At 64.1% G+C, this 43,985-nt stretch carries 38 protein-coding genes and 2 pseudogenes; 15 read left to right on the plus strand and 25 right to left on the minus strand.

Features of this window, described 5'->3' with window-relative positions; all coding sequences use genetic code 11:
* Positions 1-264: 264 nt before the first annotated feature.
* From ACNFG0_RS19200 to ACNFG0_RS19215, 4 genes and pseudogenes are all read right to left on the minus strand, one after another.
* Positions 265-858 carry a tRNA-uridine aminocarboxypropyltransferase gene (locus tag ACNFG0_RS19200; protein WP_416766033.1) on the minus strand — a complete coding sequence of 198 codons (594 nt, stop codon included), beginning with the start codon at positions 856-858 and terminating at the stop codon, positions 265-267.
* Between the two features lie 77 nt (positions 859-935).
* Positions 936-1,916: pseudogene (locus ACNFG0_RS19205) on the minus strand (methyl-accepting chemotaxis protein); the annotation flags it as partial.
* Positions 1,917-2,219: 303 nt separating this feature from the next.
* Positions 2,220-2,501 (minus strand): annotated as a pseudogene (locus ACNFG0_RS19210) (PAS domain-containing protein); the annotation flags it as partial.
* A 139-nt stretch (positions 2,502-2,640) separates the two neighbouring features.
* Positions 2,641-3,534: a LysR family transcriptional regulator gene (locus ACNFG0_RS19215; RefSeq protein ID WP_196145580.1), complete on the minus strand. Its 894-nt coding sequence runs from the start codon at positions 3,532-3,534 to the stop codon at positions 2,641-2,643.
* A gap of 225 nt (positions 3,535-3,759) precedes the next feature.
* On the opposite strand from ACNFG0_RS19215, the gene speB reads away from it, so the two are divergent.
* Entirely contained in the window at positions 3,760-4,710 is a 951-nt protein-coding gene (gene speB / locus ACNFG0_RS19220; protein ID WP_043209365.1) for an agmatinase, read from the plus strand.
* Positions 4,711-4,956: 246 nt separating this feature from the next.
* Positions 4,957-6,336 carry a sodium:solute symporter gene (locus ACNFG0_RS19225; protein ID WP_196156702.1) on the plus strand — a complete coding sequence of 460 codons (1,380 nt, stop codon included), beginning with the start codon at positions 4,957-4,959 and terminating at the stop codon, positions 6,334-6,336.
* A gap of 84 nt (positions 6,337-6,420) precedes the next feature.
* Here ACNFG0_RS19225 and ACNFG0_RS19230 read toward each other — a convergent pair whose 3' ends face one another.
* Together ACNFG0_RS19230 and ptrR are read right to left on the minus strand one after the other, a co-directional pair.
* Positions 6,421-6,549: a PA1414 family protein gene (locus ACNFG0_RS19230; protein ID WP_256543834.1), complete on the minus strand. Its 129-nt coding sequence runs from the start codon at positions 6,547-6,549 to the stop codon at positions 6,421-6,423.
* Positions 6,550-6,673: 124 nt separating this feature from the next.
* Positions 6,674-7,567, minus strand: coding sequence for a putrescine utilization regulator PtrR (gene ptrR, locus ACNFG0_RS19235; protein WP_196145582.1), 894 nt, complete (start codon positions 7,565-7,567; stop codon positions 6,674-6,676).
* Between the two features lie 106 nt (positions 7,568-7,673).
* Between ptrR and ACNFG0_RS19240 the strand changes: the two genes are divergently transcribed.
* On the plus strand, positions 7,674-8,843 hold the full coding sequence (locus tag ACNFG0_RS19240; protein WP_196156701.1) for an MFS transporter: 1,170 nt from the start codon (positions 7,674-7,676) through the stop codon (positions 8,841-8,843).
* A 71-nt stretch (positions 8,844-8,914) separates the two neighbouring features.
* Here the strand turns inward: ACNFG0_RS19240 and ACNFG0_RS19245 are convergent, their stop codons facing one another.
* Positions 8,915-9,841 carry a DMT family transporter gene (locus ACNFG0_RS19245; RefSeq protein WP_196156700.1) on the minus strand — a complete coding sequence of 309 codons (927 nt, stop codon included), beginning with the start codon at positions 9,839-9,841 and terminating at the stop codon, positions 8,915-8,917.
* A gap of 105 nt (positions 9,842-9,946) precedes the next feature.
* The gene (locus ACNFG0_RS19250; protein WP_196145585.1) at positions 9,947-10,339 is read right to left on the minus strand and encodes a transcriptional regulator; all 393 of its coding nucleotides are present in this window, start codon (positions 10,337-10,339) and stop codon (positions 9,947-9,949) included.
* Positions 10,340-10,552: 213 nt separating this feature from the next.
* Here ACNFG0_RS19250 and ACNFG0_RS19255 point away from each other — a divergent pair, with 213 nt between their 5' ends.
* The gene (locus ACNFG0_RS19255; RefSeq protein WP_196156699.1) at positions 10,553-10,825 is read left to right on the plus strand and encodes a hypothetical protein; all 273 of its coding nucleotides are present in this window, start codon (positions 10,553-10,555) and stop codon (positions 10,823-10,825) included.
* A gap of 117 nt (positions 10,826-10,942) precedes the next feature.
* On the opposite strand, the gene ACNFG0_RS19260 is transcribed toward ACNFG0_RS19255, so the two are convergent.
* Positions 10,943-12,307: a DEAD/DEAH box helicase gene (locus ACNFG0_RS19260; RefSeq protein WP_416766035.1), complete on the minus strand. Its 1,365-nt coding sequence runs from the start codon at positions 12,305-12,307 to the stop codon at positions 10,943-10,945.
* Between the two features lie 105 nt (positions 12,308-12,412).
* Between ACNFG0_RS19260 and ACNFG0_RS19265 the strand changes: the two genes are divergently transcribed.
* Entirely contained in the window at positions 12,413-13,714 is a 1,302-nt protein-coding gene (locus ACNFG0_RS19265; RefSeq protein ID WP_416766037.1) for a mechanosensitive ion channel family protein, read from the plus strand.
* Between the two features lie 6 nt (positions 13,715-13,720).
* On the opposite strand, the gene ACNFG0_RS19270 is transcribed toward ACNFG0_RS19265, so the two are convergent.
* The 5 genes from ACNFG0_RS19270 to ACNFG0_RS19290 all read right to left on the minus strand — a co-directional run bounded on the left by ACNFG0_RS19270 (position 13,721) and on the right by ACNFG0_RS19290 (position 17,386).
* Positions 13,721-14,920 (minus strand): type II toxin-antitoxin system HipA family toxin, encoded by a 1,200-nt coding sequence (locus tag ACNFG0_RS19270; RefSeq protein WP_416766039.1) that lies wholly within the window; start codon positions 14,918-14,920, stop codon positions 13,721-13,723.
* Entirely contained in the window at positions 14,917-15,168 is a 252-nt protein-coding gene (locus ACNFG0_RS19275; protein ID WP_196156440.1) for a helix-turn-helix transcriptional regulator, read from the minus strand. The genes ACNFG0_RS19270 and ACNFG0_RS19275 overlap by 4 nt, the downstream gene beginning before the upstream one ends.
* Before the next feature lie 68 nt (positions 15,169-15,236).
* Positions 15,237-16,112 (minus strand): carboxylate/amino acid/amine transporter, encoded by an 876-nt coding sequence (locus ACNFG0_RS19280; protein ID WP_196156439.1) that lies wholly within the window; start codon positions 16,110-16,112, stop codon positions 15,237-15,239.
* Positions 16,113-16,361: 249 nt separating this feature from the next.
* Complete coding sequence (locus tag ACNFG0_RS19285) at positions 16,362-16,961, minus strand: FMN-dependent NADH-azoreductase (RefSeq protein WP_416766041.1); 600 nt, start codon at positions 16,959-16,961, stop codon at positions 16,362-16,364.
* A 110-nt stretch (positions 16,962-17,071) separates the two neighbouring features.
* Positions 17,072-17,386 (minus strand): 3-phosphoglycerate kinase, encoded by a 315-nt coding sequence (locus ACNFG0_RS19290; protein ID WP_224456478.1) that lies wholly within the window; start codon positions 17,384-17,386, stop codon positions 17,072-17,074.
* 48 nt (positions 17,387-17,434) lie between these two features.
* Here ACNFG0_RS19290 and ACNFG0_RS19295 point away from each other — a divergent pair, with 48 nt between their 5' ends.
* The 4 genes from ACNFG0_RS19295 to ACNFG0_RS19310 all read left to right on the plus strand — a co-directional run bounded on the left by ACNFG0_RS19295 (position 17,435) and on the right by ACNFG0_RS19310 (position 21,630).
* Positions 17,435-18,358 (plus strand): LysR family transcriptional regulator, encoded by a 924-nt coding sequence (locus ACNFG0_RS19295; RefSeq protein ID WP_196145596.1) that lies wholly within the window; start codon positions 17,435-17,437, stop codon positions 18,356-18,358.
* Positions 18,359-18,371: 13 nt separating this feature from the next.
* Positions 18,372-19,184 (plus strand): alpha/beta fold hydrolase, encoded by an 813-nt coding sequence (locus tag ACNFG0_RS19300; protein WP_196156437.1) that lies wholly within the window; start codon positions 18,372-18,374, stop codon positions 19,182-19,184.
* Positions 19,178-19,735, plus strand: coding sequence for a peptidylprolyl isomerase (locus tag ACNFG0_RS19305; protein WP_416766043.1), 558 nt, complete (start codon positions 19,178-19,180; stop codon positions 19,733-19,735). The genes ACNFG0_RS19300 and ACNFG0_RS19305 overlap by 7 nt, the downstream gene beginning before the upstream one ends.
* Positions 19,736-19,797: 62 nt before the next feature.
* Positions 19,798-21,630 carry an ABC transporter ATP-binding protein gene (locus ACNFG0_RS19310; RefSeq protein WP_416766044.1) on the plus strand — a complete coding sequence of 611 codons (1,833 nt, stop codon included), beginning with the start codon at positions 19,798-19,800 and terminating at the stop codon, positions 21,628-21,630.
* 87 nt (positions 21,631-21,717) lie between these two features.
* Here the strand turns inward: ACNFG0_RS19310 and ACNFG0_RS19315 are convergent, their stop codons facing one another.
* Positions 21,718-22,845 (minus strand): GNAT family N-acetyltransferase, encoded by a 1,128-nt coding sequence (locus ACNFG0_RS19315; RefSeq protein ID WP_416766045.1) that lies wholly within the window; start codon positions 22,843-22,845, stop codon positions 21,718-21,720.
* Between the two features lie 251 nt (positions 22,846-23,096).
* On the opposite strand from ACNFG0_RS19315, the gene ACNFG0_RS19320 reads away from it, so the two are divergent.
* On the plus strand, positions 23,097-24,341 hold the full coding sequence (locus tag ACNFG0_RS19320) for a putative porin (protein WP_196145601.1): 1,245 nt from the start codon (positions 23,097-23,099) through the stop codon (positions 24,339-24,341).
* 406 nt (positions 24,342-24,747) lie between these two features.
* Here ACNFG0_RS19320 and ACNFG0_RS19325 read toward each other — a convergent pair whose 3' ends face one another.
* Together ACNFG0_RS19325 and hrpA are read right to left on the minus strand one after the other, a co-directional pair.
* Entirely contained in the window at positions 24,748-25,869 is a 1,122-nt protein-coding gene (locus ACNFG0_RS19325; RefSeq protein WP_416766047.1) for a beta-ketoacyl-ACP synthase III, read from the minus strand.
* A 219-nt stretch (positions 25,870-26,088) separates the two neighbouring features.
* A complete protein-coding gene (hrpA, locus tag ACNFG0_RS19330; protein ID WP_416766048.1) occupies positions 26,089-29,994 on the minus strand; it encodes an ATP-dependent RNA helicase HrpA in 3,906 nt (1,301 codons plus the stop codon).
* Positions 29,995-30,278: 284 nt separating this feature from the next.
* Between hrpA and ACNFG0_RS19335 the strand changes: the two genes are divergently transcribed.
* The 3 genes from ACNFG0_RS19335 to ACNFG0_RS19345 all read left to right on the plus strand — a co-directional run bounded on the left by ACNFG0_RS19335 (position 30,279) and on the right by ACNFG0_RS19345 (position 33,218).
* On the plus strand, positions 30,279-30,431 hold the full coding sequence (locus tag ACNFG0_RS19335) for a hypothetical protein (protein WP_196167301.1): 153 nt from the start codon (positions 30,279-30,281) through the stop codon (positions 30,429-30,431).
* An 89-nt stretch (positions 30,432-30,520) separates the two neighbouring features.
* Positions 30,521-31,885: a glutamine synthetase family protein gene (locus tag ACNFG0_RS19340; RefSeq protein WP_416766049.1), complete on the plus strand. Its 1,365-nt coding sequence runs from the start codon at positions 30,521-30,523 to the stop codon at positions 31,883-31,885.
* Positions 31,886-31,910: 25 nt separating this feature from the next.
* On the plus strand, positions 31,911-33,218 hold the full coding sequence (locus tag ACNFG0_RS19345; RefSeq protein ID WP_196146523.1) for an NAD(P)/FAD-dependent oxidoreductase: 1,308 nt from the start codon (positions 31,911-31,913) through the stop codon (positions 33,216-33,218).
* 152 nt (positions 33,219-33,370) lie between these two features.
* Here the strand turns inward: ACNFG0_RS19345 and fadD1 are convergent, their stop codons facing one another.
* On the minus strand, positions 33,371-35,068 hold the full coding sequence (fadD1, locus tag ACNFG0_RS19350) for a long-chain-fatty-acid--CoA ligase FadD1 (RefSeq protein WP_196146522.1): 1,698 nt from the start codon (positions 35,066-35,068) through the stop codon (positions 33,371-33,373).
* 384 nt (positions 35,069-35,452) lie between these two features.
* Positions 35,453-37,141: a long-chain-fatty-acid--CoA ligase FadD2 gene (gene fadD2, locus ACNFG0_RS19355; RefSeq protein ID WP_416766051.1), complete on the minus strand. Its 1,689-nt coding sequence runs from the start codon at positions 37,139-37,141 to the stop codon at positions 35,453-35,455.
* Between the two features lie 203 nt (positions 37,142-37,344).
* On the opposite strand from fadD2, the gene ACNFG0_RS19360 reads away from it, so the two are divergent.
* Together ACNFG0_RS19360 and ACNFG0_RS19365 are read left to right on the plus strand one after the other, a co-directional pair.
* Positions 37,345-38,289: an alpha/beta hydrolase gene (locus ACNFG0_RS19360; RefSeq protein ID WP_196146520.1), complete on the plus strand. Its 945-nt coding sequence runs from the start codon at positions 37,345-37,347 to the stop codon at positions 38,287-38,289.
* Between the two features lie 36 nt (positions 38,290-38,325).
* Positions 38,326-38,796, plus strand: a complete 471-nt coding sequence (locus ACNFG0_RS19365) for a MaoC family dehydratase (RefSeq protein WP_196146519.1) — start codon at positions 38,326-38,328, stop codon at positions 38,794-38,796.
* Between the two features lie 196 nt (positions 38,797-38,992).
* Here ACNFG0_RS19365 and ACNFG0_RS19370 read toward each other — a convergent pair whose 3' ends face one another.
* The 6 genes from ACNFG0_RS19370 to ACNFG0_RS19395 all read right to left on the minus strand — a co-directional run bounded on the left by ACNFG0_RS19370 (position 38,993) and on the right by ACNFG0_RS19395 (position 43,462).
* Positions 38,993-40,231 carry an RNA polymerase sigma factor gene (locus ACNFG0_RS19370; RefSeq protein ID WP_416766052.1) on the minus strand — a complete coding sequence of 413 codons (1,239 nt, stop codon included), beginning with the start codon at positions 40,229-40,231 and terminating at the stop codon, positions 38,993-38,995.
* Entirely contained in the window at positions 40,231-40,722 is a 492-nt protein-coding gene (locus ACNFG0_RS19375; RefSeq protein WP_196146517.1) for an SRPBCC family protein, read from the minus strand. The genes ACNFG0_RS19370 and ACNFG0_RS19375 overlap by 1 nt, the downstream gene beginning before the upstream one ends.
* Before the next feature lie 18 nt (positions 40,723-40,740).
* Positions 40,741-41,085, minus strand: a complete 345-nt coding sequence (locus ACNFG0_RS19380; protein WP_084858410.1) for a YciI family protein — start codon at positions 41,083-41,085, stop codon at positions 40,741-40,743.
* A 46-nt stretch (positions 41,086-41,131) separates the two neighbouring features.
* On the minus strand, positions 41,132-41,557 hold the full coding sequence (locus ACNFG0_RS19385) for a YybH family protein (protein ID WP_196146515.1): 426 nt from the start codon (positions 41,555-41,557) through the stop codon (positions 41,132-41,134).
* Between the two features lie 187 nt (positions 41,558-41,744).
* Positions 41,745-42,389 carry a LysE family translocator gene (locus ACNFG0_RS19390; protein WP_416766053.1) on the minus strand — a complete coding sequence of 215 codons (645 nt, stop codon included), beginning with the start codon at positions 42,387-42,389 and terminating at the stop codon, positions 41,745-41,747.
* Between the two features lie 116 nt (positions 42,390-42,505).
* Complete coding sequence (locus ACNFG0_RS19395) at positions 42,506-43,462, minus strand: threonine dehydratase (RefSeq protein ID WP_196156425.1); 957 nt, start codon at positions 43,460-43,462, stop codon at positions 42,506-42,508.
* Between the last annotated feature and the right edge of the window lie 523 nt (positions 43,463-43,985).

Consider the following 43,985-nt stretch of genomic DNA (forward strand, 5'->3'; position numbering starts at 1 on the left):
TTGCTTGTGCTACGCAATAGCCCTGGCGCCGCCAAACGCGACGTCAGGAGGCCGAGTGGAAGCCTTGCGCAGGTGGGTGCCAGGCATGGATGCCTGGCAAGCGGCGCAGGGGCCGGATGCAAGAGCCAGCGTTTTTTGGTTACTTTTTGTCGCGTTTGACAAAAAGTGACCCGCCGTAAGGGCGCAAAAGTGACTCAGCGTCGATAAAGCAAATGGCTTTATCCCAAAAAACCCAAAACCAACCAGCAACCAGCAACCAGCAACCTACCGATGATTACGCTCAAACGTCTCCCGCCCCATGGCCCTGATCTGCCCCTCGATCAATGCATCGAACGGCTTCAACAGCCCATCGAAACATAACGGCGACTCCAAGACATTCAACGCCCCCACCACAGCCTCGACAGTGGACAAAGCCCCCTCCCCCGGCGCCTTGCGCAACCGATAGCGCGATGCCCCCACCTCCCCGAGCGTCACCCGCGGCAACGCCGCCAACAACGGATTCAGGTACAGCAGCTTGCGCGCCTTGCGCCAGGTACCGTCAGGCACGATCAGCAACAAAGGCAACTCGTCACCGCCTCCGTAAGCCTGCAGGACCCCAGCCCCGTCACCCGGGAACAACACCACCGGCCGATACCCAGGTATGGCCAGCAGTAACTCGAGGTCATCGAACACCTCACCCACCCGCAACTCGGCATTGACCAGCCCAAGGGCCGCCAACCGCGCGGTATTCAAGGCATGCGAAGCCTCGCTCGGGTGCTGCAGCACGACCACCCGGGTACGACTGTCGAGGCTGGGAATCAACGGGCAAAGGCAGTGGTCAAGCGGACGCAGGCAGCGTTCGCAGCGGGGTCTGGACATAAGCTTCTCCTTACCCCGCGCAGTGTGCCACAGCCTACGGGCAAAGCCTCCACATCCTTGTGGGGCTAGACGCAGCATCAGCGGTTGAAGCGCTCCGCCAGGCTGTGCAGGTATTCGGCCATGCGCTCCAGGTCCTGGCTGATCTCGGCCCCCTGCTTGGCCTGCCCCGCGCTCTCGTCGCACAGGTGCGCGATACGCACGATCTGCTGGTTGATGTCCTCGGCGACATGGCTCTGCTGCTCGGACGCCGTCGCCATCTGCTGGCTCATGCCGGTGATCCGGCTGACCGCCTGGACGATGCCCGACAATGCCTGCTGCACCGCCTCGACACTCTGCACGCTGTCACGGGAAATCTGCTCCCCGCGGTTGGCCGTGCTCACCGCGCGCTCGGCCCCCGAGCGCAGCGAAGCGATGATCTGGTGGATCTCCTCGGTGGACGCGCGGGTACGCTGGGCCAGCGAGCGCACCTCATCGGCCACCACCGCGAAACCTCGGCCCTGCTCACCGGCCCGCGCCGCCTCGATCGCGGCGTTGAGCGCCAGCAGGTTGGTCTGCTCGGCAATGGAAGTGATCACATCCACCACGCTGCCGATCGACTGGGTCTGCTCGGCCAAGGCATTGACCGCCTGGCCGATATCGTTGACCGCATCGCTCATGCTGCCCATGGCCTTGAGACTCTGCTGTGCCAGGTCGCTACCCTGCTGGGCCAGTTGGTCGGCGTCGCTGGCGGCGTGAGCGGTGCTCTGCACGTTGTGGGTGACCTGCTGGATGGTCGCTGCCATCTGCGCGATGGCCGTGGCCGACTGGTCGGTCTCGCTGCGCTGGCGATCGAGCATCTGTGCCTGGGCATCGGAAAGGCCAGCCGACTGTGCTGCCCGGGATTTGACCCCCACGCCGGCGTCCACCAAACGGGTCAAGGCGGTCTGCAAGCGCGCCTCCTCACTGATGATGGCCAGGTCCAGCTGCCCCTGCAGGCCCGGGTTGTCGCTGTAGGTCAGCGCCACCAACGGGCTGGTGAAAGCCTTGGGGTGCTCGGCCAGGGTACGGCGGATGGCTTGGTTCTGCCGATGTTCGATCCAGTACCAGGCACCGAGCATGCTCGCCATCAGCACACCCAGCGCCGCATATTGCGGCAGCCACAGATAGCCAGCCGCCGACACCAGGCCGGCACCGACCAAGGGCAGGCCATGCTGCAGCCCATGCCCCAGGCGCGCGGCCAAAGGCACGGCAGAGCGATTGCTACGCAAACGCGCATAGAGCGCCTCGGCGCGGCGGATCTGATCGCGGCTGGGCACCGAACGCACCGACTCGTAGCCACTGATGCGGCCATTCTCGTAGATGGCTGTGACATAGGCACTGACCCAGTAGTAGTCCCCGTTCTTGGCGCGGTTCTTGACAACGCCCATCCAGGGCTTGCCCTGCTTGATGGTTTCCCACATATGCCCGAACACCGAAGGCGGCATGTCCGGGTGGCGCACCAGGTTGTGTGGCTGGCCCACCAGCTCCTCATAGGTGAAACCGCTGATCGCCACGAACGCATCATTGCAATAGGTGATGCGGCTGTTCAGGTCGGTGGTGGAGATCAGCCGCTGGTCGTTGGGGAAGGTTCTTTCGTGCTCGGTGACGGGCAAATTCATGCGCATCGGGGCGGTCCTTGCATCATGTAGATGATGGGAAATTTCATCAAAGCAAATAGATATTTAGCAGAGTGCCATCACTCCAGTCGCGTGCCTTGGACGAAAATTTACACAGCCTGACGCTATGTTCTAAAAGCGACCTCGCTCAGCTGACGTTGAGCTGCGACTTGAGCAGGTCGCGGAAGGTCTGGATCAACGGTTCCCGGCTCCTGCCACGGCGAATGATCATGGAGAACGGCGCTTGGTAGCCAAAGGTGGCGGGCGACAACACCCGCAGGTCGCCCTTGTCGACCCAGGCCTGGGCATAGTGCTCGGGCAGGTAGCCGATGTAGGCGCCGGAAAGAATCAGGATCAATTGCGCCTCCATGCTTTCCACCGTTGCAGCACTGTGCTTGAACCCATGCCGGGCCAGCTCCGCCTGGCTCCAGTAGCCCCGCCCGACCATGCGCTGCTGGGTGATCACCTCTTCAGGGACCCGGCGCTCGCCGAACAACGGATGCCGATTGCTGCAGTATAGCCAGTGCTGCTCGCGGTAGAGCGGCTGATACACCAGGCCGCTCATACGCGAGGAAAACGCGCCGATGGCAAGGTCCAGGCGATTGTCCTGCACACCCAGTTGCAGCTCATAGGGGCTGGACACCGACAGGTGCAGGTGCACCGCCGGGTGCTCCTGGCTATAGGCGCCGATGGCCTCGGCCAGCGGCAGGGCCCTGTCACCGACCGTGGAATCGATCACCCCCAAATTGAGGGTGCCGCGCAGTTCGCCCTTGAGGGCCGCGGCGTACTGTTCGAAACCATCGAGTTCGGCCAGCAGGCGCAGGGTCTCCTGGTGGAACAGCTCGCCTTTGCTGGTCAGGCTGAAGCCCCCGCGACCACGGTGGCACAGGACGATGCCCAGGGCACTTTCCAGCTGGCTCATATAGGTGCTGATGGCCGAGGTGGAGAGGTTCAGCTCACGCTGGGCATTGGCGAAGCCCTGGTGGCGGACCACGCTGATGAAGATACGCAACAGTTTCAGGTCGGGCAGTGACGAGGCCATGGTGCAGCGGTTCCGCAGGCTGAGGATCGGCAGAGTCTAACCCGCCACCACGCGTTAGTTTAGAAATTCCTGAAGTAAGTATTTGCGTGTAGCGATTCCTCCCGCCCACTACCTTGCGCAGACTTGGCCGCAATGTCCCTGCCCGCCGGCGCCACCCTGCCAGCCAGGCACGCGGCGGCACAGGTTCGAACAAACAGAACAATCGACCGACTGATGAGGCCCACCGTGGAAAAGATTCTCCACCAACCACTGGGCGGCAACGAAATGCCGCGTTTCGGCGGCATCGCCACCATGCTCCGTCTTCCCCACCTGCAAAGCGCCGAAGGCCTGGACGCCGCGTTCATCGGTGTGCCGCTGGACATCGGCACCTCGCTGCGCTCGGGTACCCGCTTCGGTCCGCGGCAGATTCGCGCCGAGTCGGTGATGATCCGCCCGTACAACATGGCCACCGGCGCCGCCCCGTTCGACTCGCTGTCGGTAGCCGACATCGGTGACGTGGCCATCAACACCTTCAACCTGCTCGACGCCGTGCGCATCATCGAAGAGGCCTACGACGAGATCCTCGAGCACAACATCATCCCCCTGACCCTCGGTGGCGACCACACCATCACCCTGCCGATCCTGCGCGCTCTGCACAAGAAGCACGGCAAGATCGGCCTGGTGCATATCGACGCCCACGCCGACGTCAACGATCATATGTTCGGCGAGAAGATCGCCCACGGCACCACCTTCCGCCGTGCCGTGGAAGAAGGCCTGCTCGACTGCGACCGCGTGGTGCAGATCGGCCTGCGCGCCCAGGGCTACACCGCCGATGACTTCAACTGGAGTCGTCGCCAGGGCTTCCGCGTGGTGCAGGCCGAGGAGTGCTGGCACAAGTCGCTGGAGCCGCTGATGGCCGAAGTGCGCGAGAAGGTCGGTGGCGGCCCGGTATACCTGTCGTTCGACATCGACGGCATCGACCCGGCCTGGGCGCCAGGCACAGGTACCCCCGAGATCGGTGGCCTGACCACTATCCAGGCGATGGAGATCATCCGTGGCTGCCACGGCCTGGACCTGATCGGCTGCGACCTGGTCGAGGTCTCGCCGCCCTACGACACCACCGGCAACACCTCGCTGCTGGGCGCCAACCTGCTGTTCGAGATGCTCTGCGTGCTGCCAGGTGTGGTGCGTCGCTAAGCAAGGCTGCACATTCCCTGTAGGAGCGGGCTTGCCCCGCGATGGCGATGGCCAGACCGGCCATGCAGTCTCGGCGACCGCCATCGCGGGACAAACCGGCTCCACAAGGGCCATGCAAGCAATACCCCTGGCAGGAGCCATTCGGAAGGGCCATAGAGGCCCGCCAACACAAGACAGGACCGCCGGGCGCCGTGAATCGCCTGACCGGTCGATCTCGCCATAATAAAGATAATCGGGAGACTCCCAATGGCCTTGGACATCATCGTTGTACTGATCTATGCCGCCGGCATGCTCGGCCTAGGCTGGTATGGCATGCGGCGCGCGAAGACCCACGAAGACTACCTGGTGGCCGGGCGCAATCTCGGCCCGACCTTGTACATGGGCACCATGGCCACCACCGTGCTGGGCGGTGCCAGCACCGTCGGTACCGTGCGCCTGGGCTATGTCCACGGGATCTCCGGCTTCTGGCTCTGCGCCGCACTGGGCCTGGGCATCATTGCGCTGAACCTGTTCCTCGCCAAGCCGCTGCTGCGCCTGAAGATCTTCACCGTCACCCAGGTGCTGGAGCGCCGCTACAACCCGATGGCACGCCAGGCCAGTGCAGCCATCATGCTCGCCTATGCGCTGATGATCGCAGTCACCTCGACCCTGGCCATGGGTACCGTGCTACAGGTGCTGCTCGACGTACCGTTCTGGATGGCCCTGCTGTTCGGCGGTGGCGTGGTGGTGGTGTACTCGACCATCGGGGGCATGTGGTCCTTGACCCTGACCGACATCGTCCAGTTCATCATCAAGACCGTCGGCCTGATGTTCATCCTGCTGCCGGTGTGCCTGTACAAGGCCGGTGGCTGGGACACCCTGGTGGCCAAACTGCCGGCGGCCAGCTTCAGCTGGACCACCATCGGCTGGGACACCATCATCACCTACTTCCTGATCTACTTCTTCGGCATCCTGATCGGCCAGGACATCTGGCAGCGGGTGTTCACCGCCCGTGACGAGAAAGTCTGCCAGCGCGCCGGTACCACCGCTGGTGTCTACTGCGTACTGTACGGCCTGGCCTGCGCCCTGATCGGCATGGCCGCCCATGTGCTGATGCCGGATCTGGCCAACCCGAACAATGCCTTCGCCGAGATGATCAAGGGTCAGCTGCCCGAGGGCATCCGTGGCCTGCTGATGGCCGCGGCCCTGGCTGCGATGATGTCCACCGCCAGCGCCGGCCTGCTGGCTGCCTCGACCACCCTGACCGAGGACCTGCTGCCCAAGCTGCGTGGCGGCAAGCAATCGAGCCTGGGCATCAACCGCCTGTTCACCCTGCTCACCGGCCTGGTGGTACTGGGCATTGCCCTGGCGGTGAACGATGTGATCAGCGCCCTGACCCTGGCCTACAACCTGCTGGTGGGCGGCATGCTGATCCCACTGATCGGGGCGATCTTCTGGAAGCGCGCCACCACCGCCGGGGCGATCTCCAGCATGTCGCTGGGCTTTGCCACCGCGCTGTTCTTCATGTTCAAGGATGGTCTGGACGCCAACACGCCGATCTACTACAGCCTGGCGATCGGCTTGGTGAGCTTCGTGGTGGTCAGCCTGCTGTCGCGCCGCCCGGTGGGGGCCGTCAACCTGGCGTGAGCCTTAGCCGGCACGGCCAGGCTGGCATAAACCCGCCATGACTGAAAAGGCCGCTGCATCTTCGGATGCGGCGGCCTTTTCGTTTCAGCGGCGACGCGGTTGGCGCTTGCGCTGCTCTTCGTCGGTAGGGATCGGCACCGGCTGCAGCGGAGGTGGGAGCAAGCCCAAGGCGACAGCGAGGTCGTGGAGCCAGTTGTACATTCGGTTGTTCATAATGCCCCCTTCACGGGTCAGCCTCACGGCGATTCAATCCTGCGATGCTTCATACAGATCATAGCCCCATGTCCTGTATTACGCATGCTTCTGTTCCTACACATAAGGGCGAGTTTGACGCGGATCAAGCGCAAACGCTGCCTGCCGACGGTCGGTCAATTGTTTCCCCTTGTTGCACATCGATCCAGGCCTGCAGGTTGGCGCCACACATGCCCTGACGCCACATCAGCCAGGTGACCGCATGGTCGAAGGGTGCCTGCAGGCGGTGGGCACGAACCTGGTCACGGCCCGGCAGACTGTCGAGCATGGACTGCGCCATCAGCGCCACCCCGGCCCCGGCGATCACACAGGCCAGCATGCTCTGGTACGACTCGATCTCCATGACCCGGCCCATGGGCGTATGGTCATGGGCATACCAGGCCTCCAGGCGCATGCGATAGGAGCAGCCCTGACGGAAGGTGAACACCGCCTTGCCGGCCACGTCCCGGGCACTGCGCACCGCAGGATGCTCAGGTCGTGTGATCAGCACCAGCACCTCCTCGCACAGCGGTACACCATCCAGGCCGGCCAGGCTCGGCGGGCCATCCACCAAGGCAGCGTCCAGGCGATGCGCCAGCAGCCCTTCGAGCAACTCACCGCTGGGCGCCGCCCGCACCTGCAGGTTCACAGCTGGGTAGGCCTGGTGATAGCGGGCCAGCAAGGTCGGCAAATGAATCGCCGCGGTGCTGTACATGGTGCCGAGGGTGAAATCACCGGCCGGCTGGCCGCCCTGCACTGCGGCCACGGCCTCGTCACGCAGGGCGTGCAGGCGGTTGGCGTAATCGAGCAGAACCTTGCCCGCCGGCGACAGTTGCAGGCGCTGGCGCTCGCGCAGGAACAGCTCGACGCCCAACTGCTCCTCCAGCTGGCGCAAGCGGGTCGACAGGTTCGACGGCACCCGGTGCAAGCGTTCGGCGGCCCGGGTCACCGACCCCTCTTCGGCAACGGCCTGGAAGATACGCAGTTGGCTGAACTCCATGACTTTCTCCAAAACAGAACAACTTGATCATCATTATTCAATTTTTTTGAAAGTCAATCCGCCCTACCCTGCCCTCTATCGTTTTCACGGGTTCAGGAGTTGCCGCATGTCTCCCTTCGTACAACTGTTGGCCAGCGCCGTGGCCCTGATGATGGCCATGGGCATCGGCCGCTTCGCCCTGACCCCGCAGTTGCCGCGTCTGATCGCCGAGGGCCAGTTCGACCTGACTGCCGGCGGCCTGGTGGCAGCCGCCAACTACCTGGGCTACTTTCTCGGCGCAGTGGACGGCATGTTCGCCCGCCGACCGGCCCAGGTCCGCCTGCGCCTGCACGCCGGCCTATGGCTGTGCGTATTGCTGACCCTCGCCTCCTGGGCGGCCCACGGCTTCTGGAGCCACCTGCTGCTGCGCTTCGGGACCGGCGTGGCCAGTGCCTGGGTACTGGTGATGATCACCAGCCTCAGCCAACAACTGGCCGCCACCCACGGTCGCCCTCGCCTGGGAGCGCTGGTATTCGCTGGACCCGGCATCGGCATCGCCGTCACCGGCCTGCTCGCCCTGGGTGCCCATTTGATGGAGCAAGGGTCGGCGACGTTGTGGCTGGTCTATGCGGTAGCTGCCCTGGTGATGCTGTTGGCCGTGCTGCCCTGGTTGCCCCGGGCGCAACCAGCCACGGCGGTTGCACGCGCGCTCCACGATGGCGCCACCCAGCCGGGCATCGGGCGATTGGGGCTGGTCTATGGGCTATACGGCATCGGCTACATCCTGCCGGCGACCTTTCTGTCGCAGATGGCCAGCCAGCAATTCCACGGCCAGTGGCAGGCCGACCTGTTCTGGCCGGCGTTCGGCCTGGCGGCTGCGTTGGGGGTCGTGCTGGTCAGCGTGCGGCGCCCGGTTCGCACGTCCCGATGGTTGAGCGCGACGCTCTGGCTACAGGGCCTGGGGGTATTGGCCTGCCTGTTGGGCAACGGGTTCGGCCTGGCCTTGGGTGTGCTGCTGTGCGGCGCGCCGTTCCTGGCCTGCATGCAGTTGGTGATGCAGCGATCGCGGGAACTGGCCCCTCATGCCACCCAGCGCAACGCCGGGCTGCTCACCGCCTGCTTCGCCCTCGGCCAGCTCAGCGGACCGCTGCTGGCGGCAGTGAGCAACCATTACGGTGGGAGCCTGCAGCCTGCCCTGCTGCTTGCTGCGAGTGGGCTAGGGGTCGCGGGAGTGCTGGTGCTGGTTGGCCAGCGTCGGGGGCGGCTTCAGCCCGCTGGGCGTTGTGCTTCGGCTTGATGACGCCGGGGCTGCCTTGCAGCCCTTCGCGGTACAAGGCCGCGCCTACAGGTCCTACGCAACCGCGCTGTTCAACCGACCATCTTGCGCAATTGCTGGCGCACCCAAGGCTCGGCGCTGACGAGGATGACCCCGCACAGCACCATCACCGCGCCCAGCACGAAGTTCAGGCTGAGCGGCTCTCCCAACAACACCACACCAAAGGTCACGCCGAACAGTGGCGTAATGAAGGAGAACACCGCAAGGTTCGAAGCCAGGTACTTGCGCAGCAGCCAGAACCAGGTCAGGTAGCTGATGAACGACACCACGACGGCCTGGAACAGCACGCTGCCCACGGCCAGGGGCGTGAAGGTGACCATGCCCACCTGCCCGCTGATCGCAGCGATCAACAGCAACCCGACGAAGCCCACCAGCAGCTGGTAGAACAACGTCAGGTCGGCAGGCGCCTCCGACAACCGCGATCCGCGCACCACCACCGTGGTCGCGCCCCAGGCCAGGCCCGCCAATACACCGAAGGCATCGCCGAGCAGCACCCGGCCATCGAGCTGCTCCAGCGACACGCCACCGGCAAAGGCCATGGCGATGCCGCCGAACGACAGCAGGATGCCTAGCCACTGCAACAGCCGCAGCCGCTCGCTCGGCAACATGAAATGCAGCCCCAGGGCCGTGAACACCGGTGCGGTGTAGAGGAACACCGACATGTGCGCTGCAGAAGTCAGCTTCAGGCCCTCGGCGATGAACAAGAATTCCAGACCGAACAATACGCCGGAGAGCAAACCGGCGCGCCAGGTGCTGCCCACCATGCCCCAGCCACCTCGCCAGCACACCAGCAGCCCCACCAGTACCGCGGCGATACCGGAACGCAGCGCCGCCTGCATCACCGGGGCGATGTCGCTGGCAGCCCATTTGATCATCACCTGCTGGCTGCCCCAGATCAGGCACAGCACCAGCATCACCTGCAGGGCGAAGGCATCGGTGTTCTTGCGGACCGCGCTCATGGGCGGCCCCCTTGGCGTATCGATGGCATGGGCAAGGTCTCGACAATGGCAGACAAGCGCCGATTATCGGGGGGCAGCCTCCCCCACGCCAGTCTCAAAACGACCTCAGGCGATCTGAGCTTTTGCCGCCACCTGTTCGAACGTCGTCTCGTCCAGGGCATCGTCCTGCTCGTCGAGCACCTGGCGCGGGTGTTCGAAGCCGGGAATGCTGCTGTCGATCAGGCTGAGCAGGCGCGAGCCACGCTCGGTGAGGACAAAATTCTCGCCGTTGCCACCGTCCTCTTCCGGCCGGCTCTCGATGAAGCCGCGCTCGAAGAGGATTTTCTCGTACTCGCAGGCGCGGGTCTTGAGATGGTCCAGGTCGCCCACCGGTTGGCCGGTAGCGGCAAGCGCCGCCGCGTGCTGCTCGGCATAGGGCCGTGGCGTGAAGCTATGGCCGGCGCTGTTCTGCACTTCATGCAACAGACGCTCGACCAGGTCCCAGTCGTAGGTGCTCATGGAGGTGGCCTCCTGCTGTGAACGGTTGGGGTACACAGCATGGGACCGGGAGGGGTATCGGGTGTTCCAAGCGAATCAGCGATCGCGCTGATGGGTTTGCCTATATTGGCGAAGGCGCAGGTTGCTGAAGAGAAGAGTGCCGACCGGCAATCGATCTGAACTTCCAGGCGGCGGGCCTTTCAACCGGGTAAATCCCTGCTGGAGATCGAACGGATGAAACGGTTACTGCCCCTCGCCTGTGCCAGCGCACTGTTGTACGCCTTGCCCAGCTGGGCGTGCACACCGGAGGAAGCCACCCAGAAACGTGAGGAACTGGCCGGGCTGGTCACCCAGTTGACCGAGCAGGATCCGCAAAAAGCCAAGGAGATCAACGAGGAACTGCAGGGCATGGACCTGGGCACGGCCAGCAAGGACCTGCCTGACAAATGCCAGTTGATCGACACGCGGATCAAGGAATTGAAAGAAGCGGAGAAAAAGGCGGACTAGCAATAGAGGAGGCCGCTACGCGCCCCATCACGGGCAAGCCCCACAGGTTCACAGCGCTCTCAAGGGCTGCGCTATACCTGTAGGAGCGTGCTTGCCCCGCGATGAGTCCTTAGGTGCTTACTCAGCCTTTGGCGCGCGCTTCTTCAGCGGCGCCATGCCATCGGCACTGGCCAGGGGCGCCTTGGCCTTGGGCTTGGCAGCCGGCTTGCGTTTGGCGGTAGCCCCCTTCTTCTCGGCGGACTTCTTCTCGACCTTTTTCTTCTTGGTACCAGCCGCCTTGCCCGAAGCCTTGACCTTCTTCGGCCCGTTGTAGGTGCCCTTGACCTCCTTGATGACCCGGCGCTCGAACTGCTGCTTGAGGTAGCGCTCGATGCTCGACATCAGGTTCCAGTCGTTGTGGCAGATCAACGAGATCGCCAGGCCTTCGGCGCCAGCACGGCCGGTACGGCCGATGCGGTGCACGTACTCATCGCCGCTGCGCGGCATGTCGAAGTTGATCACCAGGTCCAGGCCGTCGATGTCCAGGCCGCGGGCGGCCACGTCGGTGGCTACCAGCACCTTGGAGCCGCCCTGCTTGAAGCGGTCGATGGCCAACTTGCGGTCCTTCTGGTCCTTTTCGCCGTGCAGCACGAAGGCCTTCACGTCCTTGGCCACCAGGTGCCCGTAAATGCGGTCGGCCAAGGCCCGGGTATTGGTGAAGATGATCGCCTTCTGGTAGGTCTCGTTGGCCAGCAGCCACTGGACGATCTGCTCTTTGTGCTGGTCATGGTCGGCGGTGATGATCTGCTGGCGGGTGCCTTCGGACAACTGCGAGACACTGTTGAGCATCAGATGCTCGGGGTCCTTGAGCACCTTGCCGATGATGTCGCGCAGCGCCGCGCCACCGGTGGTGGCCGAGAACAGCAGGGTCTGCTCGCGGTTCTCGCACTCCTTGCACAGGCGCTCCATGTCTTCGGCAAAGCCCATGTCGAGCATGCGGTCGGCTTCGTCCAGCACCAGTACCTGGACGTGGGAGAGGTCCAGGTTGCCGGCATTCAGGTGCTCCAGCAGGCGGCCCGGGGTGCCGATCAGAATGTCCGGGACCTTGCGCAGCAGTGCGGCCTGTTCCTTGAAGTCCTCGCCGCCGGTGACCAGCCCGGACTTCACGTAGGTGAACTGGGAAAAGCACTGCACTTCCTTGAGGGTCTGCTGGGCCAGCTCGCGGGTCGGCAGCAGGATCAGCGCCCGGATCTCCACGCGGCGCTGGCGCAGGTCGACCAGGCGGTTGAGCAGCGGCAACACGAAGGCGGCGGTCTTGCCGCTGCCGGTCTGCGCGGTCACCCGCAGGTCACGCCCTTGCAGGGCCAGGGGAATGGCCGCCGCCTGCACCGGGGTCGGCTCGACAAAGTTCAGCTCGGCCACGGCTTTGAGCAGGCGTTCGTGCAGGGCGAATTGGGAAAACACGGGTGTACCTCGGGCAGTCGCTGGAAATTCAAGTTGCATAGGGTAACGTTTTCCGTGACGGACGCCGAATTTCTTTTGGCACCTTGGCGCCAATCCGCGTTCTAATGGGCCTTCGTTTTCGCAATACAGACCCGTCTAACTCTCATGGATATCCAACGACTCTGGAAAGACGCCCTCGACCTCTGGGGCACCCTCGACCAACACCCCATCCTGCACGCCGCCCTGGGCCTTGCCGTGCTACTGGTCATCTCCCTGCTCATCGGCCGCCTGGCCCGCTTCATGGTGCTGCACGCCAGCCGCCTGCTGGCCCGCCAACAACCGCTCAAGTGGCTTGACGACCTGCGCCACAACAAGGTCTTCCACCGCCTAGCCCAGACCACGCCCTCCCTGGTGATCCAGTTCGGCCTGAAGCTCGTGCCGGAACTGGGCGAAACCGCCCAGCACTTCCTTGGCAACGTGGCCCTGGCCTTCACTCTGCTGTTCATGACCATGGCCCTTTCCTGCCTGCTCGATGCCCTGCTGGACATCTATGCCCGCACCGAGCACGCCCGCACGCGCTCGATCAAGGGCTACGTGCAACTGGCCAAGATGATGCTGTGGATCTTCGCCGCCATCGTCATCGTCGCCACCCTCATCGACCGCTCGCCGCTGTTGCTGCTCTCCGGCCTGGGTGCCATGTCGGCGGTGCTGCTGTTGGTCTACAAGGACACCTTGCTGTCGTTCGTCGCCAGCGTGCAATTGACCAGCAACGACATGCTGCACGTCGGCGACTGGATCGAGATGCCCCAGGTCGGCGCCGATGGCGACGTGGTGGACATCACCCTGCACACGGTCAAGGTGCAGAACTTCGACAAGACCATCGTTTCCATCCCCACCTGGCGCCTGATGAGCGAGTCGTTCCGTAACTGGCGCGGCATGCAGCAGTCCGGCGGGCGGCGCATCAAGCGCAGCCTGTTCATCGACGCCGCCGGCGTGCGTTTCCTCACCGCACAAGAAGAACAGCGCCTGAGTCAGGTCCGCCTGCTGGGCGACTACCTGAAACAAAAGCGCCAGGAACTGAGCAACTGGAACGAAGCCCTGGGGCCGGTGGCCGAGCTTGCCGCCAACCGCCGCAAGCTGACCAATATCGGCACCTTCCGCGCCTTCGCCCTGGCCTACTTGAAGAACCACCCCGACGTACAGCAAGGCATGACCTGCATGGTCCGTCAAATGCAGACCACCGCCGAAGGCGTACCACTGGAGATCTACTGCTTCACCACCACCACGGCGTGGGCCGAGTACGAGCGCATCCAGGGCGATATCTTCGACTACCTGCTGGCAGTGTTGCCGGAGTTCGGCCTGAGCCTGTACCAGCAACCCAGCGGCAATGACATGCGTATCGGGCTTGCCGCCAGGCCCCTGGCAGCTCACGAGCCGCAACGGTTGAGCGAGCTGAGCGAGGCCTAGCCGTTTTCAACCGAAGGTCATCTCGAAAGGCTGCGCGCTCTTTCTGATGGCCTGGGCAACTTCAGGTGCCCGCTCCACCAGCGCCTGCTGGTGGAGCAATGTTCCCTCTACGGCCTGAAGGATTTCACGTATCCGTCCACATGGATCTTCGACACGGCAACGTTTGCCGAATTCGAGCAAGTAAAGGCGGGATGCGAACAGGGATTTCTGGTTGTTCAATGCGAGCGCCAAGGCATCATCCGGCAGATAAGCCGTGGTGTTGACGATGTCATAGGCTGGAGCCAGCACAGCATCGTTGGCATCTGGCGTGCTATAGAGCAACCCGAAGTTCTTCAGGTGGGCATCGCCATTGCCAACGATGCAACTCAACGCAACGATATCGAACAACCTGTGCAAGCTCTCGACCTGCATATCCACTGCCCCAAAGACCTCGATGGCCTTGGCGATCTGCTCATAGCTCTTGCTGTACTTCTGCTCGGTCCCCACCCCCATGAGCACTGCCATGTCTTCGAAGCCCAGCGGGTTCAGCTCGGCGTCCCGGTCGAACCGCCGCATGACGAACATCTTCATGTCCTTCGACAAATAGAAGGACGGCGTCGAGATACCCGCAGCGCTGGCAATCGACATGCATAAGTACTCATTGATGGCCAGATGGGGGAAAGCGTCCCGCCCACTTTTTATTATCAGTTCCGAAGTAAGCGCGGTGGCCTTGCGCGGCGTATCGACCAACTCTGGAACCAGCACCTTCGGCTGAACACCTGAAATGCCGGAGCGCAGAATGTACCGATGCACCAATTCACTGAACAGGTCCTGTGCGCCATCCCAAGCCAGAATTTCCTCCAACCGCTCGCCCTTGGCTCGAGGCACCTGCTGGTCCAACAACCGTTCTACCTCCGGAGCGCTCACCGACACCCGGCCAACCGGCGAATTGCTGCCGGAAATAGCCAGCAACAGCATAGGGTCGACCTTGACCAACTTCGCCAGCCTGAACTTCAACTGCTCGAGCAAATAGCCTTCTGGCAGGTTCATCTGAAACAACGGATGCAATTCGCGCTGGAAATAGTCCGGGCGCCTCGGCGGCATGGTCAGGCTGATGCAGCGAGAGGGCTCGATGCCGTCGTATCGAAAAACATAGTCACCGGCCATTTCCCGGAAAACTCGACCGCTTGGCCCAAGCGGCGTGGAGACCTGCAATTCTGCATTCACGCGAAGACATCCCCGAGTTCATCGAGCGTGGGCATTCGCCTGGGAACAACCTCCAGCTCACACCCCAACGCACTCAAGGCTCGACAGTAATAGGACATCGCGACGGTAAGCGAACCCTTTTCAATTTCACCAAGTTTCTGCCGGGTGATACCGATACGTTGGGCAAGCTCGACCTTGGACCATCCGCGATGTTTGCGCAGGGCTTCAACGCTGCGTCCGACTCGCTCAGCAATCAGGACATCGCTCATGTCACGCAAACCTTACAAATAATTAAAAATGTAATGTAATCATAACAGCGAGGCGCTTCCACCGTTCATTAGGTCCGGCTGCCCAACGGTAGGCGTCGGCGGCTACCCAACCGACTCATCCACACCGAGCCGAGGATGATCATTCCGCCCACGAACAATCGTCCCAGCGGCTCGTCCTGGTTCCAGATCAGCAGGTTCAGCAGCAAGCCCACCGGCACGTGCAGGTTGTTCATCACCGCCAACGTGGCGCCTGGGACCAGGCACGCGCCTTTGTTCCACCAGTACAGCCCCAACGCTGTCGGGACCAGCCCCAGGAACAGCAGCACCAGCCATTGTGTGTCAGTGCTCGGCAGGTGCTGGGCATTGCCGAATAGCAGGAAGGCCGGCAGCACGATGATCAGCGCGCCCAGGTAGAAGTAGCCGAAGCGCCGGTAGTGCGGCAGGTCGCTGGGGTGCCTGGCCACCAGGTGACGGTACAGCACCTGGCCTGCGGCATAGGTGAAATTGGCCAGTTGAAGCAACAGGAAGCCCATGAAGAACTCGCCGCTGATGCTGTCGAAACGGATCACTGCGGCACCGGCCACGGCCACCAGGGCAGCCAGCAGCGCCCAGGCGTTGAAGCGGCGGTTCAGGGCGTCTTCGATCAGGGTCACGTGCAACGGCGTAAGAATGGTGAACAGCAATACCTCCGGCACCGTCAGCACGCGGAAGCTCAGGTACAGGCAAACGTAGGTGATGCCGTACTGCAATGCCCCGATCAGCAGCATCGAGCGCATGAAGCGCGGCTCCACCTGGCGCCAGCGGGTCAGCGGCAGGAACACCAGCAAGGCCAGCACCACGCGCGCCAGCACCGCGAAGTAGCTGTCGACGTTGCCGGCCAGGTAGACGCCGATCAGGTTGAAGGAATACGCCTGGATCAGCGCGACGATTATCAGGTAGCCCATGGTTGCCTCTCAAGGATCGAGGCGGGGACCTTAGCGGGTTGACCTCGAGCTATTCAACCATGAGGAACGTAGGGGCAGTGCCGACCAGGCTTTCAGGCGCGATTTGATTGTGCGGATTGTAGGAGCGGCAGCGCGGGCCCATTTGGCCTCTACCAAGGCAACCACTACCCATAAAAAAACCCGGCCATCAGGCCGGGCAGGTACACCCAAAGGAGCAACAGGTGTCAGGGGTTGGGAATGCGTCGCGCGTCAGGCCACCGCGGCCAACTTGGCCTTGGCCTGGTTCAGGCCTTTCTCGTGGAAGTCGCCGCTCATGTTCAAGCCTTCGGCATGGATGAAGTCCACCTCATGGATACCAATGAACGCCATGACCTGTCGCAGGTAGGGTTCCTGATGGTCACTGGCGGCACCGGCGTGGATGCCGCCCCGGGCCGTCAGGACGATGGCGCGCTTGCCGGTCAGCAGGCCCTGCGGGCCAGTCGGGGTGTACTTGAAGGTGATGCCAGCGCGCAGCACGTGATCCAGCCAGGCCTTGAGAGTGCTGGGGATGGTGAAGTTGTACATCGGCGCAGCCATCACCAGCACATCGGCCTCGAGCAATTCCTCGGTCAGCTCGTTGGAGCGCACCAGCGCATCCACTTCGGCGGCGCTGCGCTGCTCCTCAGGCTTCATCCAGCCGCCGAGCAGGTTGGCATCCAGGTGCGGCACAGGGTTCAACGCCAGGTCGCGCAGATTGATCTCGTCACCCGGATGGGCCGCTTGCCACTGCTTGATGAAATCCTGAGTCAGTTGGCGGGAAACGGAATCCTGCTGGCGGGCGCTGCTTTCGATGATCAGTACGCGGGACATGGGAGCCTCCATCGGCGAACAAAGGGTTGCGATTCGATGGAGGTGAGATTAAAACTTGACCTATCGATAAAAAAGCGTAAATAGTGGGTGAAATCTATCGACTATTCCGTTCATTCGACTTTGCAGTTCACCGCGATGCGCAGCTTGATGATCTGCCGGTTGAACTTGGCGGTGACGTCCACGCTTTGGCCCGCCGGCACGTTCACCCGGCGTACCCGTGGGGCCTCGGGGCCATTGCGGAAGGTCACCTTGCAGGCCGCAGGCACTTGCCCGTAATTGTTCAGGGTGATGCTGCCGATGTCATAGGCCGTGTCGTAGGTGGTGTAGTCCAGCTTGACCCCGGCCAGTTCCTTCTCCACCTCAATGGGGTAGGCCATGGCCCCTAGGGGCAGGCACAGCAGCAATGCCGCACAACATTTCTTCATTGGGCGCTCTCCTTGGAAGAGCGCAGCTTAGGACAACAGGAGCCGAAGATGAAAGCGCCACGCGTAACCCTGGATCAGTGGCGAACCCTCCAGGCGGTGGTCGACCATGGCGGGTTCGCCCAGGCCGCCGAAGCCCTGCACCGCTCGCAGTCGTCGGTCAGCTATACCGTGGCGCGCATGCAGGAGCAACTGGGCGTGCCGCTGCTGCGCATCGACGGGCGCAAGGCGGTGTTGACCGAAGCCGGTAACGTGCTGCTGCGCCGTTCGCGCCACTTGGTCAAACAGGCCAGCCAGCTCGAGGACCTGGCCCATCACATGGAGCAAGGCTGGGAGGCAGAAGTACGCGTGGTGGTCGATGCCGCCTACCCCAGCGCCCGCCTGGTCCGGGCGTTGAGCGCCTTCATGCCGCAAAGCCGCGGTTGCCGGGTACGCCTGCGCGAGGAGGTACTCTCCGGCGTCGAGGAGGTGCTGCACGAGGGCATTGCCGACCTCGCCATCAGCAGCTACAGCATCGGTGGCTACCTGGGAGCCGAACTGAGTTCGGTGGAGTTCATCGCCGTCGCCCATCCCGAGCACAGCCTGCACCGCCTGGGCCGTGAAATCACCTTCCAGGACCTGGAAAGCCAGTTGCAGGTGGTGATTCGCGACTCCGGCCGCGCTCAGCCGCGCGATGTCGGCTGGCTCGGCGCCGAGCAGCGCTGGACGGTCGGCAGCCTGGGCACCGCCGCCACCTTCGTCAGCAGCGGCCTGGGCTTTGCCTGGCTGCCCCGGCACATGATCGAGCGCGAGCTGCGCGAAGGCCTGCTCAAGCCGCTGCCGCTGGACCAGGGTGGCAGCCGCCACCCACTGTTCTACCTTTACTCGAACAAGGACAAGACCTTGGGTCCGGCCACGCAGATCCTCATCGAGCTGCTGCGCAATTTCGACACAGCGCCATTGGACGTGCCCTTCGCAGCCCCCCCGCAAGCCTGAGAGGACCGCGCCCATGGCCTATTTCGAGCACGAAGGATGCACGCTGCACTACGAGGAATACGGCCAGGGCGAACCCCTGGTATTGCTGCACGGCCTGGGTTCCAGCTGCCAGGACTGGGAGTTCCAGGTTCCCGTACTGAGCCGCCATTACCGGGTCATCCTGATGGACATCCGCGGCCACGGCCGCTCCGACAAGCCCCGCGACGGCTACCAGATCGCGACCTTCAGCGCCGACCTGCTGGCCCTGCTGGAGCACCTGCAGACCGGCCCGGTGCACTTCGTGGGCCTGTCCATGGGCGGCATGGTGGGTTTTCAGTTCGCCGTCGACCACCCCGCCTGGCTGCGCAGCCTGTGCATCGTCAACAGCGCCCCCCAGGTCCGGCGCAATTCCCTCGCCCATTGGGTCTGGTGGATCAAGCGCTGGAGCCTGGCGCGCATCCTCAGTGTCGAGACGGTCGGCAAGGGCCTGGCCGAGCGGCTGTTCCCCAAGCCGGAACAAACCGAACTGCGCCACACGATGGCCCAGCGCTGGGCGCGCAACGACAAGCGCGCCTACTTGCGCAGCTTCGATGCCATCGTCGACTGGGGCGTGCAGGCGCGCATCGGGCAGATCCAGTGCCCGACCCTGGTGATCGCCGCCGACCACGATTACACCCCGATACAACTCAAGGAGCGCTATGTCGCCCTGATGCCACAGGCGACACTGGCAGTCATCGCCGATTCCCGGCACGCTACCCCCCTCGACCAACCCGAGGTCTTCAACCAGACCCTGCTGCACTTCCTCGCAGCGGCTTCCACTTCTCAAGGATCTTTGAGCCCATGCTGAAAAAACTTCTGCTCACCGCCTGCTCGGTCGCCTTCGCCACCAGCGTCATGGCTTCGGACAAGACCCCTCACGTCCTGCTGGACACCAGCTTCGGCCAGGTCGAGATCGAGCTGAACGCCGAAAAGGCGCCGATCAGCACGAAGAATTTCCTCGAATACGTCGACAGCGGTTTCTACAACAACACCATCTTCCACCGCGTGATCCCAGGTTTCATGGCCCAGGGTGGCGGTTTCACCGACCAAATGGTGCAAAAGCCAACCCGCGACCCGATCCGCAACGAGGCCAGCAACGGCCTGGCCAATACCCGCGGCACCCTGGCCATGGCGCGTACCTCCGACCCGAACTCGGCTACCAGCCAGTTCTTCATCAACGTGGCCGACAACGATTTCCTCAACCCGGGCCGCGACCGTGGCTACGCGGTGTTCGGCAAGGTGACCAAGGGCATGGAGGTGGTCGACCAGATCGTCAACTCGCCTACCACCATCAAGCGAGGCATGCGCGACGTACCGGCGGACCCGGTGTACATCAAGTCCGCCAAACGCATCGACTGATCGCAGGTCTCACAAGGATGTGAACCCGCCTGAAGGTCGGATGGAACAGGAGTGTGTCCACCATGTTGTACCGCCGTTTCGAGCAGTTGATCGACATCTTCCGCGAGGCGCCCAGCGAGGCGCCGCCAAGTCAGGTGTGGCCGTTCTACCTGTATTACCTGCGCCAGGTCTGGCCCAGTTTCATCGCTCTGCTGGTGGTCGGCCTGGTGGCCGCGCTGATCGAGGTGGCCATGTTCAGCTACCTGAGCCGGATCATCGACCTGGCCCAGGCCACGCCGGGCACCGAGTTCTTCAGCCGGCACAGTGGCGAGCTGGCCTGGATGCTGGTGGTGGTCCTGGTGTTGCGGCCAGTGTTCTTCGGCCTGCACGACCTGCTGGTGCACCAGACCATCAGCCCGGGCATGACCAGCCTGATCCGCTGGCAGAACCATACCTACGTGCTCAAGCAGAGCCTGAACTTCTTCCAGAGCGATTTCGCCGGGCGCATCGCCCAGCGCATCATGCAAACCGGCAACTCCCTGCGCGACTCGGCGGTGCAGGCGGTGGACGCGCTCTGGCATGTACTCATCTATGCCATCAGCTCGCTGGTGCTGTTCGCCGAGGCCGATTGGCGGCTGATGTTGCCGTTGCTGGCCTGGATCGCCTGCTACATCGCCGCGCTCTACTATTTCGTTCCCCGGGTCAAGGAACGCTCGGTGATTTCCTCCGACGCCCGCTCCAAGCTGATGGGGCGCATCGTCGACGGCTATACCAACATCGCCACCCTCAAGCTGTTCGCCCACACCGACCATGAACAGCAGTATGCCCGCGAGGCGATCAGCGAGCAGACCGAGAAGACCCAACTGGCCTCGCGGGTGGTCACCAGCATGGACGTGGTCATCACTGGCCTCAACGGTCTGCTGGTGGTGGGCACCACGGGCCTGGCGCTGTGGCTGTGGAGCCAATCGCTGATCACCGTCGGCGCCATCGCCCTGGCCACCGGCCTGGTGATCCGCATCATCAACATGTCCGGCTGGATCATGTGGGTGGTCAACGGCATCTTCGAGAACATCGGCATGGTCCAGGATGGCCTGCAGACCATCGCCCAACCGGTCAGCGTCACCGACAAGCCCGGCGCCCCGGCGCTGCAGGTCAGCCGTGGCGCGGTGCACTTCGACCATGTGGGCTTTCATTACGGCAAGGGCAGCAAGGTCATCGATGGGCTGGAGCTGAACATCCGCCCCGGCGAGAAGATCGGCCTGATCGGCCCTTCCGGCGCCGGCAAGTCGACCCTGGTCAACCTGTTGCTGCGCCTGTACGACGTGGACAGCGGGCGTATCCTCATCGACGGCCAGGACATCGCCGAGGTCAACCAGGCCAGCCTGCGCGCCCAGATCGGCATGATCACCCAGGATACCTCGCTGCTGCACCGCTCGATCCGCGACAACCTCCTGTATGGCCGACCGAATGCCAGCGAGGCGGAAGTCTGGGAGGCCGTGCGCCGGGCCCGGGCCGACGAATTCATCCCGCAGCTCTCCGACGCCCAGGGACGCACCGGGTTCGATGCCCATGTGGGCGAACGCGGCGTCAAGCTCTCCGGTGGTCAGCGCCAGCGCATCGCCATTGCCCGGGTGCTGCTCAAGAACGCGCCAATCCTGATCATGGACGAAGCCACCTCAGCGCTGGATTCGGAAGTCGAGGCAGCGATCCAGGAAAGCCTGGAGACCTTGATGCAAGGCAAGACGGTGATCGCCATCGCCCACCGCCTGTCCACCATTGCCCGCATGGACCGGCTGGTGGTGCTGGACAAAGGGCATATCGTCGAAAGCGGCACCCATGCCCAGTTGCTGGCCGAGCGCGGGTTGTATGCGCGGTTGTGGCACCATCAGACCGGTGGGTTCGTCGGGGTGGATTGAGCCGGGTACGGGGCCGCTTTGCGGCCCTTTCGCGGCACAAGGCCGCTCCTACAGGGTCCGGTGGCTCTCCCCCGCGATAAGCCCAGCTCACGCCTTGCGGTAAGGCAACATCTCCCGCGCCTGCTCGGCATAGGCCTTCACCCCCGCCCGCTCCTGCTCGAGGAAATCCCCCACCGCCCGCCGCAGCCCCGGGTGCAACAAGTAGTGCCACGAGCGTGTCAGCACCGGCTCGAACCCACGGATCAACTTGTGCTCCCCTTGGGCCCCGGCATCGAACCGTTGCAGCCCTTCGCCGATGGCGAACGCCATGCCCTGGTAGAAGCAGGTCTCGAAATGCAAACGATCGAACTCGTCCAGGCACCCCCAGTAGCGCCCGTAGAGGCTGTCACCGCCCACCAGGCTCAGGGCCATGGCCACCTCACGCCCCTGCTGACGGGCCACCACCACCCGCACCGCCTCGGGCATGCGCTCGGCCAGCAGGCTGAAGAATTCGCGGGTCAAATAGGGCGTGCGGCGCCGCACCGCATAGGTGTTGGCATAGCACAGGTAGACGAAGTCCCACTGCGCCTCGCTCAGTTCCTCGCCGCGCAGCCAGCGGAAGTCGATCCCCTGCCCGGCCACCTGTTCACGCTCCTTGCGCATCTGCTTGCGCTTGCGAGAGCTCAGGGTATCGAGGAAATCCTGAAAGTCGCGGTAGCCGCGGTTGTGCCAGTGGAACTGGCAACCCAGGCGCTCCATCCACCCTGGCAAGCCAGCGATGCGCTCGTCGAGCGTGCTGTCGGTGAAATTGATGTGCGCGCCGGAGAGCTCGCCCTTGCCCAGGTACTCAGGAATGGCCTGCAGCATGAGCAACCCATCCGCAGGCTCGGCCGCCAGCAGGCGCGGGCCGCTCACCGGGCTGAACGGCACCGCGCCGAGCAGCTTGGGGTAATAGCGAATGCCCGCGCGTTCGCAGGCATCGGCCCAGCCGTGATCGAACACGTACTCACCGAACGAGTGCCACTTGCGGTAGGCCGGCAGCACTGCGCGCACCTGCCCATCGCGTTCCAACACCAGATGCTCGGCCGCCCAGCCGGTTGCGGGGGCGACGCTGCCGCTGTCCTCCAGGGCACTGAGAAAGGCATGGCGCAGGAACGGCTGGCCGGGAGGCACCAGGGCGTCCCAAGTCGCCGCCGGCAGATCGCGCAGATGGGCAAGGCTGTACAGGCTGGTCACGATGTCGACTCACAGGCCAGGAAGTGGTCAGTATCCCCAAGTGGGTCGCGACACTCAAATGAACGCGCACGACTCAACCTCACTTAACCGCAGTGCCATCAAATAGACATTATTCTGTCATTCCTCCCCGCAATACTGGCGCCTGTTTTTCGGAACCCCGGCAACCCCTCTAGCCAGGGCCTTTCCGAAGGCATGCCAACTAAGGGGCAGGCGCAAGCGCCTCCCCAACTTTTTCCAACAGGGAGAACCTTATGCGTCTTGTTTCTACACTTACCGGAGTGAGCCTCACCGGCATGATGCTGGCACTGAGCGCTCCGGCCAGTGCTGCAGTCGACGCCAAGCTGCTCGAAATGCTCCGCGCCAACGGCTCGATCAACCAGGCGCAGTACAACGAACTGCAGGCCGATCTGGCCAAGGAAACCAAGGAAAAGGCAGAGCAGAAGGCCCAGGCCGATCGCCTGAGCTCCTTCGAGCAGAAAGTGGCATGGGCCGCCAAGACCCAGATCAAGGGCGACGTGCGCCTGCGCTACGAAGACGTCAACGTCGACAACCCCAACAGCCGCAGCGGCAACCAGGACCGCGAACGCGTCCGTGCCCGCGTCGGCTTCTACAGCCAGATCAACCCGCAGGTCGATGCCGGCATCCGCGTGGCCACCGGCAGCAGCGCCGATGCCCGCTCCACCAACCAGAGCCTGGACAACTATTTCGAGAAGAAGTCGCTGTGGGTAGACCTGGCTTATCTCGACTGGCACCCGACCGCCGTGCCTAACCTGCACCTGATCGGCGGTAAGATGCCTCAGCCGTGGGTGAGCATGGGCGATATCATTTGGGACAGCGACATCAACCCGGAAGGCGTGGCTGTCACCTACAAGACCGACCTGGGCGGCGCCGAGCTGTTCGGCAGCGCCGGTCACTACAACCTCAAGGACAACGTGGACGGCGACGGCGTGCAGTTCAAGCACGACGCGCAGCTGTACCACGGCCAGTTGGGGGCTCGCTTCGATGCGGCCGACACCGTCAAGGTCACCGTGGGTACCAGCATCTACGGCTATGACAACGACAAGGAATCCGCGGCCCTGCGCGCCTTCGGCAACACCACCAACGAGTTCAACCTGGTGGAAGGCTTCGGCCAGGTGGACTTCACCGGCTTTGCCATCCCGCTGTCGGCCTACGGCCAGTACGTGAAGAACACCGAGAGCACCGACGGCGAAGACAAGGCCTGGCTGGCCGGCCTGAAGACCAAGCTCGGTGCCTGGAGCCTGGACTACAACTACCGCGACGTGCAGCGCAACGCGGTGGTCAGCGCCTTCACCGACTCCGACTTCGGCGCCGGCTTCACCGGGTCGCGCGGTCACAAGTTCAAGGTTGGCTACGAGATCGACAAGAACTTCTCGTTGGGCGCGGCCTACCTGATGGCCAAGACCGACCTGTCCCAGCTGCCGAACAGCAACGCCGACGTCGACACCTTGCAGGTCGACCTGGAAGCCAAGTTCTAAGCGCAAGCTCCCCTGCGTCACTCAAGCGGAAAGTGCCGACCCCATCCGGTGCTTTCCGCTTTTTTTTGCCTGCTGCAAATGCGTCGGCCCCATCGCCGGCAAGCCGGCTCCCATAGAACAAAGCATAACTATTTGATTTTGCAGGCCCTTGTGGGGGCGGCGGTCCGACTTGTCCCGCGATTGGGCCTGGCCCGATATCACCGCCGCCAAGCAAGGGCTTCGCCCTTGATCGCGGGACAAGCCCGCTCCCACAGGGTGTGGTTGGCGCTGCACCAGTGGGAGCCGGCTTGCCCACAACCATAGAATCTCCCACAGGCGCAGCCCGGGAGGGCTGGGGGATCTCCCACATGCAATAGTGTGGGAGCCGGCTTGCCGGCGATGGGGCCGGTACAGGCTATACGCCGAATCAGCGCTTGCGCAGGATCACGCTACCGATCGAATACCCCGCACCAAACGAGCTCAGCACGCCCAACGCGCCCTTGGGCAGGTCATCCTGGTACAGGTGGAAGGCGATTACCGACCCCGCCGAACTGGTGTTGGCATAACGGTCCAGGATCACCGGTGCATCTTCCTCGGCCACCTCGCGCCCCACCAGCTTCTTGACGATCAGGTGGTTCATGCTCAGGTTCGCCTGGTGCAGCCAGAAGCGCTTGACGTCGGTCGGCTGCAGGCCGTTCTCACCCAGGTGTTCGCCGATCAGTTCAGCGACCATCGGGCAGACCTCGCGGAACACCTTGCGGCCTTCCTGGACGAACAGTTTGTCCGGCGCACCGATGCCCTCCTCCGCCGCGCGGTTGAGGAAGCCGAAGTTGTTACGGATGTTGTTGGAGAACTGGGTCAGCAGCTTGGTACTGACGATTTCGAACTGATGCGCCGAGGTGGCCTGGTCGGCACGCTCGACCAGTACCGCGGTGGCGGCATCGCCGAAGATGAAGTGGCTGTCGCGGTCACGGAAGTTCAAATGGCCGGTGCAGATCTCCGGGTTGACCATCAGCACCGCCCGGGCCTGGCCCAGTTGCACGCTGTTGGCGGCGGTCTGGATGCCGAAGGTGGCCGAGGAGCAGGCCACATTCATGTCGAAGGCAAAGCCCTGGATGCCCAGCGCTTGCTGCACTTCGATGGAAATGGCCGGGTACGGGCGCTGCAGGTTGGAACAAGCGACGATCACCCCGTCCACGTCGGCAGCGGTACGGCCTGCGCGTTCCAGTGCCTGGCGGGCAGCGGCCACGGCCATTTCGCAAAGGATCGACGGCTCGTCGTTGGAGCGCTCCGGCAGGCGCGGCTTCATGCGCTGCGGGTCGAGGATGCCGGCCTTGTCCATGACGAAGCGGCTCTTGATACCGGAAGCCTTCTCGATGAAGGCAGCGTCGGACAGCGGCGCGGCCTCCTGCTCGCCGCGCTCGATGGCGGCAGCGTTGTCGTGGTTGTACTGCTGCGCCCAGGTGTTGAAGGACGCCACCAGTTCTTCGTTGGAAATACTCTGGGCCGGGGTATACAGGCCTGTGCCGCTGATCACGACGTTATGCACGGTCGTTCCTCTGGTCAGAGGCCATCGCACGCAGCGCTGGCCGGGAAAAAGGCAACATAATGGCACTTTAGTACCAATTTATGTACGAGGGCTGCGCCCTCGATCACGGGGCACACCCCCTCCCACAGAATAGGACGCTATCCCTATAGGAGCGGGCTTGTCCCGCGATGGGCCGCACAGCGGCCCAAATTCCCGCAAGTTTGCCACATCTCCCCAGGTTTAGGCTTCCACCTGAGCCCACTGTTTGGCCAAACGTTTGTCGGAAACCGGCACCTTGGTGCCCAACTGCTGGGCGAACAACGACACCCGGTATTCCTCCAGCCACCAACGGTACACCGTGAGCTGTTCGTCCCGCTTGCCCTCCTGGGCATGCTTGTCGGCGCGGGCCTTGTACTGGGCCCACAAGTTGGCCAGCTCGCCGCTCCACACCCGGTCTTTCTGTACCTGCGAACCGAGCTTCTCCAGGCGCAGCTCCACCGCCTTGAGATAGCGCGGCAACTCCTTGAACCAAGCCGCGGGCGTCTCGCGCACGAAACCTGGGTATACCAGGTTGGCGAGTTGCTGCTTGATGTCGTTCAGCGCGACCGCCTGGCTCAGGTCGATCTTGCCCTTGAAACGCTTCTGCAAGCCATGCCATAGCTTGAGCACTTCCAGAGTCTGGCGGGCCAGGCGCTCGGCATGCTCGGCCCAGCTGCCGCGCTTGCGCTCGGCCAGCCCGGCGAGCGCTGCGCCATCACGCGGCAAGGGCGCCTCGCCTTCGAGGATGCAGCTGTCCAGGCTGGCCAGGAGGATATCCTCCACCAGCGCCTCGACCCGGCCCAGCTCGCGGTACAGCAGGCCCAGCTCGGTCAGCCCCGGCAGCTTGCCGCGCAGGAACTTCGCAGGCTCGGCCAGCTGTTGCAGCAGCAACCGCTGCAGCGCGCGGCGGTGCTGGAATTCGGCTTCGGCCTGGGTCGAGAAACGCCCTTCGCGCACTGCCCCGGCCTCTTCCACCAGCGCTGGGTACACCGTCAGCGACAGCCCAGCGATCTTCTGCTGGGCGGTCTGCGCCACCTCGGCGAATGCCTTGGCCTGCACCGGCTGCTCGGCTTTTTCATTACGCGGCATGGCCAGCGCAGCCTGGCTCGCGGCGGCGAAACGGGCGGTCAGCTCGGCCAGGTCGCGGCCTTCGCCGAGGAACTTGCCCTGGCCATCGACCACCTCGATGTTCATGCGCAGGTGCCCTTCCACCAGCCCGGCCGCTTCGGCCCAGGCGTCGTCCGGCACCCGGGCACCGGTCATGCGCAGCAGTTCCTGGCCCAGGGCCTGGGGCAAGGCGCCCTGGCCGAAGCTCATGCGCGCCAGGGCCGCCTTGACGAAATCGGGCACCGGCACGAAGTTCTTGCGCAGGGCCTTGGGCAGGTTGCGCACCAGGGCCACGCACTTGGCCTCGAGCAGGCCGGGTACCAGCCACTCCAGGCGCTCGCCTGGCAGGCTCGGCAGCAGCGGTGCCGGCACGCGCACGGTAACGCCGTCACGGGGGTGGCCTGGCTCGAAGTGATAGGTCAACGGCAGGCGCAGATCCCCCACTTGCAGGCTGTCTGGGTATTGCGCGGCAGTCACTTCGCTGGCCTCGCGGGCCAGCACGTCCTCTTCGCGCATGATCAGCAGGTTCGGGTCCTTCTGGCTGTTGACCCGGTACCAGCTGTCGAAGGTCGCGGTCTGGTGGATTTCTGCCGGCAGGCGCGCCTCGTAGAAGGCGTACAGGGTTTCCTCATCGGCCAGGATGTCACGCCGCCGGGCCTTGGCCTCCAGCTCGTCGAGCTGCTCGAGCAGGCGCTTGTTGGCGGACAGGCACTTGGCCCGCGATTGGATCTCACCGCCCACCAGGCCGTCGCGGATGAACAGCTCGCGCGACACCACCGGGTCGATCGGGCCGAAGTGCACCGGCCGGCGGCCGACCAGGATCAGGCCATACAGGGTGATCTGTTCATAGGCCACCACCTGGCCGCGCTTCTTCTCCCAATGCGGCTCGAAATGGTTCTTCTTGACCAGGTGGGTGGCCAGCGGCTCGATCCAGTCCGGTTCGATCTTGGCCACCATGCGCGCATAGAGCTTGGTGGTTTCCACAAGCTCCGCGGCCATCACCCACTGTGGGCGCTTGCGGCCGATGCCAGAGGACGGGTGAACCCAGAAACGCCGCTGACGCGCGCCCTGGTAGTCACCGTCCTCGGTCTTGTGGCCGATCTGGCTCAACAGACCACTGAGGATGGCCTTGTGCATGCGTGGGAAGTCCGCCGGCTCCTTGTTGACCGCCAATTGCAGGTCGCGGCAGATCAGCGAGAGCTGGCGGTGGGCGTCGCGCCATTCACGCAGGCGCAGGTAGCTGAGGAAGTGCTTGCGGCACCAGTTGCGCAGCGGGTTGGCGGTCAAGGCCTGGCGCTGCTCCTCGAACCCCCGCCAGAGGTTGACCAGGGCGGCGAAATCGGAGTCGGTGTCCTTCCACTGCGCATGGGCCTGGTCGGCCGCTTGCTGGCGCTCCGGTGGGCGCTCGCGCGGGTCCTGCACCGACAGGGCACTGGCGACGATCAGCACCTCCTGCAGGCTGCCCTGACGGGCGCCTTCGAGCAGCATGCGGCCCAGGCGTGGGTCGATCGGCAGGCGGGCCAGTTGGCGACCCAGCGGGGTCAGCTGATTCTCGCGGTTGACCGCCGAGAGCTCTTGCAACAGGTTGAAGCCATCGCTGATGGCCTTGCCGTCCGGCGGCTCGATGAACGGGAAGGCATCGATCGCGCCCAGGCGCAGGTGCAGCATCTGCAGGATCACCGCCGCCAGGTTGGTGCGCAGGATCTCGGGGTCGGTGAACGCCGGTCGGGCGTTGAAGTCCTCTTCGCTGTACAGGCGCACGCAAATGCCCGGCTCGACCCGCCCGCACCGGCCTTTGCGCTGGTTGGCACTGGCCTGGGACACGGCCTCGATAGGCAGGCGCTGAACCTTGGCCCGGTAGCTGTAGCGGCTGATGCGCGCGGTGCCGGTGTCGATCACGTAGCGGATGCCCGGAACGGTGAGGGAGGTTTCGGCAACGTTGGTGGCCAGTACCACCCGGCGCCCGGTATGAGGCTGGAAGATCTTCTGCTGCTCGGCCGGCGTCAGGCGCGCATACAGCGGCAGGATCTCGGTGTGACGCAGCTGGGCCTTGCGCAGGATCTCGGCAGCGTCACGGATCTCCCGCTCACCCGGCAGGAACACCAGCACGTCGCCGGGGCCCTTGCCCTCGCTGCGCTCGTGATGGGCCAGCTCGTCCAGGGTGGCGAGGATCGCCTGGTCGACAGTGAGGTCGTCCTCGACGCGGTTGCCCTCCTCGTCCTGCTCGCTGGTCAGCGGCCGGTACCAGGTGTCCACCGGGAAGGTACGGCCCGATACTTCGATGATCGGCGCGCCGTCGAAATGCTTGGAGAAGCGCTCCAGGTCGATGGTCGCTGAGGTAATGATCAGCTTCAGGTCCGGGCGACGGTGCAGCAGGGTCTTCAGGTAGCCGAGCAGGAAGTCGATGTTCAGGCTGCGCTCGTGGGCTTCGTCGACGATGATCGTGTCGTAGCGTTCGAGGAAGCGGTCGTGCTGGGTCTCGGCCAGCAGGATGCCGTCGGTCATCAGCTTGACCAGGGTACCGGCATCGCTCTGGTCCTCGAAGCGTACCTGGTAGCCGATCAGCCCACCCAAAGGCGTGCCCAGTTCTTCCGCCACCCGCGCCGCCACGCTGCGCGCGGCGATCCGGCGTGGCTGGGTGTGGGCGATCAGGCCATGGCGGCCGCGGCCCATCTCCAGGCAGATCTTCGGCAACTGGGTGGTCTTCCCCGAGCCGGTCTCGCCGGCGATCACCAGCACCTGGTGCTCGGCCAGGGCCTTCTTGATCTCGTCGCGCTTGGCCGCGATGGGCAGGCTGTCGTCGTAGCGGATGCTCGGCACGCTCTGCTGGCGGGCCACGACCTGGGCGCAGGACGCCTGGACCTTTTCCACCCACAAGGCCTGCTTCGCCTCGTCGGGGCGCTTGCGCAGCTCGTGCAATTGGCGCCGCAGCCGATGGCGGTCGGCGATCATGGCGTGGTCGAGGTTCTTCAGGAGTTGGTCGATTGAGTGGTCTGTCATGGGGCTTTTTGGTGATGCAGGTGAGCCTGCTTTTTCATGATCGGCATTCGAAGATGCGCGATTGTCGCAGATTTGCAACCGCTTTGCTGTCTGTGCTGCCGCCCCTGTGGGCTTTGTGTCGCGAAGCGGCCCTCTCGCTCTATGCCCCGGCTTCGTACCCCTTTCGCGGCGCAAGGCCGCTCCTACAGCATTTGCGCCATTCCCTGAAATGTTTAGTCAGCCATGGAATGAACATTGCCATTCACTGCTTTAATCAACCTTACGCCCCATGTGAGTATCCAGGCATGACCCGCCCCTCGAGCAATGCGCACCCGGCTCTCCCCAAGGCCAAGGCGCGCGCCGGCGAAAACCCGCTGGTACATGTCATCCTCGCCTTCTGGGCCCTGTGGCACTGCCGCCACGCACGCCCGCCGGATACTTCGTTCGCGCCTCACTGACCCGTCCCGGCCACGTTCGGCCGGTTTCCCGGTACGACCCGCCCCCTGTATGCGGCGGTCCTGTGCGCCTGCGGGCGCGAGCGAACATCATGCACTTTGCCAACCCCGACCAGGCCAGACGCTTCCTGGCCGACAACCCTGATATCGAACTGTTCGAGCTGTTCATCCTCGACGCCAACGGCGTACCCCGCGGCAAGCTGTTGCACCGCGACGAGCTGCTGGCGGTGTATGAAAGCGGTCGTCCCCTGCCCAGCACCATCCTCGGCCTGACCCTCAATGGCGAGGACGTGGAAGACTCCGGCCTGGTCTGGGACGTGGGCGATATCGACTGCCGCGCCTACCCGCTTGAAGGCAGCCTGGTACGCCTGCCCTGGCGGCGCGTGCCGACCGCCGCCGTGCAGGTGAGCATGCACCCCAGCGAGGGCCTGCCGGCCAGCGTGGCCGACCCGCGTCATGTCTTGCTGCGCACCCTCGAAGCGCTCGAGGCCGACGGCTACCACCCGGTGATGGCCTGCGAGCTGGAGTTCTACCTGCTCGACCAGCGACGCGACGCCCAGGGCCGCCCGCAACCGGCACTGGACAGCGACGGCGGTCGCCCACACGCCACCCAGGTGTACGGGCTGCGTGAGCTCGAGCAGATCGAACCTTTCCTCGCCGACCTCTATGCCGCCTGCAAGGCCCAGGGTATTCCGGCGCGCACGGCGATTTCCGAGTATGCCCCCGGCCAAGTGGAAATCACCCTGGAACATGGCCATGCCTTGCAAGCCATGGACCAGGCCGTGCGCTACAAGCGCCTGGTCAAGGGCATCGCCAATGCGCATGGCATGCAGGCCTGCTTCATGGCCAAACCCTTCGCCCACCTGGCCGGCACCGGCATGCACATGCATTTGAGCCTGGCTGATGCCGAAGGCCACAACCTATTCGCCAGCAGTGATCCGGCCGGCACCCCGCTGCTGCGCCAGGCGGTCGGCGGCATGCTGCGCCACCTGCGCGAATCGTTGCTGTTGTTCTGCCCCAACGCCAACTCCTACCGGCGCTTCCAGGCCAACAGCTATGCGCCGCTGGCACCGACCTGGGGCGTGGACAACCGAACCGTGAGCCTGCGCGTACCCGGCGGGCCGGCCAACAGCCGGCATGTGGAGCACCGCATCTGCGGCGCCGATGCCAACCCGTACCTGGCCGCCGCGGCCATTCTCGCCGCCGCCCACCGGGGCGTGCGCGAGCAGCTCGACCCCGGTGCGCCGGTGCAAGGCAACGGCTATGCCCAGGCCAAGGAGCACCTGCCCACCGAGTGGCTGACCGCCCTCGATGCCCTGGAGCATTCGACCTGGGCCCGGGAGGCCCTGGGCGAAGCCTTCCTCGGGGTCTACCTGAAGGTCAAGCGCGCCGAATATCGCCAGTTCATGGCCGAAGTCGGCGAGCAGGACTGGCGCTGGTACCTGCACCAGGCATGAGCCTCATCCGTTTGAAGGAATCGACATGAACGCAGCATCGAACACCCTGGCGGCGCAACGGGCGCCGTCCTACTACAGCGCCACGCTCAACGACCCTACCGCATATCCGACGCTCACCGGCACCGAGCAGGTCGACGTGGCCATCATTGGCGGCGGCTTCACCGGGGTCGCCACGGCAGTGGAACTGGCCGAGCGGGGCTTGAAGGTGGCCATCGTCGAAACCAACCGGATCGGTTGGGGCGCCAGCGGGCGCAACGGCGGCCAGGTCACCGGCAGCCTCTCGGGCGACGAGGCCATGCGCACGCAGATGCGCAACCGCCTGGGCAGCGAGGTGGACGATTTCATCTGGCACCTGCGCTGGCGCGGGCACCAGATCATCGAGCAGCGCGTGGCGCGTTACGGTATCGACTGCGACCTCAAGCGCGGCCACCTGCATGCGGCGATGAAGCCGTCGCACATGAACGAGCTGCAGGCCAGCTACGACGAGGCAGTGCGCCGGGGGATGGGCGAGCAGGTGCAACTGCTCGATCGCGCCGCGGTCGGCCAGCACCTACAGAGCCCGCTGTACCTGGGCGCCTTGAAGAACCGCCGCAACCTGCACTTGCACCCGCTCAATCTGTGCATGGGCGAGGCTCGCGCCGCCCATTCGCTGGGTGCGCTGGTCTACGAGAACTCCGAAGTGCTGGAGATCATCCATGGCCCGCGCCCGGCGGTGGTCACCGCCCAAGGCCGCATCGAGGCACGCCAGGTGCTGCTGGCAGGCGATGTCTACCACAAGCTGGAAAAGCGCCAGCTCAAGGGCAAGATCTTCCCGGCCATGGGCGGCATCGTCACCACCGCACCGCTGGGTGAGCTGGCCGAACAGATCAACCCTCAGGACCTGGCGGTGTACGACTGCCGCTTCGTCCTCGACTACTACCGCCTGACGGCGGACAAACGCCTGCTGTTCGGCGGCGGCGCCAACTACTCGGGCAAGGATTCGCGGGACATCGAAGGCGAGCTGCGCCCATGCATCGAGCGCACCTTCCCGGCACTCAAGGGCGTGCCGATCGAGTTCAAGTGGAGCTGCGCCATGGGCATCGTGGTCAACCGTATCCCGCAGTTGGGCAAGCTGTCGGACAACGTCTGGTATTGCCAGGGCTATTCAGGGCATGGCATCGCCACCAGCCATATCATGGGCGAAATCATGGCCGAGGCCTTGACCGGGACCCTGGAGAAATTCGACACCTTCGCGGCGTGCAAGCACATCAAGGTGCCGATGGGGGACTTGCTGGGCAATCCGCTGTTGGCGGCGGGGATGTGGTACTACGGGATGCTCGAGAAACTGCGCTGAGTGCGCGCAGGCCTTTGTAGGAGCGACCTTGTGCCGCGAAAGGGCCGCAAGGCGGCCCCGAGCCTCATCAGCGATCACTGAAAAAGCCGGGGCTGCCTTGCAGCCCTTCGCGGCACAAGGCCGCTCCTACAGGGATGCGCGTCGACAGTAAGTCAGGCGATCTTCTTCAGGCCCTGTTTCTTCAGCTCTTCATCACGCAGCTCGCGACGCAGGATCTTGCCGACGTTGGTGGTCGGCAGCGCATCGCGGAACTCGATGTAGCGTGGCACCTTGTAGCCGGTGACGTTGGCGCGCATGTGCTCCATCACCTGTTCCTTGGTCAGGGTCATGCCCGGCTTGACCACGATGAACACCTTGATCACTTCGCCCGACTTCTCGTCCGGCACGCCGATCGCCGCGCACTGCAGCACGCCCGGCAAGCCGGCCAGCACGTCTTCGAGTTCGTTGGGGTACACGTTGAAGCCGGACACCAGGATCATGTCCTTCTTGCGATCGACGATGCGCATGTAGCCGTCCGGCTGGATCACGGCGATGTCGCCAGTCTTCAACCAACCGTCCTGGTCGAGGATCTCGGCGGTGGCGTCCTCGCGCTGCCAGTAGCCTTTCATGACCTGCGGGCCCTTGACGCACAGCTCGCCGACCTCGCCCAGGCCCAGCTCGCGGCCGCTGTCATCGATGACCTTGCACAGGGTGGAAGGCACCGGAATGCCGATGGTGCCAACCTGGTTGGCCTCGGCCGGGTTGACCGCCGCCACCGGGCTGGTTTCGGTCATGCCGTAGCCTTCGCAGATGGCGCAACCGGTCACCGCCTTCCAGCGCTCGGCCACGCTCAACTGCAAGGCCATGCCGCCAGAGAGGGTGATTTTCAGTGCCGAGAAGTCCAGGGCGCGGAACGCGTCGTTGTTGCACAAGGCGACGAACAGGGTGTTGAGCCCGACGAAGCCGCTGAACTTCCACTTGCCCAACTCCTTGACCATCGCCGACAGGTCACGCGGGTTGCTGATCAGCACGTTGTGGTTGCCAATCAGCATCATGGCCATGCAATGGAAGGTGAACGCATAGATGTGGTACAGCGGCAGCGGGGTGATGAGGATCTCGCAACCCTCATGCAGGTTCGAACCCATCAGCGCCCGGCATTGCAGCATATTGGCCACCAGGTTGCGGTGGGTCAGCATGGCACCCTTGGCAACCCCCGTGGTACCGCCGGTATACTGCAGCACCGCGACGTCGTTGGGCTGTGGGTTGGCCTCGGTCACCGCGCCCCCCTTGCCCAGGGCCAAGGCATCGTTGAAGCGCACGGCGCCCGGCAAGCTGTAGGCCGGCACCATCTTCTTCACGTACTTGATCACGCTGTTGATCAACAGGCGCTTGAGCGGCGGCAGCAGGTCGGCCACTTCGGTGACGATCACATGCTTGACCTGGGTCTTGGGTACCACCTTCTCGGCGAGGTGGGCCATGTTGGCCAGGCATACCAAGGCCTTGGCGCCGGAGTCGTTGAACTGGTGCTCCATTTCCCGCGCGGTGTACAGCGGGTTGGTGTTGACCACGATCAGGCCGGCGCGCATGGCACCGAACACGGCCACGGGGTATTGCAGGACGTTGGGCAGTTGCACGGCGATGCGGTCGCCGGGCTTGAGATCGGTATGCTGTTGCAGCCAGGCGGCGAAAGCGCCCGAAAGCGTATAGAGCTCACCGTAGGTGAGGGTCTTGCCCAGGTTGCTAAAGGCCGGTTTGTCGGCAAAGCGTTGGCAGGATTGCTTGAGTACCGCCTGGATATTGGGGAATTCGTCAGGATTGATTTGAGCCGTAATTCCGGCTGGGTACTTATCCTTCCAAAAATTTTCGATCATGGAAGCCCGCTCCTTCAGCAACAGCCAATTCGTCACGCATTGTGCGTTTATTATTGATATGAGATGACGGCTCATTGCAAACCGGATCATCCGAAAGCGCGCCGAGAGTAACAGCTTTGCAAAGGGTCGACTAGAGCCCGAATCGGCCCAATCGGTCACAAAAATGACTCAAAGAACTATACAGGTCATTTTTAGAGTATTTAACCAAAACGTCGCAATTCAGGCCGAAACCGGCAGGCTAGAGCGTCGCGCCCGCTCCTACAGGATCATGCCCATCATCCAGTGGCGAAGTCCCTGTAGGAGCGGGCTTGCCCCGCGATGGGCTGCCTGGCAGCCCCTCTGTGTGTCACAAACAGCTTGCCTGACAGGCTACTACGCGGGCATTCAGGCGATATCACGCAGCTCGCGGCGCAGGATCTTGCCCACCGGGGTCATAGGCAACGAATCGCGCAGCACGATGTGCTTGGGCACCTTGTAGCCTGTGAAGTTGGCCTTGCAGAACGCCTTGAGCTCCTCGACATCCAGCCCGCCCTCCCGGGGCACCACGAACAGCTTGACCGCCTCGCCGGAACGTTCGTCCGGCACGCCAATGGCCGCGCAGTTGGCGACCTTCGGATGCCCCATGACCACGTCCTCGATCTCGTTGGGGTACACGTTAAAACCCGAGACGATGATCATGTCCTTCTTGCGATCGACGATACGGGTAAAACCGTCGGGGTCGATCACGGCGATATCGCCTGTTTTCAGCCAACCCTCGGCATCCAGGGTGGCAGCGGTGGCCTCGGGTTGCTGCCAGTAACCTTTCATGACCTGCGGCCCCTTGATGCAGAGCTCGCCCCGCTCGCCCAGGGGCAGCTCATTGCCCTGATCATCGATGACCTTGAAGGCTGTGCCCGGCACCGGGATGCCCACGGTGCCCAGGCGCGCGAGCTCGCCATAGGGGTTGGTACTGGCCACCGGAGAGGTTTCGGTCAGGCCATAGCCCTCGACGATGCGACAGCCCGTCAGTTGCTCCCAACGTTCGGCGGTGGCCTTCACCAACGCCGTACCGCCTGAGTTGGTGACCTTGAGGGCGGAGAAATCCAGAGCCTTGAAACCGGGGTGGTCCATCAGCGCGACGAACAGCGTGTTCAACCCCAGCAGCGCGGTGAACCGCCACTTGCCCAGTTCCTTGATGAAGCCCAGGATGTCGCGGGGGTTGGTGATCAGCACGTTATGGTTGCCGGTGACCATCATGCACATGCAGTTCGCTGTGAAGGCATAGATGTGGTACAGCGGCAGCGGCGCGATCATCACCTCCTGGCCGTCCTTGATCAGCCGCTGGCCGTCGGGGCCGTGCTGGGCGAAGCAGGCCAGCACCTGCAGCATGTTCGCGACCAGGTTGCCATGGGTGAGCATGGCGCCCTTGGCAAGGCCAGTGGTGCCACCGGTGTACTGCAGCACGGCGATGTCATCGAGCGCCAGCGCCACCGGCCTGGGCGACAGGCCGCGGCCCTGGCGCACCACCTGCTTGAACGACACGGCCTGGGGCAGGCTGTAGGTCGGGACCATCTTCTTCAACTTGTCGACCACGGTGTTGACCAACCAGCCCTTGGCGGTAGGGAGCAGGTCGCCCATCTTCGCCTCGATCAGGTACTGGATATCGGTATCGCCGAGCACCTCCTGCACGCGCTGGCCGAACATGTTCAGGTACACCAGGGCGCGGGCGCCGGAGTCCTTGAACTGGTGGCGCATCTCACGGGCGGTATAGAGCGGGTTGGTGTTGACCACGATCAGGCCGGCGCGCATCGCACCGAATACGGCGATCGGGTATTGCAGGACGTTGGGCATCTGCACCGCGATGCGATCGCCTGGGACGAGGTCGGTGTGCTGCTGCAACCAGGCCGCGAATGCCGCGCACTGGCGGTCGAGGTCGGCATAGCTGAGGGTCACGCCCAGGTTGCTGAAGGCCGGGCGGTCGGCGAAACGCTTGCAGGAGCGCTCGAAGACATCGACCACGGATTGGTAGGCATTGATATCGAGGGTGGAAGGCACGCCCGCCGGGCGCTTGTCGTTCCAGAATTCGGCTTGCATTTATAGTTGTTCCTCTGCCCGAAGCTGTCCCTACCTCTTTTGCCCTTGCGTGCAAAAAGGTGTTGAACCGACGTTAGCAGGTAAGGCGCAGGTGGCATACAAGCCAAGTGCCGCTATTAACATTGTGAATCTTATTTGTTGCCGTCCTGCAATCGGCACCATTGCGCATACACTGTCTCGAAGCCGTGTGCAAAGGACCTTCCATGCCCCATGACGCCTTCTGGCTGCCTGCCAGCGAGCATTGCAGCCTCTATGTCCACCAGTGGTTGCCGGCCACCCCGGTCAAGGCCGTGGTGCTGCTGGCCCACGGCATGGCCGAGCATGCCGGTCGCTACCGGCGCCTGGGCCATGCCCTGGCGGATGCGGGTTTCGCGCTGCTCGCCCCGGACCTGCGTGGCCATGGCCGTACCGCCGAGCTGGGCTGCCTGGGCCTGTTCGCCCGTCACCATGGCTGGGCCACCGTGGTCAATGACCTGGGCCTGCTCGCCCAGCACATCGGCCAGCAGTTTCCGGGTACGCCGTTGTTCCTGTTCGGCCACAGCATGGGCAGCTACATCGCCCAGGCGTACCTGATGCACCATAGTGGCAGCCTGCATGGCGCGGTGCTCAGTGGCTCGAATTTCCAGCCACCGCTGCTGTACCGCACCGCGACCCTGGTGGCTCGCGCCGAAGCCTGGCGCCAAGGCCCCCTGGGCAAGAGCGGGCTGATCGACTGGCTGTCGTTCGGCTCGTTCAACAAGGCCTTCAAGCCCAACCGCACCGCCTTCGACTGGCTCAGCCGCGACGCGGATGAAGTCGATCAGTACATTGCCGACCCCCTGTGCGGCTTTCGCTGCTGCAACCAACTGTGGATCGATCTGCTCCAGGGCCTGGCGCAGATCAGCCAGCCGAAGAACCTGGCGCAGATCGACCCGAACCTGCCGATCCTGGTCATTGGCGGCGAATGTGATCCGGTCAGTGCCGGCAAGCGTCTGAAAGGTCTGGCCGACGCCCTGCGCGCGACCGGCAACCGGCACGTGCAACTGCGCCTGTACCCCGAGGCCCGGCACGAATTGCTCAACGAAACCAACCGCGACGAGGTCACCGCCGATATCCTCGGCTGGCTGGAGCAGGCCCTGGCCCTTGGCCGCCCTGCCCGCAGTGAATGATGTACACTTTCTCGTCCGCCCTCTAAGGAAGCCCCGATGACCCAGGTCACCAACACGCCCTACGAAGCCCTCGAAGTCGGGCAGAAAGCCAGCTATGAAAAGTCCGTGCAGGAACGCGACATCCAGCTGTTCGCCGCGATGTCCGGTGACCACAACCCGGTGCACCTGGATGCCGAGTTCGCGGCCAAGAGCATGTTCCGCGAACGCATCGCCCATGGCATGTTCAGTGGTGCCCTGATAAGCGCCGCGGTGGCCTGCACCCTGCCGGGCCCTGGGACCATCTATTTGGGCCAGCAGATGAGCTTCCAGAAGCCGGTGAAGATCGGCGACACCCTGACCGTGCGCCTGGAAATCCTCGAGAAGCTGCCCAAGTTCAAGGTGCGCATCGCCACCAATGTGTACAACCAGAACGACGAGCTGGTCGTCGAAGGCGTGGCCGAGATCCTCGCGCCGCGCAAGCAGCAGACCGTCGAACTGGTCACCCCGCCGAATTTCGTCGCCAGCTGAGACGGCGCCACCTGTGGGAGCGGGCTTGTCCCGCGGTCAAGGGCGAAGCCCTTGCCAGGCGACGGTGATATCCGGCCCGGCCCAATCGCGGGGCAAGCCCGCTCCCACAAGGCCCGCAAAATCAAATAGTTATGCGTTGTTCCATGAGCGCTGGCTTGCCAGCGATAGGGCCTGGGCAAGTGAGCCTGCTCGGTGCTCACCCCAACTCGCGCAGACACCGCTCGATATGACGCCGTTCCGGCCCTTGCCGGGTAAGCGCCAGCGCCTGGCGCCAGGCGCCTCGGGCCTGCTCATCCTGCCCCAATTGCCGATGCAACTCGGCCCGCGCGGCATGGGCCAGGTGGTAGTCAAGCAGCTCGCCCCGCCCCAGGATCGCCTCGATCGCCTGCAACCCGGCCCTCGCCCCATCCCGTTTGGCCAGTGCCACCGCCCGGTTCAGCTCGACCACCGCTGATGGCCAGTGCCGTTGCAACACATCGTATAGCCCGACGATTTCGGCCCAGTCGGTCTGCTCGGCACTGGGCGCCTCGGCATGCACCGCAGCGATGGCCGCCTGTACGGTGTAGGCACCGAACTGTCGGCTGCGCAGCGCCTGCTGCACCAATTGGCAGCCTTCGTCGATCTGCGCACGGTCCCACAGGCTGCGGTCTTGACGGTCGAGCAGCACCAGCTCCCCGGCCGCATCGGTGCGGGCATGCAAGCGCGACGCCTGCAGCAGCATCAACGCCAACAGCCCGAGCACCTCGGCATCGGGCAACAGCTGGGCGATCAAGCGCCCCAGGCGAATCGCCTCGTCGCACAATTCGCGCTGCACCAAATCCTCGCCGGAGGACGCGGAGTAACCTTCGTTGAACACCAGGTACACCACCCGCAACACGTTTTCCAGGCGCTCGGGCAGCTCGCCCAGGGCCGGGACCTGGTAGGGAATGCGCGCATCGCGGATCTTGGCCTTGGCGCGAACGATGCGCTGGGCGATGGTCGCCGGGCTTTGCAGGAAGGCCCGGGCGATCTGCTCGGTGGTCAGGTCGCATACTTCGCGTAGGGTCAGCGGGACCTGGGCGTCGGCGGCAAGGGCCGGGTGGCAACAGGTGAAGATCAGACGCAGACGGTCGTCCACCAGCAGTTCCTCCTCGCTGGGGTCTTGCCCCTCCCCCTCCAGAAGCATGATCAGGTCAGCCTGGGAACGGTCGAAGCGGGTCCGCCTGCGCAAGGCGTCGATGGCCTTGAAACGGCCGGCGGAGACCAGCCAGGCCCGGGGGTTGTCCGGGATGCCGTCCCGCTGCCAACGTTCGACGGCGATGAAGAAAGCGTCGTGCATCGCCTCTTCGGCCAGGTCGAAATCGCCGAGCAGGCGGATCAGGGTCGCCAGGATACGCCGGGAGTCGCGGCGGTAGACCGCCTCGACTTCCCCACGCACCCGTTCGGCGTCGACCATCAGTCCGGCATCCGCTGGGTCACGACCTCCACCAGACGGTCCAGGCTTTCGCCCCATCCCTGGTAGAAGCCCATTTCTTCATGGGCGCGACAGTCGGCAGCGCTCCAGTGCAAGGCCCGGGCGGTGTAGCGGGTCTTGCCCTGCTCATCGTCGAAGGTCATCACGGCGGTCATGAAGGCCTTGCCCGACGGCACCCAACCGGGGCCGAACGCATCGGTGAATACCAGCCGCCGCGGTGCGATGATCTCCAGAAACACACCCTGGTTGGGGTACTCGGCGCCATCGGGCGCCCGCATCAGGGTCCGGAACAGGCCACCGACCCACAGCTGCATCTCGCACTCGGGGGTGGTCATGCCGTGAGGCCCCCACCATTGGCTCAGCCACTGGGGCTCGGTCCAGGCGCGGAACACCTTGGCAGGCGGTGCATCGATCAGGCGGCTGATGGCCAGCTCATGCTGTGCCTGGGCCAGGCCTGGTTGTGCAAGGCTCATTATGCTCGTTCTCCGTTGTCAGGGTTGCAGCTCGCGCACCGGTCGCACTTCCACACTGCCGACCCGCGCCGCCGGGATGCCCTTGGCGATGTTCAGCGCCTCGTTGAGGTCGCGGGCATCGACCAGGTAGAAACCGGCCAACTGTTCCTTGGTCTCGGCGAACGGGCCATCGGTCAGGCTCATGCGCCCGCCCCGCACGCGTACCGTGGTGGCAGTCTGCACGGGCTTGAGCGCCTCGGCCGCGAGCATTCGCCCGGAGCCCTGCAACGACTCGGCGTAGGCCATGCATTCGGCATCTTCGGGGCTGTCGGGCAAGCTGTGCAGCAGCCCTTCGTCACAATAGACCAGGCACAGGTATTTCATGGTCGTCTCCAATGCTGGGGTAGCGGGCAATTACCGATGAGCGGTGTCAGGGCTTGAGGTTGAACAGGGCCTTCTGGGTCTGCATGTCGAAGGGCGCCGACCAGTGTTCATGGATGACCTGCCACTGCCCGCCCCTACGACGATAGCCCACGGTGGCGCGCATGAAGCCGCACTGGCTTTCGTTGTCCGCCGGGCCGCAGCGGTTGAGCCAATGCGCCAGGGCCAGGTCGCCGTCGGCGTGCACGGTCAGCTGGGCGAGCTCGAAGACCATCGGCCCGGTGCAAAAGCTCATGCACATTTCCCAGTGTGCGCGGTAGGCGGCCTTGCCCTTGAACTGCAGTTCCTGGATGGCATCGAAGGCCACGATGTCGTCGGCATAGGGCGCGGTGATCGCATCCAGGTCACGGTCGCGCACGGCTTGCATCCAGCCTTCGATCAGTTGGCGGAGTTCGGTTTCGGCTGCGGTATTCATCGGTGTTTCCTCCGATCATTCATGAGTGAGTGGCACCGGGTGAGGCCGGTGCCTTCATGACTGGTCGAACAGGAATCGGGGAAATCGACACCGCGCTGAAAATCTTTTTCGTAGCCATCGAGGCTGTATGGCAAAGGCTTCGCCCTTGATCGCGGGGCTAGCCCACGGAACCCTGCGTGGGGTTGGCTTATAGCGCTGGGCTGGTGAGGATGAATTCGCGGTAACCGGAAAGAATCACGTACCCCGCGAAGTAACAGAAGATCGCTGCCGACAACAGGTACGACCAGGTCAGCAACCGATCCCCCAGCAAGCGCCCACCATGGCTGGCGATGCCGCACAGGCCCAGGCACCAGACCACCCCGGCGGTGAAGAAGCCTCCCAGGAACAACCCGGCCTCCAGCGGCCCGCCTGCACCGGAGCGGGAGATCAACACGCCGCCCACCGCGGCGAACCAGAGAATCGCACTGGGCGAAGACATCGCCAGGAACATCCCCCGCAGGAATTCGCGCCAGGCCGGCTCGATCACTACCTGGCCACGGGCCTCCAGATGCCCGCCACGCCAGGCCGCCAATGCCATCTTCAGCGCAAACCATACCAACAACGCCGAGCCGCCCAGCCACAAGGCCCAGCGCACCGCCTCGAACTGCAACAGCACGGTCATGCCCGCCAACGCCGCGACGGCATAGATCAGGTCACCGACGCATGTGCCCAAGCCCAGCCAGAGGCCCTGCATGAAACCGCGGCGCATCGCCAGGGTGATCATGGCGATGTTGGCCACGCCGATGTCCAGGCACAAGGACAGGCTCAGAAGGAATCCATTCGAAAAAGGCATGGGGGCACTCTGTATTCGCTACGGCTCGAGAAGAGGCGCATTGTGCCTGGCTTGTATCGTGGCTGTCAGGCCCGTGCAGCCTGCTCGAAGACCTCCAAGATTTCAGCAGGCGCATGTCAGGCCCCCATCAATACACGCGCATACCGCTCGCGGTCGATGTTCGCCCCACTGAGCACCACGGCCACACGCTTGCCGGCCTGCAGCGCGCGCTCCTGCATCAATGCGGCCAGGGCTGCGGCCCCGGCACCTTCGGCGGTGTTGTGGGTGGCTTCGTGGTAGAGGCGCATGGCCTGGGCGACTTCCTCGTCGGTGACCCGCACGATGCGCGCGGCATGCTCGCGCACCAGGGCGAAGGCGTCGGGATGAGGGACGCGGCAGGCCATGCCGTCGGCAAAAGTGTCGGCGGTTTCGGTGGTAACGATGCGGCCCTGCTCGAAGCTCTGGGCGTAGGCATCGGCGGCGCTGGAAACCACACCGACGATCTGGGTCTTCAGACCCAGCAGGTTGCGCGCCTGGATCAGGCCGCAAATCCCCGATCCCATGCCGATGGGCACATAGACGCAGTCCAGGTCGCCCACCGCCTCGAACAACTCCAAGGCATAGGTGGCCACGCCCCGCACCAGTTCCGGGTGGAAGGACGGCACCATGGCATAGCCCTTGGCCTCGGCCAACCTGGCCGCTTCTTCCCGCGCCACATCGAAATCGACGCCATGCTCTACCAGCTCGGCTCCCAAAGCCCGCATGGCGGCATTCTTCTCCCGCGAGTTGCCCTCGGGTACGACGATCACCAACGGCAACCCGGCCTGGCGCGCCGCCAGGGCCATGCTCTGGCCATGGTTGCCACGGGTAGCGGTGACCAGCCCGCGTGGTGGCTTGCCGCTGGCCAGCAACGAACGCACATAGACCAACCCCCCACGTACTTTGAAGGCCCCGGTAGGCGCATGGTTCTCGTGCTTGACCCACACCTGGCAGCCGAGCCGGTCGGCCAACAGCGGCCAGGCGTGCTGCGGGGTGGGAGGTACGTGCTGGTGGACGAAAGCGGCGGCTTCACGCAGGGCGGGCAGGTCGAACATGACGATCATCCTTCATCGTGGCAAATGTGGACCGATCCTAAGCCCGACGGGAGCTCGCTGGCAAAGAACGTTTACCTACGACGCCATGCGCAGGCCCTGTGAGGCTAGCGCTGGTCCCCTGTGGGAGCGGCGGTGCGGCGGTCCGACTGGCGACGGTGATATCGGGTCCGGCCCTATCGCGGGACAAGCCCGCTGAGGCAACCCGCCAGCGGCAAGGTTTGCGTAATCCTGTAGGAGCGGCCTTGTGCCGCGATGGGGCGCGTAGCGGCCCCAATTATTAAGGCAAAGCAGCTATTTAATGCGTGAAGCGCAGTCAAAAGGTTCGATCCCTCACAAGATCCTGCTCACAACAGCAGCAGAGGCATGATCCTACCAAGCAGCCCTTCTGTTGCTCTTGATACGCGATAGCCCTGGCGCCGCCAAACGCGACGTCAGGAGGCCGAGTGGAAGCCTTGCGCAGGTGGGTGCCAGGCATGGATGCCTGGCAAGCGGCGCAGGGCCATGGATGGCCCTTCGCCGCGCC

The organism is Pseudomonas sp. NY15372, from assembly GCF_048068215.1.
GTDB classification, from domain to species: domain Bacteria; phylum Pseudomonadota; class Gammaproteobacteria; order Pseudomonadales; family Pseudomonadaceae; genus Aquipseudomonas; species Aquipseudomonas guariconensis_A.

Coding starts and splice junctions, on each gene's coding strand:
- ACNFG0_RS19200 (WP_416766033.1), bottom strand. CDS start 858: ATGTCCAGACCCCGCTGCGAACGCTGCCTGCGTCCGCTTGACCACTGC.
- ACNFG0_RS19215 (WP_196145580.1), bottom strand. CDS start 3,534: ATGGCCTCGTCACTGCCCGACCTGAAACTGTTGCGTATCTTCATCAGC.
- ACNFG0_RS19225 (WP_196156702.1), top strand. CDS start 4,957: ATGGCCTTGGACATCATCGTTGTACTGATCTATGCCGCCGGCATGCTC.
- ACNFG0_RS19230 (WP_256543834.1), bottom strand. CDS start 6,549: ATGAACAACCGAATGTACAACTGGCTCCACGACCTCGCTGTCGCCTTG.
- ptrR (WP_196145582.1), bottom strand. CDS start 7,567: ATGGAGTTCAGCCAACTGCGTATCTTCCAGGCCGTTGCCGAAGAGGGG.
- ACNFG0_RS19240 (WP_196156701.1), top strand. CDS start 7,674: ATGTCTCCCTTCGTACAACTGTTGGCCAGCGCCGTGGCCCTGATGATG.
- ACNFG0_RS19245 (WP_196156700.1), bottom strand. CDS start 9,841: ATGAGCGCGGTCCGCAAGAACACCGATGCCTTCGCCCTGCAGGTGATG.
- ACNFG0_RS19250 (WP_196145585.1), bottom strand. CDS start 10,339: ATGAGCACCTACGACTGGGACCTGGTCGAGCGTCTGTTGCATGAAGTG.
- ACNFG0_RS19255 (WP_196156699.1), top strand. CDS start 10,553: ATGAAACGGTTACTGCCCCTCGCCTGTGCCAGCGCACTGTTGTACGCC.
- ACNFG0_RS19260 (WP_416766035.1), bottom strand. CDS start 12,307: ATGCAACTTGAATTTCCAGCGACTGCCCGAGGTACACCCGTGTTTTCC.
- ACNFG0_RS19265 (WP_416766037.1), top strand. CDS start 12,413: ATGGATATCCAACGACTCTGGAAAGACGCCCTCGACCTCTGGGGCACC.
- ACNFG0_RS19275 (WP_196156440.1), bottom strand. CDS start 15,168: ATGAGCGATGTCCTGATTGCTGAGCGAGTCGGACGCAGCGTTGAAGCC.
- ACNFG0_RS19280 (WP_196156439.1), bottom strand. CDS start 16,112: ATGGGCTACCTGATAATCGTCGCGCTGATCCAGGCGTATTCCTTCAAC.
- ACNFG0_RS19285 (WP_416766041.1), bottom strand. CDS start 16,961: ATGTCCCGCGTACTGATCATCGAAAGCAGCGCCCGCCAGCAGGATTCC.
- ACNFG0_RS19290 (WP_224456478.1), bottom strand. CDS start 17,386: ATGAAGAAATGTTGTGCGGCATTGCTGCTGTGCCTGCCCCTAGGGGCC.
- ACNFG0_RS19295 (WP_196145596.1), top strand. CDS start 17,435: ATGAAAGCGCCACGCGTAACCCTGGATCAGTGGCGAACCCTCCAGGCG.
- ACNFG0_RS19300 (WP_196156437.1), top strand. CDS start 18,372: ATGGCCTATTTCGAGCACGAAGGATGCACGCTGCACTACGAGGAATAC.
- ACNFG0_RS19305 (WP_416766043.1), top strand. CDS start 19,178: ATGCTGAAAAAACTTCTGCTCACCGCCTGCTCGGTCGCCTTCGCCACC.
- ACNFG0_RS19310 (WP_416766044.1), top strand. CDS start 19,798: ATGTTGTACCGCCGTTTCGAGCAGTTGATCGACATCTTCCGCGAGGCG.
- ACNFG0_RS19320 (WP_196145601.1), top strand. CDS start 23,097: ATGCGTCTTGTTTCTACACTTACCGGAGTGAGCCTCACCGGCATGATG.
- hrpA (WP_416766048.1), bottom strand. CDS start 29,994: ATGACAGACCACTCAATCGACCAACTCCTGAAGAACCTCGACCACGCC.
- ACNFG0_RS19335 (WP_196167301.1), top strand. CDS start 30,279: ATGACCCGCCCCTCGAGCAATGCGCACCCGGCTCTCCCCAAGGCCAAG.
- ACNFG0_RS19340 (WP_416766049.1), top strand. CDS start 30,521: ATGCACTTTGCCAACCCCGACCAGGCCAGACGCTTCCTGGCCGACAAC.
- ACNFG0_RS19345 (WP_196146523.1), top strand. CDS start 31,911: ATGAACGCAGCATCGAACACCCTGGCGGCGCAACGGGCGCCGTCCTAC.
- fadD1 (WP_196146522.1), bottom strand. CDS start 35,068: ATGATCGAAAATTTTTGGAAGGATAAGTACCCAGCCGGAATTACGGCT.
- fadD2 (WP_416766051.1), bottom strand. CDS start 37,141: ATGCAAGCCGAATTCTGGAACGACAAGCGCCCGGCGGGCGTGCCTTCC.
- ACNFG0_RS19360 (WP_196146520.1), top strand. CDS start 37,345: ATGCCCCATGACGCCTTCTGGCTGCCTGCCAGCGAGCATTGCAGCCTC.
- ACNFG0_RS19365 (WP_196146519.1), top strand. CDS start 38,326: ATGACCCAGGTCACCAACACGCCCTACGAAGCCCTCGAAGTCGGGCAG.
- ACNFG0_RS19370 (WP_416766052.1), bottom strand. CDS start 40,231: ATGGTCGACGCCGAACGGGTGCGTGGGGAAGTCGAGGCGGTCTACCGC.
- ACNFG0_RS19375 (WP_196146517.1), bottom strand. CDS start 40,722: ATGAGCCTTGCACAACCAGGCCTGGCCCAGGCACAGCATGAGCTGGCC.
- ACNFG0_RS19380 (WP_084858410.1), bottom strand. CDS start 41,085: ATGAAATACCTGTGCCTGGTCTATTGTGACGAAGGGCTGCTGCACAGC.
- ACNFG0_RS19385 (WP_196146515.1), bottom strand. CDS start 41,557: ATGAATACCGCAGCCGAAACCGAACTCCGCCAACTGATCGAAGGCTGG.
- ACNFG0_RS19390 (WP_416766053.1), bottom strand. CDS start 42,389: ATGCCTTTTTCGAATGGATTCCTTCTGAGCCTGTCCTTGTGCCTGGAC.
- ACNFG0_RS19395 (WP_196156425.1), bottom strand. CDS start 43,462: ATGTTCGACCTGCCCGCCCTGCGTGAAGCCGCCGCTTTCGTCCACCAG.